Origin of the sequence: Sphingomonas sp. BK345, from assembly GCF_014193845.1 — a bacterium.
In the GTDB taxonomy this organism is placed as follows: domain Bacteria; phylum Pseudomonadota; class Alphaproteobacteria; order Sphingomonadales; family Sphingomonadaceae; genus Sphingomonas.
On record NZ_JACHZX010000004.1, the window covers coordinates 110,392 to 165,462 of the forward strand.

Genomic DNA, 55,071 nt, shown 5'->3' on the forward strand with positions numbered 1-55,071 from the left:
GCCGCCGACTGGTCGAGATACTGGCGCAACACCGTCGAGTTCACCGGCGTGCCGTTCCAGGTGACGCTGCCCGCCGCGTCGATCGCGATCTTGTTCTTGACCGGGTCCACCGGGGGCTTGCGCTGGTTGGGATCATTGACCGGGAGGTCGACCTTCACCGCGTGCGTCGGAACCGGGAGGGTGATGATGAACATGATGAGGAGCACGAGCATGACGTCGATCAACGGCGTCGTGTTCATCTCCATCATCGGCTCGCCATCGTCGCGGCCTGCACTCATTGCCATGTCAGCTACTCCTGTCCCTCGGCCTCAGCCGGCCTCGCCGGTCTTCGGCTGCGAGATGAATCCGACCTTCGCGAAGCCGGCCATCTGCATGTTGTAGATCGTTCCGGCCACGCAGCGCCAGTCCGTGTTGACGTCGGCACGCACGTGCGCTTCCGGCAGCTCGAGGTCGGGATTGCCCGGCCCGCCCTGCCGATCGATCTCGGCCTTCAGCTTCGCGACGGCGCGATCGAGCAGCTCCTGGTGGGTCACCGGGGTAACGCCCCAATAGACCTTGCAGGCGCCGTCCGCTGCGGTGACCGACAGCGAGACGTTCTCTGGCTTGGTCGTGGTCGGATCGAACCGGACGTTGGGGAGCGTGATGCCCTTCACCGTCTGGATGGCAACCGGGACCGCGATCAGGAAGATGATGAGGAGCACCAGCATGACGTCCACGAGGGGCGTCGTGTTGATGTCCGACATCGGTTTTTCAGTAGCGGAGTCACCGCCAACGCTCATCGCCATGGATCAGGCTTTCCTATTCCTTCGTTCCGCCTCGCCCCGCTCCGTCGCGGAGCGGCAGAGCGGCGGCCGGTGATCGGCGGGGTCGCACCGAGGGAACCCCGCCTTACACCCTTGCCTTACGGGCGGGTCTGCACGCCACCGGCCTGGCCGGCGGTCGCGGTCGCCGTGGCCGGCTTCACCGGGGCCTTCGCCGGGGTGGTGCCGAGCGACGGGCGCACCGCGCCGTTCGATGCCAGGAAGCCGAGCACGTCGTTCGAGAAGGCCGACAGGTCCTCCGAGATCGACTTGTTGCGGCGCTGCAGCCAGTTGTACGCCAGCACCGCCGGCACGGCGACGACCAGGCCGAGCGCCGTCATGATGAGCGCCTCACCGACCGGACCGGCGACCTTGTCGATCGAGGGATCGCCCGACGCGCCGATCTTGATGAGCGCGCGATAGATGCCGACGACGGTCCCGAACAGACCGATGAACGGCGACGTCGCGCCCACGGTCGCCAGGAACGCCAGACCGCCGCCGAGCTTCGAGTTGATCGCGGCTTCCGAGCGCGCCAGCGAACCGTGCAGCCAGTCATGCGCCTCGATCGGATCGGTCAGCTTCGAGTGCTGCTCCTGCGCCGCCAGGCCATCATCGACCAGCTGCTTGTAGGCCGAGTTCTTGTCGAGCTTGGCCGAACCCTCGCGCAGCGAGTTGCTGGTCCAGAAGTTGGAGCGCACGCGCTTCGCCTGGTTGATGATCTTCTGCTGCTCGAACAGCTTCGAGAACAGGATGTAGAACGACACCACCGACATGATCACCAGGATGGTGAACACCGACTGCGAGATGATGCCGCCTTCCTTGAGCGCCTGCTGCAGGCCGAACTGGTTCTCGGCTGCCGCGGCCCCACCCGCGGCGAGGATGTTGATGATCATTCTTCGTCTTCCTTAAGCCAAAATGTTGTCGGCAGACGCATCCGCGTCGCCACGTTCACGCGGATCAATTCTCCGGAAGCACCCAGCGCACCGGAAGGGTGTAGCTGGACGCGATCGGATTGCCGGCAGCATCTTGCGCGGGCGAGAAACGCACGCGCGACTTGGCAATGCGGCAGGTCGCCTGGTCGAGCGCCGAGGAGTTGCTCGACGTCGTCACCGAACAGTCGGTCACGCGGCCGTCCGTTCCCACGGTCAGCTTGGCGACGACACGCCCCTGCTCGCCGGCGCGGATGGCCGAGGGCGGGTAGTTGTCGGCACCGAAGAACTGGCCCGGGTTACCTTTCAGACCGGCCGCCTTGCTGATCGGGTTCGGCGGCGCCGGCGGCGCGGGTGGCGCCGGCGGTGCGACGACCGGCGACGGCACATAGACCGGCGGCGGAGTCGGAACCGTCGCGACCGTCACGGGCGGCGGGTTCGGATTCTGCACGATCGGCGGCGGCGACACCACCGGCGGCGGCGTCATCGGCACGTCGGGCGGCGGGGGCGGCGGCTCGTCCGGCGGCGGGGGCGGTGGCTCCTCGACGTCGAACGTGTTCAGCTTCTCAACCTGCTTCTTGACGAAATTTGTCGCGAGGCCGGTAACGAAGGCATAGCCGAGAGCGATGTGAATCAGCGCGACGATCACCAGCGCGCCGATCTTCCCTCCGCTCATCTTCTGGTCAGAATAGGCCATTCAGCAACGAAACTCCCTCATCCTGCGGCCCTTGGGTGGCCGGAGCGGATCCGGCCTGGGTTGTTAACCGTTCCGTAGCATCCCTTGGGGCAGGCCACAGACGGTCGAGTCCTATCGCGCCCGTTTTGGGGACGCAAACGCTTTGTCGGGCGCAACAAACGTACAAACGAACGGCGACAGATTTATTTCTGTATCGTTCAGGCAGGTTCACGTACCCAGCAGCCATGATCCTACGCCAGATTCGATCCCCGAGGCGAGCCCCCTTCGCGCTGCTCGCGATCATGCTCGCTTTTTCCTCGATGGCACCGGCGTCGCTCGCCGCACAGGGAGCGCCGGCGCCCGCGACTGCACCCGCGGTGGACTATGCCTCGCTCGCCGATCTGGTGGTGCAGAGCCCGCTGATCATCGACGCGACGATTCGCTCCGCCGCCAAGATCAAGGGCGACGAGGCGGCCGGTCTCGCGCCAGGGCATACGCGCTTCTACGTCGAGGCCGACGTCGGCACGCTGGTACGCGGGACGAGTGCGATCCCGCAGCGGGTCGGCTGGGTGGTCGACGCTGCCCCGGATTGGCGGGGCCGCGCACCCAACCTGAAGAAGCGCCGCGTGCTCGCCTTCGCACGCCCGGTCGCGGGGCGGCCCGACCAGGTGCAGCTCGTCACGCCGGGAGCCCAGCGCGACTGGAGCCCGGCGACCGATTCGCTCGCCCGACGGATTGCCAAGGAGGCCAGCGCGCCCGACGCGCCGCCGATCATCACCGACATCCGCAGCGCCTTCCACGTGCCCGGCGCGCTGCCCGGCGAGGGCGAGACGCAGATCTTCCTCGTTACCGAGGACAATCGCCCCGCCGCGCTGTCGATCCTGCGGCGGCCCGGCGAGCAACCGCGCTGGTCGGTCGCGCTCACCGAGATCATCGACGATGCCGCGGCGGCGCCGGGCCGCGACACCTTGCTGTGGTATCGGCTTGCCTGCGCGTTGCCGCCGACGCTGCCCGAGCGCGCCACCGCCTCGCTCGAGCCGGACGATTCGGCCCAGGCGCAAGCCGATTATCGCTACGTGATCGAGCAGCTCGGGCCGTGCCGAAATGGGACGAACACGACCTCGATCAGCGGCGATGCCGCACGAGGGTGATGCCGATCGACTCGCCCGCCTCGGCGATGGCGAGTTTGACGATCTTGACCGTGACTCGGCGGACGCGTCGATCCTGTAGAAACAGCGTCTCGGCGATATGGTCCGCCACCGCCTCGATCAGGGTGAAGTGACCAGCCGTGGCGAGTGCGTCGGTCGCGGCGTGGCGCAGATCGAGGTAGTTCTTGGAGGCGCTCAGCGGTGTGTCGGGAGCATAGCGCGCCGGGGCATCGAGCAGCACGTTGAGCGAGATCCGCAGCGGCTGCGGCAGGTGAGTCTCTTCCGAGTAGATGCCGGTGAGCACCTGCACCACCAGGTCATGGACCTCCAGCTCCAGCGTGTCGTCGTCCATCTTCGGGCTCCCGCGCTCGGCCGCGCCGCGGCCGCTCATGCCAGCGGGCGCAGGTGGACGCGGTCGCTCTCCGAGTCCAGCGCGGCGCGGCGATGGCACGATCGTGGCGATTCGGGGGCGATCGCGGTTGCGTTCGGGCACGGTCCCGCTAAAGCGCGCGCGCCCCGCGTCCCCCGCCGGGTGCGAGGGAACATGCTGTGGCCGAGCTGGTGGCGATCGAGACGGTGACAGCGGCGGCGGTCGAGTCGCTGCTCGACCGCGCCTTCGGCCCCGATCGGCACGCCCGCACCGCCTATCGGCTGCGTGCCGGCACCGCACCGCTCCCGGAGCTGAGTTTCGCGGTCATCGAGGACAGGGCGCTGCTCGGCACGATCCAGTGCTGGCCGGTGCGCTTCCTCGGCGACGACGGCAGCGAGATACCGCTGGTGCTGGTCGGTCCCGTCGCCGTCGCTCCCGAGCGGCAGCAGGGCGGCCTCGGGCGGCGGCTGACCGCCGCCGCGCTCGCCGCCGCCGACTCGCGCGGGCTCGACCTCATGCTGATCGGGGACCCGGAATATTACGGCCGCTTCTTCGGCTTTAGCGCGGCGGCCACCGCCGACTGGCGGCTGCCGGGGCCGGTCGAGCGCCATCGGCTGCTCGCCCGCGGTGCCGGGGTGCCGCACGGCGCGGGCGCGATCGCGCCACGCGTCACCGCCGCCGCCTGAACCTTTACCGCCGGCTCCGCGCGCCCTAACTGGCGCGCATGCCGATGGCACCCCCGCCCGATTTCAGCTCCTTGTCCGTCGCCGATATCGCGCGTCTGGCCGAGAGCGACCAGCTGCCCCCGGTCGAGCGCTGGAACCCGACCCATTGCGGCGACAGCGAGATGCGCATCGCGCGCGACGGCACCTGGTACCATCAGGACAGCCCGATCACGCGCGCCGCGATGGTGCGCGCCTTCAGCCGCATCCTGCGCCGCGAGCCCGACGGCGCTCACGTGCTGGTCACCCCCGTCGAGAAGCTCGACATCGCGGTGGAGGACGCGGCGTTCGTCGCGGTCGAGCTCAAGGCTGAGGGCGAGGGCCGCGGCTCGACCCTCGCCTTCCGGCTCAACACCGGCGACGTGGTCACCGCCTCGGCCGATCACCCGCTGCGCTTCGTCGAGCGCGACGACGGCCCTCGCCCCTATCTGCTGGTGCGCGGTGGGCTGGAGGCGCTGGTGGCGCGGCCGCTCTACTATGAGCTCGCCGAGCGCGCGCTCGCGGCGGACGACACGCCGCCGGGTGTGTGGAGCGCGGGCGCCTTCTTCGCGCTCCAGCCCCGATGACGCTGGCCGAGAAGCTCGCCGCTGCCCTGGTGTCGAACGAGGCGACCGCGCTGATCGCGGGCGACGACGGTGACCTCTCGGGCGTCGCCGCGCTGACCGAGGCGGCGGTGCTGGTCGCGGTGACCGACCGCGCGCGCCCCGGCGTGATCCTGACACAGCGGACCGAGACGTTGCGCCGTCACGCCGGCCAGGTCGCCTTCCCGGGCGGCCGGCTGGATCCCGGCGAGGATGCGGTCACCGCCGCGCTGCGCGAGGCCGAGGAGGAGATCGCGCTGCCGCGGGAAGCGGTAGAAGTGATCGGCGCGTCCGACCGCTATCGCACCGGCACCGGCTTCTGCGTCACGCCGGTGGTCGGGGTGGTACCACCCGATCTGCCGCTGGTGGCGAGCGAGGCCGAGGTAGCGGCGGTGTTCGAGGTGCCTCTCGACTTCCTGCTCGATGCCGCGAATCACAACGCGCGCACCGCCACCTTCCAGGGACGCGAGCGCGCCTACGTCGAGCTGTTATGGGGCGAGCGCCGCATCTGGGGCGCCACCGCGGGGATGATCGTCAACCTGTCGCGGCGGCTGCGATGGGCGGCGTGACGCTGCCGGACGCGCCGTGGCGCACCCGCCCGGGTCTCGCGGCGCTGGAGCGCGCGCTCGACGCCGCCGGCGGTCACGCGCGCTACGTCGGCGGGGCGGTGCGGGATACCTTGCTGGGGCTCGACGTCGCCGACATCGACCTCGCCACTCCCTTCGTACCGGGAGAGGTGGTGCGCCGGCTCGAGGGCGCCGGGATCCGCTCGGTGCCGACCGGGATCGCGCACGGCACGATCACCGCGGTCAGCGAGGGCTCGGTCGTCGAGGTGACGACGCTGCGGCGCGACGTCGCCACCGACGGGCGCCACGCGGTCGTCGCCTTCGCCAACGACTGGCGTGAGGACGCGGCGCGGCGCGACTTCACGATCAACGCGCTCTACGCCGACCCGGTCAGCGGCGCGGTCCACGACTATTTCGGTGGGCTCGACGACCTTGCCGCGCGGCGGGTCCGCTTCATCGGTGACCCGCACCGCCGGATCGCCGAGGATCATCTGCGCATCCTGCGCTTCTTCCGTTTCCACGCGCGCTTCGGCGATACGATCGACGCCGACGGACTCGCCGCCTGCGTCGCGCGCGCCAACGACCTGATGGCACTGAGCCGCGAGCGCGTCGCCGCCGAGCTGCTCAAGCTGCTCGTCGCTCCCGGCGCGGTCGCGGCGGTGCGGCTGATGCACGACAGCGGCATCTTCCGGCCGGTCCTGCCCGAGATCGACCGCGACGGCGTGGCGCGGCTCGGCGCCGTGGCCGAGCGCGAGCATGCCGCCGGGGTCGCGCCCGATCCGATCCGCCGCCTCGCCGCGCTGCTCCCGTCCGACGCCGCCGAGGGAGTGGGTGCGCGGCTGAAGCTCTCGAACGCCGACCGCAAGCGGCTGGTGCAGGCGAGCGCGGGTGCCGGTGACGAGGGTGCGCGCGCGCTCGGCTACCGCGTCGGCACCGCGAGCGCGCTCGACCGGCTGCTGCTCGCCGGGGCGGACCCCGCCCCGCTCCGCGACTGGACGCCCCCCACCCTGCCGATCGGCGGCGGCGCGTTGGTAGCACGCGGGCTGACGCGCGGGCCCGAGGTGGCGCGCGTGCTCAGACGGGTCGAGGATCGTTGGGTCGCCGAGGGCTTCCCCGACGCCGCCCGCGCCGAGGCGATCGCCGACGAGGAAGTCGCTCAGGTGTTGCGCGCGACCAGGAAAGCATAGGCCGCCTCGGCGTCGAGCGGACGGGCATAGGCATAGCCCTGGCCGAAGGTGCAGCCGAGCGCGCCGAGCGTCTGCCCCAGCTCCACCGTCTCGATCCCCTCCGCCACCGTGTCCATCCCCAGCGCCTTGGACAGACCGAGGATCGCGCGCACGATGGCGAGCTGGTCCCGGTCGGTCAGCATGCCGGTGACGAAGCTGCGATCGATCTTCAGCAGGTCGATCGGCAGCGTGTGGAGCGACGCGAGGTTGGAGAAGCCGGTACCGAAATCGTCCATCGCAATCACGGTGCCGAGCTCCTTGAGCGCCATCAGCACGCCCGCGATCCGATCGGGATCGGCGATGATCGCGCTCTCGGTCAGCTCGAGCTTCAGCCGCCCACCGCCGAGCCCCGCCCCGCCGAGCGCGCGCTCGACCATGCCGGGGATCGAATCGCGCTGCAGCTGGATCGGCGAGACGTTGACCGCCACTGCCGCGCCGCACTCGCCGCCCCAGCGCCGGTCCCAGCCGGCGAGCGTCTGCATCGCGGTGTCGACGGCCCAGCGGCCGAGCGGGATGATCAGCCCCGATTCCTCGGCCACGGGGATGAAGCGCACCGGCGGCACGTTGGTGCCCTGTTCGTCGGTCCAGCGCGCCAGCGCCTCGAATCCGCTGACCTTGCCCGAGGTGAGATCGAGGATGGGCTGATAGACGAGATGGAGCTGCTCGTTCTCGATCGCGCGACGCAGCGCGGTCTCCATCGCGAACTCCTCGCGCGCGCTGTCGAGCGCGCGGGTCTGATAGGCCTCGGCGCTCTTCGTCGCCTTGGATCGTTTCATCGCCACCTGCGCGTGGCGGATCACGTCCTCGGCGTCGTCGGTGGCCGAGTCGCCGAAGGCAATGCCGATGGCGCAGGAGACGCGCAGCTCGAAGTCGCTCAGCCGGAACGGCGTGGCCAGCGCCTCGCGGATGCGGCGCGCGACATGGTCGGCCTCGTAATCGTCCTGGTCGATCGTGAGCAGCACGCCGAACTCGTCGCCACCGGTGCGCGCCAGCACGTCGCGGCTGCGCAGCGCGCCCTTGATCCGCCGCGCCACCGTGATCAGCAGCTCGTCGCCGGTGAGCGAGCCGAGGCAGGCGTTGAAGCGGCTGAATCGCGCCAGGTCGATCATCAGCACCGCCCAGCGCGCCGCGCCTTCCTCGATCATCGCCTCAAGCGAGTCGGTGAAGCCGCCGCGGTTAGGCAGGCCAGTGAGACTGTCGGTCGCCATCTCGCGACGCAGCGTCTCCTCGGTGCGCACCTCGGCGGTCTGGTCGACGAAGGAGACCACCGCGGTGGGCTCGGGCCGATCAGGGATCAGCGCGAAGCTGAGGCGATAATGGCGCCGTTCCACCGTCTCGCCGGTCGACCAGTTGATCTCGGCCTGGTCATGGCCCGTCCGCAGGAACGAGGCGATCAGCGGGTCGATCGCGCGTTCCTGTTGCAGACCCGCGCGCACGAAGGCGGGGTTGCTGTTCTCATAATCGACTCGCCCGGCGCGCAGGCGCGCGATCACCAGCGGGATCGGCACGAGCTCGAGCGAGCCGTGCGCCGCGGACAGGCCCAAGCCGGGTGCAACCGCGGCGCGGCCGTGCACGGCGGGATTCGAGTCGGCCGATGCCGTCACCAGCAGGGGAGAGCGCGTTGCCATCACGATCTGTCCTAGATCGCAACGGTTAAGGCCGGCTTACGGAAAGCAAGTTGGGCCGTATCGGTTGTATTTAGCTGTCATCCGTCAGCGTGCCGGGATGGGACGCTTCGCCGACCCGCCGAGGGCGGAGGTCAGAAGCGATTGTCGCGCGGAAAGCCGTTGGGCGGCATCCGGCCGGCCGCGCCGCGCGCGGTCCGCCACGCCGACAGGTCGGGCTCGGTGCGCACGCGCCCGCTGCCCCCGCCCATCGCCCAGCTCAGGCCCTCGGCGAACACCAGGGTGCGCGCGTCGGCGAGCCCACCCTCGCGGTAGCGCTGCAGCTGAACCCCCTGCCCGCGCGTCATCTCGGGCAGGTCGACCATCGGGAACAGCGCGAGCTTGCGATTGTCGCCGATCACCGCGACGAAGTCGTCCCCCGGCGCCACGGGACGGACCACGATCAGCCGGGCCCCAGGCTTGGGAGTCATCACCGTCTTGCCCTTGCGGGTCTCGGCGATCACCTCGGCGCTCGGCACGAGGAAGCCGCGCCCGTCGCTCGCCGCCACCAGCAGCCGCTCGGCCGCGCCGGCGCGCAGCAGCGCCACGATCGGCACGCTGCCGTCGAGGTCGATCGAGGCGCGCACCGGCTCGCCGAAGCCGCGGCCGCCGGGCAATTTATCCGCCGCCAGCGTGAAGAAGCGCCCGTTGCCCGCGGCCAGCAGCAGCTTGTCGGTGGTGTGCGCGTGGAAGGCGAAGGCGGGGCCGTCGCCTTCCTTGAACTTCATCGTCTCGGGTGCGGAGAGGTCGACATGTCCCTTCATCGCGCGGATCCAGCCGCGCTCTGACAGGATGACCGAGATCGGTTCGCGCTCGATCATCGCCTCCAGCGGGATCTCGCGCGCGGAGGCCTGTTCCTCGATCGTGGTGCGGCGCGCGCCGAGCTTGGTCTCGCTGCCGTAGCGGTCGCGTACCTTGGCGAAGTCGCGCTTGAGCCGGGTCCGCTGGCGCGCCTCCGAGCCGAGCAGCTGGGTGAGCGTGTCCTGCTCCTTGGTCAGCGCGTCGCGCTCGCGGCGCAGCTCCATCTCCTCCAGCCGGCGCAGCGAGCGCAGCCGCATGTTGAGGATCGCCTCGGCCTGGCGATCGGTGAGCGCGAACTCGGCCATCATCACCGCCTTGGGCTCGTCCTCGGTGCGAATGATCTCGATGACGCGGTCGAGGTTGAGGAAGGCGATGATATAGCCGCCGAGCAGCTCGAGCCGGTCGGCGATCTTGCCGAGCCGGTGCTCCGTACGCCGGCGCAGCACCACGAATTGATGCTCGACCCAGGCTGCCAGCGCCTCGCGCAGCGACATCACGCGCGGCGTGCGGTCCTTATCGAGCACGTTGAGGTTGAGCGGGATGCGCGTCTCCAGGTCGGAGAGGCGGAACAGCCCGTCCATCAGCACCTGCGGATCGACGGTGCGGCTGCGCGGCTCGAGCACCAGCCGGATCTCGGCGTCGCTCTCGTCGCGCACGTCGGCGAGGATCGGCAGCTTGCGGTCGTTGATCAGCGCGGCGATCTGCTCGATCAGCTTGCCCTTCTGCACGCCGTACGGGATCTCGCTGACGACGATCGTCCAGCCGCCGCCCTTCTCGCGCTCGACCGCCCAGCGTGCGCGCACGCGGAACGCACCGCGTCCGGTGGCATAGGCCTCGGCGATGATCGCGGGCGCGTCGACGAGCAGGCCGCCGGTGGGAAAGTCGGGGCCGCTGACATGCTGCAGGATCGCGGCATCGTCGGCATCCGGCTTGTCGACCAGCAGGATGGCGGCCTCGAGCAGCTCGGCGGCGTTGTGCGGCGGCACGCTGGTCGCCATGCCGACCGCGATCCCGGCCGCGCCGTTGGCGAGCAGATTGGGGAAGGCGCCGGGGAAGAGCTCGGGCTCCTGCTCCTCGCCGTTGTAGGTCGGGCGGAACTCGGCGGCGTCCTCGTCGAGCCCGTCCATCAGGTCGATCGCGACCTGGGTCAGCCGCGCCTCGGTGTAGCGATAGGCCGCGGCGTTATCGCCGTCGATGTTGCCGAAATTGCCCTGGCCGTCGACCAGCGGATAGCGCAGCGCGAAATCCTGCGCGAGCCGCACCATCGCGTCATAGACCGACTGGTCGCCGTGCGGATGGTACTTGCCGATCACGTCGCCGACGACGCGCGCGCACTTCTTGTAGCCGGCCGCGGGATCGAGCCGCAGCAGCCGCATCGCCCACAGCAACCGGCGGTGGACCGGCTTGAGCCCGTCGCGCACGTCGGGCAGCGAGCGCGCGGTGATCGTCGAGAGCGCGTAGACGAGGTATCGTTCGGACAGCGCGCTGTCGAAAGGCGCGTCGAGCACGCCGACGGGCGGGTTGTCGGGGGGAAGAGCGGTCGCGTCGGTCGCCATGGCTCAGGCTGCTAGCAGCGCACGCCCCTGTTCCACAACCGTTCCGCGGCCGTGGCGGGTCGGCTCAGCCGCCAGCGGCGGCACGGTCGCGGTCCAGCGCCTCGATCAGCCACTCGCGGAACCGCCGGATCTTGAGCACTTTCGCGCGCGCCTCCGGGTAGACCAGCCAATAGGCCTCCCCCATCGACGAGAGCTGCGCGAAGGGTCGCACCAACCGCCCGGCGACGAGGTCGTTGTGCCAGAAGAAGGGCGTCAGCATCGCCACCCCCTGCCCAGCGATCGCGGCGTGCCCCTCATGCGCCTGCGAGTCGAGTCGCATGCCGGTCCGCCGCGCCTGGACCACGTCGAGCCCGGCCTCGCGCAGCCACTGCGCCCACCACGGATCCTGCGCGCTGATCAGCGGCAGCTGGAGCAGGTCGACGGGATCGAGCCGCCCGCCCTGCTCGGCGAGGAAGCCGGGCGAGCACATCGGCGTGAAGTCGAGCGGCAGCAGCTCGTGCTGCGCCAGTCCCGGCCAGCCGCCCGGCCCGGAGCGGATCGCGACGTCCACCTCGTCGGCGGCGAAGTCGGCGAGCGCGTTGCTGGTCCACAGCCGCACCGCGGTGGACGGGTGCGCGAGGTGGAAGCCGCCGAGCCGCCACGCCAGCCAGGTGTTGGCGAAGGTGTTGGTGACCGAGACGGTCAGCACCGCCTCGTCCTCGGCGCGCAGCCCGGCGAAGGCGGCGTCGATCGAATCGAACGCCGCGGCGAGCTGCGCGCCGGCACGACGCCCCGCCTCGGTGAGCGTGACGCGGCGGCGCTCGCGGCGGAACAGGGGCACCCCGAGTCGCTGCTCGAGCAGCCGGATCTGATAGCTCACGGCTGCCTGGGTCATCCCCAGCTCGCCCGCGGCGGCGGTGAAATTCTCGTGACGCGCCGCGGCCTCGAACACGCGGACGGCGGCGAGCGGCGGGAGCTGGCGCATGTTTGTAGCATAAGCGTCACTTATCAACGCGGGCCAGCTCTTTGTTGGCATGCTGCACCTGCGAAGTGTATACGAGAGGCTCCAGCGATGGAGGACGGTCATGAACATGGATTTCGAGAGCGAAGCCTTTGCCCGCCATCACGAGACGCTGTCCGGCGGTGTCCATACGTTCGTCGAATCACTGATCGCGGGGATCGCTGCCTTGCAGCGCCGACGCTTCGCCGCGCCCTGGCGAGCGGCCCCGAAGCGCGCGCGCTGAGCGATCACCGCCGCGCTTTCCGGGACGAGCGGAGGCGCGGCGGGATCGATCGGCGCGGATCGTGCGCTACACGCGGGTGCGCCGGTGCGCCTCGGGCCGCCGCGCACCCACGCCGCGCACGGGAGCCGCTGTTTGCCACGTTACGGATTGATCGACGGCCTGCGCGGTTTCTTCCTCGTCTTCATGCTGATCAACCATCTCGTCTTCCAGGGCGAGCTGTGGTTGCAGCGGATCAATCACAATCAATTCGCCTATGTCGAGGACGCACAGGGCTTCGTCTTCCTGTCCGGGCTGATGATCGGGCTGGTGTATGGCCGCAAGATGCTCAAGCTCGGCGCGCCCGCGGCGAGCCGGCTGGTCTGGGCGCGTGCCTTCGAGCTGTATCGCTACGCCATGGGGATCGTTATCGCGGTGCTGCTCGCGCGGCTGGTGCTGCCCGACGCGGCGCGGCTGTGGGGCAATTGGCTTGGCCATACCAGCCTCACCGGCGAGCCGTTGCGGCTGTTCGCGATCGCCACCTTCGTGTTCCAACCGACGGTGATGGACATCCTGCCGCAATATGTCCTCTACATGCTGGTGGCACCGCCGATCCTGAAATTGTGCCTCGATGGGCGGGTCGCGCTGGTGGCGACCGTCTCGGGATTGCTGTGGCTGGCCGGGCAGCTCGGCTTCCAGCACGCGCTGACGGATCCGCTCGGCCGGTGGTTCACCGCCTCGGACGGTCAGGGGCTGCGCGCCGGCTTCAACCTGCTTGGCTGGCAGATCGTATTCTTCTCCGGGATGATCGCGGGCGCACTGACCGCCTCGGGCCGGATCGAGTGGCACCGGCTGTTCCGCCCGGACGCCAGCGGCGTCGCCAAGATCGCGCTGGCGGTGTGCCTGTTCTTCCTGCCGATTCGGCTGCTCACCGCCCGCGGCATCCTGTCCGACACGGTGATCAAGCGGATTGAGCTGCTCGAGGTGCGCGCCGACTTCAGCCTGGTCTATCTCATCAATTTCGCCGCGGTAGCGATCGGGCTGGCGTGGCTGATGATCGCCGGCCCGCAGCACGCGCGTGCCTGGGTGCGGCAGGTCGCCGGAGTCGTGCGCGGGCTGTTCTCGATGCCCTTCCTGCGGCTGCTCGGCCGGCACTCGCTCTACGTCTATGTGTGGCACGTCGCGATCGTCTACGGCGTGTACTACGTCGACCAGCGCTACGGCCCCTTCCCGGTCTGGGCGCGGACGCTCTGCGCGGTGGCGGGCGTGGCGCTGCTGACCTTGCCCGCGCTGTGGCGCGAGCGCGGCAAGCGCCCCGCCCCCGCGCCGACCCGCACCCCGAGCGAGGCCTCGTCGTGACGCGCGCGGGGCTTGCCGCCGCGCTGCTGCTCGCGTCATGCTCCGCGCCGATGACCGCCCCGATCGCGCCGCACCGACCGCTCACCTGGGCCGACCTGACCGGGCGCTCGCGCCCGTCGCCCGACCGGACGCTCTCCTATGGCGAAGACGCGATGCAGAAGGTGGACGTGTGGCTGCCCAGCGGCGGCGCGCGGCCGTATCGCACCGTGCTGATGGTCCACGGCGGCTGCTGGCAGACCGGGATCGCCGACCGGCGCCTGATGGACTGGGTCGCCGACGACCTGCGCCGCGCCGGCTATGCGGTGTGGAACATCGACTATCGCGGCGTCGATCGCGCCGGCGGCGGCTATCCCGGCACGTTCGCCGACGCCGCCGCGGCGGCCGACCTGCTGCGTGCCGAAGGACCGGCGCTCGGGCTCGACCTGCGCCGCATCGTCGCGGTCGGTCATTCCGCCGGCGGCCATCTCGCGCTGTGGCTGGCGGGACGAACCCGCCTTCCCGCGAACAGCCCGCTGCGCCGCGCGGACCCGCTGCCGATCGCGCATGTCATCAGTCTCGGCGGCCTGCCCGACCTGGAGGCGACCGCCGCCAGCCCCGACAATGGCTGCGGCACCGAGGTGATCGCGCGGTTGGTCGGCAGTGGCCGCGGCGATCCTTTTGCCGACACGTCGGTGCCGCGGCTGCTGCCGCTCGGCGTAGCGCAGGACCTCGTCAATGGCCGCGAGGATCGTATCATCCCCTATCGCCTCGCCACCGACTATGTCGCCCGCGCCGAGGCAGCGGGAGACGACGTCACGCTCCACACCGTACCCGCGACGGGTCATGTCGAACTGGTCGCGCCTGACACCCCCGCCTGGGCCGAGACCAAGCGACTGCTCGCGCGCGCCTTCGCCCGCTAAGGCGATTTGCAGCCACCCCGCCCTTCCCCTATAGGCCGCATGATTCCCGCCCCGGCCGCGCGACCTGCTCCGCCGGGGCGCTCCTTTTCCGAGGGTGAGCGATGGCACGGCGGCGGCAGATCTACGAGGGCAAGGCGAAGATCCTCTACGAGGGTCCCGAGCCCGGCACGCTGATCCAATATTTCAAGGACGACGCCACCGCCTTCAACGCCCAGAAAAAGGGCACGATCAACGGCAAGGGCGTGCTCAACAACCGCATCAGCGAGCATATCTTCACCTTGCTCGACCATATCGGCGTGCCGACCCACTTCATCCGCCGCCTCAACATGCGCGAGCAGCTGATCCGCCAGGTCGAGATCGTCCCGATCGAGGTCGTGGTGCGCAACGTCGCCGCGGGTTCGCTGTCGAAGCGGCTCGGGATCGAGGAAGGCGTCAAGCTGCCCCGCACGATTCTCGAATATTATTACAAGGACGACGCGCTCGGCGACCCGATGATCTCGGACGAGCATATCGCGGCGTTCGGCTGGGCCAGCCAGGACGAGATGCACGACATCGCCGACTTGGCGATCCGGGTGAACGACTTCCTCAGCGGCCTGTTCGCCGGGGTCGGCATCCGGCTGGTCGACTTCAAGCTCGAGTTCGGCCGCATCTGGGACAATGACTATAGCCGCATCATCCTGGCGGACGAGATCAGCCCCGACGGCTGCCGGCTGTGGGACATGGAGTCGAACGAGAAGCTCGACAAGGATCGCTTCCGTCGCGACCTGGGCGGCGAGGTCGAGGCGTATCAGGAGGTCGCGCGCCGGCTCGGCCTATTTCCCGAGGGCGGCGAGACCGCGGTGCTCGACATGGAGAGCCATCGCAAGCGCCGCGGCAAGTGATCGTGGCCGCGCCGCGGTGGGAGGTTGCCCCGCACGGCGCGGCGCGGCATAGCGCGCAGCCATGAAACTGCGCATCTATGTCACGCTCAAGCCCGGCGTGCTCGACCCTCAGGGCAAAGCGATCGAGCACGCGCTCGCGGGTCTCGGCTTCCAGGGCGTCGCCGGCGCGCGCGTCGGCAAGCTGATCGAGCTCGACGTCGCCGAGGGCACGTCCGACGCCGACGTCGATTCGATGTGCCGCCAGCTGCTCGCCAACACGGTTATCGAGAACTACCGGATCGAGCGCGCGTGAAGACCGCGGTCATCGTCTTCCCGGGATCGAACTGCGATCGCGACATCGCGGTCGCGCTCGAGCGGGTGACCGGGCGCGTGCCGGTGATGGTGTGGCATCGCGACACCGAGCTGCCCGAGGGCGTCGGGCTGGTCGCGGTGCCCGGCGGCTTCTCCTACGGCGATTATCTGCGCTCGGGCGCGATGGCGGCGCGGTCGCCGATCATGCGGGCGGTGGCGAGCGGCGCCCAGCGCGGCCTGCCCGTGCTGGGCGTGTGCAACGGCTTCCAGGTGCTGACCGAGGCGGGGCTGCTGCCGGGCGCGCTGATGCGCAACGCCGGGCTCAACTTCGTCTGCCGCGACGTCGGCCTGACGGTCGACAACGCGCAGAGCGCCTTTACCAGCCGCTATGCCGCGGGCGAGCGGGTCGTCTTCCCAGTGGCGCATCATGACGGCAACTACGTCGCCGACGCGGACACGCTCGACCGGCTCGAGGGCGAGGGCCGGGTCGCCTTCCGCTACGCCGAGCCGGTCAACGGCAGCGCGCGCGACATCGCGGGCGTGCTGAGCGCGCAGGGCAACGTGCTCGGCCTGATGCCGCACCCGGAGCGTCGGGTCGAGCCGGCGCATGGCGGTGATGACGGTCGGCGGTTGTTCGAGGGGCTGCTGGAGGCCGTGGGCGTCTGAGCGGCCTCGCTCGGTGAAGCGTCCCCGGCTCACAGCCGCGCGCGGAACGGCGTGAAGTTCGTGTCGCGATCATACACGTCGACGCCCTCGACCCGCTTGAGCCAGCCGACCACTAGATAGGTCAGCGGCGTCAGGACCGCCTCCCAGCCGGTCTTGAGCGCCCATTGCGTGAACAGCACGACCACCACCAGGTGCGGCGTCCAGCCCGGCGCGCCGAGGAAAGCGAGCGGGTAGAAGATCAGGCTGTCCACCCCCTGCCCCGCGATGGTCGAGCCGATCGTGCGCATCCAGAGGTGGCGCCCCTCGGTCATCACCTTCATCCGCGCGAGCACGTAGGAATTGACGAACTCGCCCGCCCAGAAGGCGCACATGCTCGCGAAGACGATCCGTGGCACCTGGCCGAACACCGCCTCATAGGCGGCCTGGTTGCCCCAGTCGGGCGCGGGCGGCAGCGCCACCACCACCCAGGCCATCGCCGCCATGAAGACGGTGGCCGCGAAGCCGACCCAGATCACGCGTCGCGCGTGCCCATAGCCGTACACCTCGGTGAGCACGTCGCCGATGATATAGCTGACCGGGAAGAACAGGATCCCCGCGCCGAACGGCCAGTCGCCGATCCCGGGCAGCGCCACCCGCGCGACCTTGCCCGCGCCGAGCACGTTCGACAGCAGCAGGATCGCGACGAACGCCGCCATCACCAGGTCATAGTAGCGGAAATGCGCCGCGACGACGCGCGCGGCGTCGGTCGGCGGCGGGGTATGCGGGGGCTCGGCCATGCGCGCGATCATGCCGGCCATTCCTTCCGGCTTCAATCCGCGCTAGGCGCATCGGCGGGCGCCCGTAGCTCAGCTGGATAGAGCAAGGAGCTTCTACCTCCTTGGTCGGGGGTTCAAGTCCCTCCGGGCGCGCCACCTCTCGGTTTCTTGATCAACCTTAGTGAGTTGTCGTCGTTACCCGCAGATTCACTAATCTGGACACTTGCCAGGTTCAGCCCGGATCAAGACTTACCTGAGTTCCTACGCATTTCCTGAAAAACCGCCGAGAACCCGGTCGACGCGGTCACTTTGGGTCAGCTCGGACCATCTATCCTTATTCTGGCACATCGCCTTCTTCTTGCTCGTCGCGCCTGCGTTCTATGCAGCAGAACATTTACCTAAGTTTAGTTGATTCGGTATACCGGCAGCTTGGAGAAGGTGGTCCGCCACGCGGTCCGACCCGGGAAGGTGGGAAGGAAGCCCTATGATTCATTGGTTCAAGGCGCAGGCGCCGATCCGGACGAAATTCACCGCGCTGCTGCTCGCCTTCGGCGCGCTGGCCGCCGTCCCCGTGGCAACCACGGCGTGGGCGACGGCGGACGCGCGCCTGCTCGGTGTCGCGGGCGGCGCCTGGGCCGCGATCGTGTTCGTGACGCTGGTCGCGCGCAAACTGATCTGTGATCCGTACGTCGACACGGTCGTGCGCATGGAGGGACTCGCCAAGGGCGACTTCACGACGCCGATCCGCTACACCGATCACGGCGACTGTGTCGGCCGCATGACCAAGGCGATGGACGTGTTCCGCCGCAATGGCGTCGCGCTGGAGGAATCCTCGGCGGCGCAACGGGTCGTCGTCACTTCGCTCGGCACGGGGCTCGAGCGGCTCGCCGCGAACGATCTGACCTATCGTATCGAGACCGCCTTCTACGCCGACTACGATCGTCTGCGCCTCGACTACAATCGCGCGATGGAGGCGATGTCGGACGTTCTCGGCGCGGTGACCGCGGCCAGCCAGGGCATCGACAATGGCGCGGCGGACATTCGCAGCGCGTCGGACGAGCTCTCGCAGCGGACCGAGCAGCAGGCCGCCAGCCTGGAAGAGACCGCCGCGGCGATGGAGCAGATCACCTCCACCGTGCGCGAGACCGCCGATGGCGCCGATCGCGCGCACCGTGCCGTCACCGGCGCCCGCGAGGAGGCCGAGCATTCCGGCGGCGTCGTCCGTCGCGCGGTCGAGGCGATGGGGGGGATCGAGCGCGCCTCCAACGAAATCAGCGAGATCATCAGCGTCATCGACGGCATCGCCTTCCAGACCAATCTGCTGGCGCTCAACGCCGGCGTCGAGGCGGCGCGCGCGGGCGACGCGGGCAAGGGCTTCGCGGTGGTGGCAAGCGAGGTGCGCGCGCTGGCACAGCGCTCGGCCGACGCCGCCCGCGACGTCAAGGCCAAGATCACCGCCTCGACCGAGCAGGTCGACGCGGGAGTCGGCCTCGTCAGCGAGACCGGCAGCGCGCTGGAGCGGATCATCGCCCGGATCGCCGAGATCAGCACGCTGGTGGCGACGATCGCCAATTCGGCCAAGCACCAGGCCACCGGGCTGCAGCAGATCAACACGGCGGTCAGCGAGATGGATGGGGTGACACAGCAGAATGCCGCCATGGTCGAGGAGGCTACTGCGGCGGCGCGTAGCCTGGCCGACGAAGCCACCCAGCTGGCGGCGCAGGTGGCACGCTTTCGCCTGACCAAGAGCCGACCCGCGACCGCGATCGTTCCCGCGGCCTCACCGGTCCACGAGCTGCAGTCGCGCGCGGCCAGCGCCGGCCGCGAGATCGCGCGCGGCGCGCGCCAGCGCAGCGTGACCGGCACCAACGGTACCGCGCTCGCGGTGGCGCAGGACGATTGGTCGGAATTCTGATCCGACGTCAGTCGAACACTGTACTCAAACGATCGTTAACCTGAAATCGATAGGAATGGACAGCAGACTTCCACGGGGGCCCGATGTCCGTTCCTATCTTCTCCGACAAGCTCGCGCGTTTCGGCTTCACGCGCGCCCACTATCGCCTCTTCCCCGCGATCCGGCGCGCGATCGACGCGCACGCCCCCGCCGCCTTGGATCAGCTGTACGACAGGATCCGCGCCGAGCCGGCCGCCGCCGCGATGTTCGGCTCGCAGGCCATGATGGACCACGCCCGCGCCAAGCAGCTGGAGCATTGGCAGGCGCTGTTCGGCGGCGAGCCCGATACGCATTATGAGGCGCGCGCCACGCAGATCGGCCATGTCCACGCGCGGATCGGCCTCTCGCCGACCTGGTACATCAGCAGCTACGCCCGCGTGCTCGATCACCTGCTGCCACGGTTGCTGCGCTGGTCACCGCTGCGCCCGTTGGCACGGCGCCGCGCCGCCGCGGCGCTGCTGGTGCGCACCGCCTTGCTCGACATGGACGTCGCACTCGCCGCCTATTTCCAGGCCGAGCAGGCCGCGCGCAAGGACGTGACCGACAAGCTCGGCCGCGCGCTCGACTCGCTGGCGCGCGGCGATTTCGCCACCCCGCTGGCCGCGCTCCCCGGCGACTATCAGGCACTCGCGAGCGACTTCGAGGCGATGCGGCGGCGCGTCTGCGCCACGCTGGTGGAGGTGACCGGCGCGGCGGGTCGCATCGCCATCGGTTCGGGTGAGATCAATCTCGCGTCGGACGACCTGTCGCGCCGCACCGAGCAGCAGGCGGCCAGCCTTGAGGAGACCGCCGCGGCGATGGAGCAGATCACTGCCACCGTGCGCGAGACCGCGAGCGGCGCGACCCGCGCCAACACGGTGGTACGCGACACGCGCGCCGAGGCCGAGCAGTCGGGCGACGTGGTGCGCCGCGCGGTCGAGGCGATGGGCGGGATCGAGCGCGCCTCGCACGAGATCAGCGACATCATCAGCGTGATCGACGGAATCGCCTTCCAGACCAACCTGCTCGCCCTCAACGCGGGCGTCGAGGCGGCGCGCGCGGGCGACGCGGGCAAGGGCTTCGCCGTGGTCGCTTCCGAGGTCCGCGCGCTCGCACAGCGCTCGGCGGACGCGGCGCGCGACGTCAAGACCAAGATCACCGCCTCCACCGATCAGGTCGACGCCGGTGTCGGGCTCGTCAGCGAGACCGGTCAGGCGCTCGAGCGAATCATCGCGCGGATCGCCGAGATCAGCGCGTTGGTCGGCGCGATCGCGACCTCGGCCGACCATCAGGCGACCGGGTTGCAACAGGTCAACACGGCCGTCGCCGAGATGGACGGTGTGACCCAGCAGAACGCCGCGATGGTCGAGCAGGCGACCGCCGCCGCGCGCGGGCTGGCGGAGGAGGCCGAAGCACTGACCCGTCGCGTCTCCACCTTCCGGCTGGACGAGGGCGCCCCTGCCGCCGTCGAACGGCAGCCGCAGCCCGCGACGACCCAGCGCCGCGCGGCCTGACCGCGGGTCGGCGTCGCGCCGGCAGGCGCGGTCGCGGTGCCGCTCGGCCACCCCGGCGTGTCGGTCACGGGACGATGATCGCGTTGAGGTGACGTGCGAGCGTCGGGTGGCGCAGCGGCGGTCGATAGCGATGGTCGAAGCCGACTCTCACCATCCACCTGGTTCGACCACCGGCGGTGCGCTTCGCCACGGCGATCCATCACCTCGCCGGCACGGTTGGCCGGCAGCATCGCGCATGCGAGCGCGAGCCGCAGGGTGACGCCGCCAACGCCGACGCGATCGTGGTCGCCGCGAGTGCGCCAATCGTCACGTTTCACAGATGTTGGCGCCGCTGACCGACAAGACGTCGGCACGCGGAAATCACCGCACCGTCCGCCCCGCGTTCGATCCTGACGGAGTGACAATCCGGCGAGCGCGACCAGTGACGATCTGCCTCAGCCCGCTCGTCACCATCATCGAGCGAGCGGCGTCCCGTCTCCGAGCATTCGTGCGTGCGCCCGACCAGGGACGGTCCCGCGCTTCGAAAGAACCATTCAGCGAAGGGTTATCGGCAGCTTGGCTTGCCGGACGGGGACGCACTGACGCGCGAGCCGCGTGCGGCTCCTCACATGCCGCGGCGCACAGCTTCGCGTCGCGCTCGCGTGCGGCGGACACCGCGGCGCACCAACCGAGACGGCGCTCGCGCGTCGGGCTGAGGCGATCGCGCTCAGAAGGACGACCAATCGTCCTCCTTGGACACCGGCCCACCCTTGGCCACCAGGCGGATCGGACCGCGTGCCGGCCGCGCCACCGCGACCGGACGCGACCCGCGCACCGGTGCGGTCGCCGTCCGCGCGACTCGCGTCGCCTCCGGCGCGGTCGCCTGCTCGATCGTGAAGATCGCGACCGCGCCTGCCAACTGCTCGGCCTCGTGCGCGAGCATCTGCGACGCCGCGGTCGATTCCTCTACCATGGCGGCATTCTGCTGGGTCACCGAGTCCATCTCGCCGATCGCGATATTGACGTGGCCGAGGCTCTGCGCCTGGTCGTCGGCCGAGCGCGCGATCGTTCCCATGATCGTGCTGACGCTGACCACACGCTCAATGATCCGATCGAGCGCCTTGCCGGTGGCGTCGACCAGTTCGACACCCGACTGGACGTGCTCGATTGCCGAGAGGATGCGCGACTTCACGTCCGAGGCGGCGTCGGCGGATCGCTGTGCCAGCGCGCGAACCTCGGACGCGACGACCGCGAAACCCCGGCCCGCGTCGCCCGCGCGCGCCGCCTCGACTCCCGCGTTGAGCGCCAGCAGATTGGTCTGGAAGGCGATGCCGTCGATCACGCTGATGATGTCGGCGATCTCGCGGCTGGCCTGATCGATCCCGTTCATCGCCTGCACCGACTGGCGCACCACCGCCCCACCCTGCTCCGCCTCGCTGCGCGCCTCGGCCATCGCGCTGTTCGCGTTGGCGGCGTTGGTCGCACCCGTGCGCACGGTCGCGGTGATCTCGTCCATCGCCGCGGCAGTCTCGCGCAGGCTGGCGGCCTGCTGCTCGCTCCGCCCGGAGAGCGCACGCGCCGCCTGGCTGATCTCGTCGGCGTTGCGCTTGATCGTGTGGACGCTGCCGCGCACGTTCTTGGTAAGGTCGGACAGCTTGCCGACCGCGTCGTTGAAGTCGTGCGCGATCTGCTCGAACGAGCGCGGCACGTCCGTGAGCCGCGCGGTCAGGTCGGCGTCGGCGAGCCGGCGCAGACCGTCCCCGATCGCGGTCATCGCCTGCTCCCGCTCGGTGTCAGCGGTCAGCTTGGCACGCGCCGCGTCGCGGAAGACGATCACGGCACGCGCCATGTCACCCAGCTCATCGCGCCGATCGGCCGGCACGCTGATGTCGAGTTTGCCGTTCGCCAGATCGGCCATCCGTCTGGTCAGCGAACTGATCGGGCGCGCGATGCTGCGGCTGAGCATCACTGCCAGCACCACCGCCACCGCGATCAACACCAGTCCGCCGATCACCAGCGCGACCGTCGCGCGGGCGAGCGCGTTCGCCTGCCGCGCGGCGTTGCGCTGCATCGCCTCGGTTTCGCGATCTCGCACGTCGCGCAGCGGCAGGATCGCGGCGCTGGTGAGTACCGCCTTGCCGGCGTCGCGCACCACCTGTTCGGCCGCCTCGCGCTGCCCGGCCTTGACCATCGCGACCAGCCGGTCGCTCCAGTCACGCCGCCATTTCATCGCCTCGCCGCGCCCGGTCTCGAACAGGCGGTGCTCGGTCGGATCGGTCAGGAGCGTGTCGAGCTCCGCCGCGGCGCGGTCATATTCCGTGCGCGCCTCGTCGTAGGATTTCAGATAGCTCTTGTCGCCGGTGACGAGATAGCCGCGCAGCTGGCTGTTCTCGCGCAACAGCGAGGTCTCGAGCGTCAGCGCCTTGGCGTAGATCGTCTGCGCGCGATTATTGTCCTCGGTCGCGTCGCGGATCATCCAGACGTTGGCGAAGAACACCGCGAGCATCACCGCCGCGGTGCCGATGATGACGAAGAACGACATCGCCAGCTTGCGGGGGATGCTCATTCCCCTGATCATCATAGGATCCCTTCGTCCGCTCGGCCGTGCTGCCTCACTCGGTCGTCCCCTTTTATGATGCGAGGCGGGGGCCATCCCGCGCGTGACGGCGGGATGACCCAAATTGGTTAAAAATCGAGACGCACAGTCGCCGAAATCGTCCGTCCGGTCAGCGGACGCGCCCCGACCAAGGGGGTACCCTCCACGCCCTGGCTGTCCGCGGACGGTGACGACGGCGCGTCGAGACCGCCCAGCGCGACGGTATCGAAGAGGTTGCTGGCATTGACGATCACGCGCAGTCGATCGGCCGGCCGCACCTCCAGGAACGCGCTGGTGGTGATGAAGGCCGGTATGACCAGCCGGTTCTCCTCCTGCGCGAAGCTCCTCGTCGCACCGATGAACGTGGCGCCGAACGCGACTCGCGAGAGGTCGATCTCGGGCGAGGCCTGGAAGAGCAACTTGGGCTGTGCGCGCGGCGCGTGGCCGTCCAAACTGGAGTTAAGATAGTCCTTGTCGATCTTGGCATCGGTATAGGTCGCTCCACCGCGAAGACCGAAGAGGCCCACGCGCAATGAACCCTCCAGTTCGAGCCCCTTCGCCACATAGTCGCGCTGGATCGGACGGTCCCGTATCTGGTCGTAATTGTCGTCGAAGGTGGTCGCCCAAAAGCCGGTGAGATTGAGCACGAAGGTCTCGCTACGATATTTCGCGCCCGCCTCGGCTTGACGGACACTGTTCACCGCGGCCGACCGGTCGCGTAATGAGCCGTGGGCGTCGAGTTCGCCGTGGAACAGAAGGCGCGTGGCGGGTGTGCGCGCGCCAAGGCTGTAGCGCGCGAACACGGCCAAAGGCTCGATCACGCGATAGGTGATACCGCTCGAATAGGAGAGGTAATGGTAGCGATAGTTGACCGGCGCCGGCGCCAGGAAATCGGTCGCTTGCACTCTGATTTCCGGCGTCGACAAGCTGCCGTCACGGTTTATGTCGAGTGGGATCTCAGGCAAGCGTCCGGCGCCATTCGGACCCCACGTTTGCCCGACTGCACTTCCTTGATCGTAACGGACGCTGCCGCCGATTGAGATTTTGCCGGCGTGATAGTTGAGCGAGGCGAACGGGGCACTGATCGCATTGTCCGTCTGCACGGAGCGGCGCAGCGGCGGATCGAAGGCGTTCAGGTACAGGAGCACGCCACGATCGGTGAGAAGCCTCCCGCTGTTCGCTACGACGTCGGTCAGCGCCGAGTTGCCGTGGCCGCGCAGATCAGTGAGCATCGTGACCCACGACGAATCACGATCGATCGTCTGACGTGCGGTGTAGAGGCCCGCCGTCACCGTCAGTTCGCCGGCACCGACGTCCAAGAGCCGGCTGATACGCACTTCGTTCGTCACGTCGTCGTAGCTGTGGATCGGCAGGTGGAGCATGACGACGGCGGCGCTAAGCCCGTTGCCGTTCAGGGGATTAGCGCGACTGGAGACGATCGTCCGGCCGCTGAGCGGACCCGAGGCAAAGACCGCCTTGCCTCCGAGCGATCGATCGAAGGTGTCGGTGATCTCGTCGACCCCATCGTTGATCTCGCTATAGGCGCTGGTGAACGGCACCGTGACGACGCCGTCCACGCCCGAGTAGCGCAGCCGCTCCTGCACCAGCCAGCCGCCGAGATCGAACTGCGCCTCCACACCGACCACGCGCTCGCGCAGGTGCTGCCCGTCGCGCAGGTCGGCGGATATCACGTTATTGCGTCGGTCCAGCAGCAGGAAATCCCGCAGGTAGCGCGACGCGAGCGCGTCGTGCAGCGCGTCGAAGCCTTTGATCCGGGTCAGCTTCGGCCGGTCATCCGTGCCGCCGTAGAAGAAGGGCACGACGTCGTAGAAGGGCGTACGATCGTTCAGATATTTGCCATAGAGGCGCACGTAACCGCTGCCCAGATCGTGGGTGACGTTGAACTTGAGCTGCCCCCCTCTCTGCGCATCATAGCCGGTGCGGCGCGGTCCTTGGCCCTGGCGGAAGAAGCCGCCGGCCTGGAAGCGCCAGCCGTCACCGAGCGGACCGCCATAGGTGACGTCCGCACGCGACGAGCGATAGTCGAGCCCGCTGCCGAGCGCGACCGCGCCGCCCTGCACCTCGCCCGTCTTCGGAATGAAATTGATCACGCCGCCGGGCGAGTTCGACGCGAAGGTGGACGCCGAGCCGCCACGGATCACCTCGACCTGCGACAGGGTCAGATCGGTTCGCACGAGATCGACACCCGCGGCGCCGAAGATGTCACCGAACTCCAGGACGGGAAGGCCGTCCTCCTGTACCTGGATAAACTTGGCGCCGCTCGAGGCGGCGGGCAGGCCGCGTACCGTCAGCGTCCCATTGCCCTCGCCGCCGGACGCGTCGGAGCGCAGGCCAGGCACGTCGCGGAGCAGGTCGCCCACGCCACGCGCGCCGAGCCGCTCGACGTCCTCCTCGTGGAGCACGCTGGTCGAGGTGGCGCTGTCCAGCGGGTCCCGCGCGCGCGCCACGCCGGTGCTCACCGTATCGTTGCTGGGCGCGCTCGGCGGCGCCTCGGCGGTCACCACCGTCGGCACCATCAGCGCCGAAGCCGCTGTTGTGAGAAATAAAAACCGAATGATCCTCACTATCTCTTCTCCCTGAACCGCAGCACCGCGGCGCTTCGCGCATCGGCAGCGACAAAGGATAGATAGACGGAAGTCCAATTCGCATCTTGTATTGACCGGGAGCAACTTACCCGTTTCGCCTAGGTTACGCGACCTTACTATGCGATTTCATCGTGATGCGTCGCAGCACGTGCTTAACGAGCAACTTAACGACCGAGCCACGTGATCGCGGCGCCATAGGGGTGACACTCCGCCAGCACCTGCGCCTCACCGCCCGGGAAGCTGGTGAGCGTCAGCAACACCGCGGCACGGTCTGCGGTCCACTCGAAGCCGATGCGCACCAGCGGTCGCTCGCGCGTCGCCGCCGCACCGGCGGCGGCGATCACCGCGTCGAGCTCGGCGCGCGCGGGCGCGCCCAGATATTGCGTCACCATCGAGTGGACGATCGCGCGACAGCGGCCCGGCGGCGCCGGCTCGACGAGCCGGTCGCCCAGCCATGCCACGGCGTCGCCGCGCTCCACCCGCGGCGGCCACCGTCGTGCCAGCGCCAACGCGCTCTCGAGGCGCCGCGACCGTGCCGACTGATCGACGAAGACGAAGGCCATCAGCCGCTCGCACGTGGCGGCATCCGCCGCATCGAGCGGCGCCAGGTCAACGCCGCGCGCCGCGACCAGCTCGACCGCGGCATCGGGCGGCGGCGGACCCCGCCAGTCGGGCGCGATCCGGACGGGCGAGGCGGGGTCGCCCGCCGCGACTCCGCCGAGGTCGTAGGCGTAGCGATGCAAGTTGAGGTTGAGGCCGGTGCTGGCGCCGATCTCGAGCAGCTCGACCGGCAGGTCGAAGCGCGCGCGCACGACCTTGAGCGCGGCGAGGATCGCCGCCGCGCGCCCGACCTCGTTGGTCTGCGGCGTATGCTGCATCCACTCGGCGATGAAGGCATCATGCGCGGCGAGCGCCTCGCCGATCGCGCCGTCGACGTCGCGGTGCTCGCCGCGGTACAGCGCGCCGAGCCGTGCCGGCGTGTCGCGCCGCGCCAGCGCGTGCAGCGCGGCGTTGAAGCGCATCGCCAGCGCCGCGGCGGCACGGTCGCCCGGCCAGCGCGCGAACACCGCCGCGGTGAGCGGCGCCCGCGCCAGCTGGCGCGCGCCCGATTCGAGTACCGCCGCGACGACGGGCGAACCGATCGTCCGCGCCACCTGGGCCTGACGCCGCAATTCTCCAGCGTCGGGCTCGAAATCAAGAAGTTGCTCAAACACCCGTCAGTCTATCCACTGGAGCGACAGCGCCGCGCGCGGAGCCAAACAGTGCTGGAAAGTGCTTTCCATCCACTTAACCGCACCGATCTCTTGCTCGACCGCTCCCGGCCGTGCCAGCTCAGCCCCGTCCGTGCAATCATTCTCGCCGAAACCGTGTTTAACGTCATTTTAGGACGGCACGTCCATGAGGAAGTCGGCGCAGCGGCACCGCCCGGGACCAACCCGGTCGCCCAACGCGCTATATTGGGGGATGGGACAGGTGTCGGCTGGTCCTCGCCGCGGCGAGCGATGCTTCCGACGCGACCTCCCGCCCGACTGACCAGGATTTCGCCATGGCGTACGTGCTGCCTCCCCGTCTCGACACCGCGGCCGCGCCGCCGCTCCGCGTCGCGCTGAAGAAGCTGGTCGAGCAGGCGCAGCCGCTCACGATAGACGGCAGCGCGGTGGAGCAGATCGGACAGGCCTGCCTGCAGGTCCTGATCGCCGCGCGCGCTGCCGCGGTCGCGCAGGGGCAGAGCTTCGCGCTGACCGCGGTCAGCATCCCCTTCGCCGACGCCGCCGCGCTCGCCGCGGTCGACCTCTCCGCCGCCTAAGCGCGCGCCGCCCGGTTCACAGGAGCAGACGTCTTGGATCTCGACGCAATCCAGCAGATCTTCTTCCAGGAGTGCGAGGAAGGCCTGGCCGGCATGGAAAGCGCGTTCGCCGCGCTGCGTGCCGAAAATTATGACGCCGAGACGATCAACGGCATCTTCCGAGCGGTCCACTCGATCAAGGGCGGCGCGGGCGCGTTCGGGCACGAACGGCTCCAGGCCTATACGCATCAATATGAGACGCTGCTCGACCTGCTCCGCAGCGGCGCGCTGACGCTCACTCCGGCGCTCACCAACCTGATCGTCGCCGCCTTCGACATGCTCGCGGACCATGTCGCCGCGGCGCGCGACTCGGGCGAGGCGCCCGATGACGCGGTGATGCTGGCGCGGCTGATCGCGGCCGCGAGCGGCGACGAGGCCGCCGAGATCGCCGCACCCGCGGCCGCCGTGGCGCCGACAGCGGCCGAGGCCGAGGACGAGATCGCCTTCACCCCCGCCCCCATCAGCCTGGGCGACGACTTCGACGACCTCATGGCGATGCTGGGCGATGTCGCTCCCGCCGAGGAGCCGTATGCTGCCGACGCTCCGGCGGCGGCCGGGCCGCAGGACTGGCTGGTCACCTTCAAGCCCACTCCCAACGCGCTCGACAACGGCGGCGAGCCGCTGCTGCTGCTGCGCGAGCTCGTCCGCATGGGCGGGCGCGTGCTGTCGTGCGACGTGTCGGCGCTGCCGCCGCTCGCCTCGATCGATCCCGAGGTCTCCTATCTCGCCTGGTCGATCGCGGTTCCGGCGAACGTGGACGAGGACGATATCCGCTCGGTGTTCGAGTTCACCGACGGCTGCGCGGTGACGCTGTCGCGCGGCACCGCCGCGCCCGTGGTAGCGGACGAGCCTGAGACGCCCGCTGCCGCCCCCGCCGCAGCCGCCGCCCTCGCGCCGACCGCGACGGCCGCGCCGGCGCCCTCGCCTGCCCCCACGGCGGCGCCGGTGACCGCGGCACCCGCGCCCAAGCCGGCGCCGCCTGCGCCTGTGGTCGCCTCGGTCGTGGCGCCCGCGCCGACCGCGGTAGCACAGACGATCCGGGTCGACCTCGACAAGCTGGACCGGCTCGTCAACCTGGTCGGCGAGCTGGTGATCACTCAGGCGATGCTGGCGCAGCGTTTGTCCGAGAACAACATGGCGGGCATCTCCGAGCTCACCGACCTCGATCACCTGACGCGCGAGCTGCAGGAATCCACCATGGCGATCCGCGCGCAGCCGATGAAGACCGTGTTCAGCCGCGTGCCGCGCATCATCCGCGAGCTCGAGGGCGAGACCGGTAAGCGCGTCCGCCTCGATATCGAGGGTGAGATGACCGAGGTCGACAAGACCGTGGTCGAGCGGATCGGCGAGCCGCTGACGCACCTTATCCGCAATGCGGTCGACCACGGGCTGGAGACGCCGGAGGAGCGGATCGCGGCGGGCAAGCCGGCCGAGGGCGTGGTCACGCTGTCCGCGGCGCACCACTCGGGTCGGATCGTCATCACCGTCAGCGACGACGGCCGCGGCATCGACCGCGCGCGCGTCCGGGCCAAGGCGATCGAGCGCGGCATCATCCTGCCCGACGCGGTGCTGAGCGACGAGGAGGTCGACAACCTGATCTTCGCGCCGGGCTTCTCCACCGCGGCGACCGTCTCGAATATCTCGGGTCGCGGCGTCGGCATGGACGTGGTGCGCAAGAACGTCCAGGCGCTCGGCGGACGCATCGGGATCCAGTCGAAGTTCGGCGCGGGGTCGAGCTTCTCGCTCAGCCTGCCGCTGACGCTCGCGGTGGTGGACGGCATGATCGTCACCGTCGGCGACCAGACCTTCGTGATTCCGCTCAGCCATATCGTCGAGAGCCTGCGCCCGACCGACGGGGCGGTGACGGCGATCGGCGTGGACGGCGCGGTGCTCGACGTGCGCGGCTCCTACGTGCCGATCTACCCGGTGGCCGAGCAGCTCGGCCTCGGCGGCGGCGAGCGCGACCCCGCCAACGCGGTGCTGATCGTGGTCGAGGCCGACCACGGCCAGGCCGCGCTGCTGGTCGACTCGATCCAGGACCAGCGCCAGGTGGTGGTGAAGAGCCTCGAGGCCAATTACCAGGCGATCGACGGCCTAGCCGGCGCGACGATCCTCGGCGACGGCCGGGTCGCGCTGATCATCGACGTCGACGCGCTGACGGCGCACCGCGTCCGCACGCCGCGACCGGTGCTGGCGCACGCGGCATGATCCCCGCGATCGCCCTGCCCAGCGAGTCGTCGCTCAAGCGCGAGTTCCACTTCGTGCCGGCGGACCATCAGGCGATCTCGCGGATGGTCTATGACGAGCTCGGCATCCTGCTGCCCGATGGCAAGGCGCAGCTGGTGTACGGGCGTGTCGCGCCGCGCGTGCGCGCGTGCGGGCTCGACAGCGTCGGCGCCTACATCAAGCTGATCGAGCAGGACGCCGACGAGCGGCTGCGCATGTTCGACGCGATCACCACGAACCACACCGCCTTCTTCCGGGAGGCGCATCACTTCGAGGACTTCGTCGAGCGGCTGTGGCCCAAGCTGTCGCAGCGCGTTCTCGGCGGGGGGCGCGTGCGGCTGTGGTCGGCGGCCTGCTCCAGCGGCGAGGAACCGTACAGCTGGCTGATGGCGAGCTTCGGCACCGACCGCGGGCTGGCGCAGCGCGTGCTGCGCGCCGACTTCAAGCTGCTCGCCACCGATGTGTCACCGAGCGTGCTCGCCACCGCGCGCGCCGGCACCTACCCGGCGGCGACGCTGCGCACCGTGCCACCGGCGCTGCGCAGCACTTGGCTGAGCGGTCCGAGCGAGCGCCAGACGGTCGATCCGATGCTGCGCGACGCGATCGCGTTCCGCCCGCTCAACCTGCTCGGCAACTGGCCGATGCGCGGCCGCTTCGACGCGATCTGCTGCCGCAACGTGATGATCTACTTCGACGAACCAACGAAAGCGCGTCTGCAAGCACGGCTCGCTGACCATCTGGAGACGGGCGGCATGCTCTACATCGGCCATTCCGAGCGGCTCGCCGACGAGGTCGCGCACCGCTTCGAGAGCGTCGGGCGCACCGCTTATCTGAAGGTGGCGGCATGAGCGTCCGTACCCTCGTCGTCGACGACTCGCTCACGATGCAGGCGCTGATCCGGCGCACGCTGTCGGTGGATCCGGCGATCGAGGTCGTAGGCACTGCCGCGAGCGCGGAGGAGGCGCGCGCCAAGATCAAGGAGCTCGATCCCGACGTCGTCACGCTCGACATCGAGATGCCGGGCATGAACGGGCTCGACTTTCTCGAGCGGTTGATGCGGCTGCGCCCGACCCCGGTGGTGATGCTGTCGACCCTCACCTCGGACGGAGCGGAGGCTAGCATCGCCGCGCTCGAGCTCGGCGCCTTCGAGTGTTTCGACAAGCTGGCGCTGCGCCGTGAGAATGAGGCGATCCGCCTGCCCGCACTGGTCCGCGCCGCCTCGGGCACGCGCCGCCGGCTCGCGCCGCTGCCGCCCAAGAGCGAACCGATCGACGGCGACTATCGGCCGCGCGACAATGCGCTGATCGCGGTGGGCGCATCGACCGGCGGGGTCGAGGCGCTGATCGAGCTGCTCACCGGCTTTCCCGCCAACTGCCCGCCGACGGTGATCGTCCAGCACATGCCGGCGAGCTTCACCGCCAGCTTCGCCGCGCGGCTCGACCGGCTGTGCCGCCCGAGCGTGGAGGAGGCGCGCGCGGGCGCGCCGCTTCAGGTCGGCAAGGTGTATCTCGCGCCGGGAGGTGACCGTCATCTCGAAGTGGCGGGCAGCGGCGGCAAGCGCCACTGCCGCCTGCTTCAGGGCCCCAAGGTGAGCGGGCATCAGCCCTCGGTCGACACCTTGTTCCACTCGGTCGCGCGCTGCGCTGGGGCGGACGCGGTAGGTGCGCTGCTCACCGGCATGGGGGCCGACGGGGCCGAGGGCATGCTGGCGATGCGCACGACCGGCTCGGTCACGATCGGGCAGGACGAGGCCACCAGCGTCGTCTACGGCATGCCGGCGGTGGCGCATCGGATCGGCGCGGTGGTACAGCAGCTGCCGCTGCGCCGCATCGCGCCGCGGCTGTTGCAAGAGTGCCGCGCATGAACAGCATCACGCTCCGCGACGGCTTCCGTCGCCTCACCGTGGCGCAGGGCGAGACCAAGGTCAGCGACCGCGAGGACGTGGTGCTGACCACCGTTCTGGGTAGCTGCGTCGCCGCCTGCTTCTACGATCCGGTCGCGAAGGTGGGAGGCCTTAACCATTACCTGTTAGCCGAGGGGAATGTGTCCGATCCCGCCTCGATGCAGCGCTACGGTGTCTACGCCATGGAAGTGCTGATCAACGCCATGCTCTCGATGGGCGCGGTACGGTCGCGCATGAAGGCGCGCATCTTCGGCGGCGCGACGATGCGCTCCGGCTTCCGCGACATCGGCGGCGACAATATCGCCTTCGCTCGGCGTTTCCTGCGTGACGAGAAGATCCCGCTGGTCGGCGAGGACGTCGGCGGCAATGGCGCGCGACGGGTCGAGTTCCGCGCCGCACTGGGTCTCGCGCGCTGTCGCGTCGTCACCGAGGGCGCGCCGCCGCCGCTGCTGCGCGTCGCCCCCGCCCCCGTTTCCGCGATCGCCCATGTCGGCGACGTCGAGTTCTTCTGATTTCCCGAATTGCCCAGGAGCCCTTTCCCGTGACCAAGACGATCATGACCGTGGACGACTCGCCCAGCATGCGGATGCTGCTGCGAGCGGCGCTGACCGATCTCGGCTACAATGTCGTCGAGGCCGAGGACGGGGTGCACGCGCTCGAGACGCTGCAGAATTTCGAGCCCGAGGAGGAGCCCGATCTGCTCATCACCGACATCAACATGCCGCGCATGGACGGTTTCGGGCTGATCGAGCAGGTCCGCGCCGACGGTCGCCGCTCGCTGCCGATCCTGGTGCTCACCACCGAGAGTTCGGAGGAGAAGAAGCAGCGCGCGCGCGACGCCGGCGCCACCGGCTGGATCGTCAAGCCCTTCCACCCCGAGAAGCTCGCCGCCGCGATCCGGCGCGTGCTGCACTGATCTCCAGCGTATCCGAGGAGCCACCCATGTCCCGTCAGCTCATCACCTTCCAGCTCGGCGACCAGCATCTGGGCGTCGACATCATGGCGATCCGCGAGATCCGCGCCTGGTCGCCCGCCACGCCGCTGCCCAACGTGCCCAGCCACGTGCGCGGCGTCGTCAACCTGCGCGGCGTGGTGCTGCCGGTGCTCGACCTGCGTCACCGGCTCGGCTGGGGCGTCACCGACCCGACCGCGCGCCACGTCATCATCGTCGTGCGGATCGGCGAGCAGCTCCAGGGCATCATCGTTGACGCGGTGAACGACATCGTCACGGTGCAGACCGAGGACATGCAGCCGCTGCCCGACATGGGCGACGCCGCGGCGGCGCAGTTCCTCGACGGCCTGGCGACGATCGACCAGCGGCTGATCCTGGTGCTCGCGCTGGAGCGGCTGGTGGAGCGCAGCGTGATGGCGGACGCTGCCTGATCTACGTGATAAAAGTTACGTTTACGCTTTTCGCCTAGGACGAGGTCATGGCTGGAACGAAAGTATTGGTGGTCGACGATTCGTTGACCATGCGCGCGCTGATCTCGGGTGCGCTGGAGCGGATCCCGGGCGTGGAGGTGGTCGGCATGGCCGACGGCGCGGCCGAGGCGCGCGCGCTGGTCGCCTCGACCTGGCCCGACGTGATGACGCTCGACGTCGAGATGCCGGGCATGAGTGGGCTCGAGTATCTCGCCGAGATCATGGACACCAAGCCGATGCCGGTGATCATGTTCTCGACCCGCACCCAGGACGGCGCCGCCGAGTCGATCGAGGCGCTGCGGCTCGGCGCGATCGACTGTTTCCCCAAGCCGCGCGTCGCCGCCCCTGCCGAGCTGGACGCGATCATCGCGAAGCTCGCCAAGCGACTCAAGGCCGCGAAGAAGGCCGACATCAAGCCCAAGGCGCCGCCCAGGACCGCCAAGGCGCCTCCGATCGACTGGAACGGCCGCCTGCTGCTGGTCGGCGGCGACGTGTCGAGCACGAAGTCGATCTTCGATCTCTTCTCGACCTTCCCGGCCAACTGCCCACCGACCGTGGTGGTGCAGCATCTTGGCCCTGGGCTGGTCGAGAGCATGGCGGAGAAGCTCGCCGAGCAGGTCGCGCCCAAGGTCGTGGTCGCGGCGGACGGGATGAAGCCAGAGCAGGGCACGATCTATCTCGCCCCGCACGGCGACGCGCATCTGGTGATCGACAGCTGGCCCAACGGCACGCTGCGGCTGCTGCCGCGCGACCCGGTCGCCGGCGAGCGCCCCTCGATCTCGCTCTTGTTCGCCTCGGCCGCCAAGGCCGCGGCGAGCAACGCGGTGGGCGTGCTGCTGCTCGACTCCAACGAGGACGGTGCGGGCGGGCTCAAGGCGCTGAGCGCGGCGGGCGGCTATGCCTTCTCGCCGTCGGACGAGGGCGGCTACACGCTGGCGCGCGGGATGGTGTCGCAGCCGGTCGCGACGGACGCGCTGGTCACGAGCGTGCTCAAGATGTGCTCGAAATGAGCGCGGGGGCGATCTCGCGACCGCTCGCGCTGGCGCTGGCCGAAGAGCTGGTGTTCGCCTCGAACGAACTCAACGAGCTCGCTTACGATCTCGGCAGCAACGGCGAGACGCTGCGCCGCCACATGGCGAGCATCCAGCGGATCGACTATGTCACGCAGATCCAGCTCGCGGTCGCCACACTGCTCCGCGTCGAGGGCGCGTCGGACGCCGACCTCGGCGCGGTGACCCTGCAGGACATGGTCGACCGCCTCCGCTCGACCCTGGCGACGCTCGAGCAGCAAGCGGCCGCGGCCTGACGCGAGCGGCGGAATCGGGTCCTAACCGATCGCGATCACGCGATCGCCGAGCCGCTCGGCCTCACTTCGGTCGTGCGTGACCATCAGGATCGGCACCGCGCGCGTGTCGCGCACCCGCTCGATCGCGCGCGCCGCTTCCTCCCGCCTCACCGGATCGAGCGACGACAGAGGCTCGTCGAGCAGCAGGAAGGCGGCATCGCTCAGCAGCGCGCGTCCGATCGCCACCCGGCGTGCCTCCCCGCCCGATAGCGTGCGCGGCCAGCGGTCGAGCAGATGGCTCACGTCGAGCATCGCCGCCACCTCGGCCAGCCGCGCTCCGTCGCGGCCGCCGTACAGCAGGTTGGCGCGCACCCGCCGGTGCGGGAACAGCCGCATGTCCTGAAAGACATAGCCGACGCGACGCCGCTCCGGCGGGAGGTCGATCCCGGCCACGGAGTCATGCAGCGTCCGCCCGTTTACCCGAACATGCCCACGGACCGGCCGCAGCAGCCCGGCGATCATGTCCAGCACGCTGGTCTTGCCCACGCCCGACGGACCGACAAGCATGGTGAGCCCCTCGCCCACCGCGAAGCGCGCGCCGACAAGGGTTTCACCCCTTGTCGCGACAACGTCGACGTCAAAGGACACGGACGCCCCGCCCCGCGCGCCGCACCAGCCACTCCGCCGCCACCAACGCGGCGAGCGACAGCGCGACCGAGGCGGCGGCGAGCCGCCATACCGCCGCCTCGCCGCCCGGCGTCTGCAGCGCCGCGTAGATCGCGAGCGGTAAGGTTTGCGTCTCGCCCGGCACGTTGGAGACGAAGGTGATGGTGGCGCCGAACTCGCCGATCGAGCGCGCGAAGCCCAGCACCGCCCCCGCCGCGATCCCCGGCGCGGCGAGCGGCAGGGTCACCGTCACATAGCTGCGCCACCGCCCCGCGCCGAGCGTGCGGGCGGCCTGTTCGAGCCGCCGGTCGACCGCCTCGAGCGACAGCCGGATCGCACGCACCATCAGCGGCAACGCCATCACCCCCGCCGCGATTGCCGCGCCGCTCCAACGGAACAGCACCGAGACCCCGAACCAGCGGTCGAGCGCACCGCCGATCGCGCCGGTGGGCGCGAACGCGAGCAGCAGCAGCCAGCCGGTCACCACCGGCGGCACCACCAGCGGCAGATGGATCAGCCCGTCCAGCAGCACCTTGCCCGGGAAGTGCCAGCGCGCCAGTACCCAGGCGAGCGCGAAGGCGAGCGGCAGCGTCGCTAGCGTCGCAGTCCCACCGACCAGCAAGGTCAGCCGCACGATCGCGGCGAGTTCGCTCACCGCGGCGCGAAGCCGCGGCGCGCCAGGATCGCCTGACCCGCGCGCGACAGCAGGAAGCGGCGGAACGCCTCGGCCTCGCGCGGCGCCGGGCCGTCGGTGAGGCGCGCCACGGGGTAGACGATCGCCGGGTGGCTCGCCGCCGGGAAGACGCCCGCGATGCGCACCGCGGTCGCCGCACGGGCGTCGGTCGCGTAGACGATGCCGTAAGGTGCCGCCCCGCGATCCACCAGCGCCAGCGCGGCGCGGACGTTCTCGGCACGAACGATGCGCCCGCTCACCGCGTCCCAGGCGCCGAGCGTGCGCAGCGCGGCCTCGCCGTACTTGCCCGCTGGCACCGCCGTCGGATCGGCCATCGCCAGCGGCGCCGCACCGAGCCGACGCGCTAGCGCGGCACCACGGGTCGCGCTCACGTCGGGCGTGCCGGGACGTGCCACCACCACGAGCCGGTTGCGCGCGAGCACCGCGCGCGTGCCGGGCACGACCCGGCCGCGGCGCTCGACCTCGTCCATCCAGTCGGTGTCGGCCGAGGCGAACAGGTCGGCGCGGCCGCCAGCGGTGATCTGCCGCGCCAGTGCGGAGGAAGCAGCGAAGGAAAGCACCGGCCGCGGGTGCCCCTGCGCGCTCCAGGCGTCGGCGGCGTCGCTCAGCGCCTCCTGCAGGCTGGCGGCGGCGAGAACGAGCGGCGCAGCACGCTCCTGCGCCCATGCGGGGCCGCCGAGCAGCAGCAGGACGAGCGAGAGTAGGGCACGCATGGAGACGCCATCGCACCGTATCCGTGCGGATACAATAAGCGGACGAGCCACGTCGCGTTGTCGACTCAGCTCGCCGCGATCGACGGAACGACCCCGCGCGCCTGACGCTCTCGCTCGATGCACGCGCACCGCCCCGTCTCGTCACTGATCGAGCACCTCGTCTACGATGAGGCGGCGCGGACGCTCCTCGTCACCTTTCGCGCGGGCCGCCGCTATCTGTACCGCGACGTCCCGCACGCGACCTATGACGCGCTGGTCGCCGCACCGTCGGTGGGCAGCTATTTCAACGCGGCAGTTCGCGACCGGTTCGAGTGCGCGCCCGCGGACGGGCGCCGGCGCTACCCGCTCGACGAGCGCGCCGCCTGAGCCTCAGCCCTCGTCGCCCATGCGCAGTGCCGCGATGAAGGCTTCCTGCGGGATGCTGACGCTGCCGTACTCGCGCATCTTCAGCTTGCCCTTCTTCTGCTTCTCCAGCAGCTTGCGCTTACGCGTCGCGTCGCCGCCATAGCATTTGGCGGTGACGTCCTTGCGCATGGCGCTGATCGTCTCGCGCGCGATCACCTTGCCGCCGATCGCCGCCTGGATCGGGATCTTGAACAGGTGGCGCGGGATGAGTTCCTTGAGCCGCTCGCACATGCCGCGTCCGCGCACCTCGGCGGTGCCGCGGTGGACGATCATGCTGAGCGCGTCGACCGGCTCCTCGTTGACCAAAATCGACATCTTGACGAGGTCGCCCTCGCGGTAGCCGATCTGGTGATAGTCGAAGCTGGCATAGCCCTTCGACAGCGACTTCAGCCGATCGTAGAAGTCGAATACCACCTCGTTGAGCGGCAGCTCGTACGTCGCCTGCGCGCGCCCGCCGACATAGGTGAGGTTCTTCTGGATACCGCGGCGGTCCTGGCACAGTTTCAGGATCGAGCCGAGATATTCGTCGGGGACGTAGATCACCGCCTCGATCCACGGCTCGCTGATGCTCTCGATCTTGTTGGGGTCGGGCATGTCCGCCGGGTTGTGCAGCTCGATGTGCCCGCCGCCGTGGGTCAGCTCGATCTGATAGACCACCGAGGGGGCGGTGGTGATCAGGTCGAGGTCGTACTCGCGCGTCAGCCGCTCCTGGATGATCTCGAGGTGCAGCAGCCCGAGGAACCCGCAGCGGAAGCCGAAGCCGAGCGCGGCGCTGGTCTCCATCTCGAAGCTGAACGAGGCGTCGTTGAGCCGCAGCTTGGAGATGCTCTCGCGCAGTTTCTCGAAGTCGTTGGCATCGACCGGGAACAGCCCGCAGAAGACGACCGGCTGAACTTCCTTGAAGCCCGGCAGCGCCTCCGCCGCGGGCCGCTTGGCGTCGGTCAGCGTGTCGCCGACGCGCGCCATCGCGACGTCCTTGATCTGCGCGGTGATGAAGCCGATCTCGCCCGGACCGAGGTCAGTCAGCTGCTCGATCTTGGGGCGGAAGCAGCCGACGCGGTCGACCAGATGCTGCGTCCCCGCCTGCATGAAGGTGACCTGCTGACCCTTGCGCAGTGTGCCGTCGATCACGCGCACGAGGATGACGACGCCAAGATAGGGGTCGTACCAGCTGTCGACCAGCATCGCCTTAAGCGGTGCGTCGGCGTCGCCCTTGGGCGGCGGGATCTTGCGGACGATGGCCTCGAGGATGTCGGCGATGCCGATCCCCGACTTGGCGCTGGCGAGCACCGCCTCGGAGGCGTCGAGGCCGATCACGTCCTCGATCTCGGCCCGCACCTTCTCGGGCTCGGCGGCGGGCAGGTCGATCTTGTTGATCACGGGCACGATCTCATGGTCGTGCTCGATCGACTGGTAGACGTTGGCGAGCGTCTGCGCCTCGACCCCCTGCGCCGCGTCGACCACCAGCAGCGCGCCCTCGCAGGCGGCGAGGCTGCGGCTGACCTCATACGCGAAGTCGACGTGGCCCGGCGTGTCCATCAGGTTGAGCGTGTAGGTCGCGCCGTCCTGCGCCTTGTACGACAGGCGCACGGTCTGCGCCTTGATCGTGATCCCGCGCTCCTTCTCGATCTCCATATTGTCGAGCACCTGCTCGCTCATTTCGCGGTCGGTCAGGCCGCCGGTGGCCTGGATCAGCCGGTCGGCGAGCGTCGACTTGCCGTGGTCGATATGGGCGATGATCGAGAAATTGCGGATCGTGTCGAGCGGGGTGGCCATGATCCGCGGGTGCCTAGCGCAGCGTGACCGGCCGCGCCAGCCATTCGGCGGACATGGCCCGTCTCACCCCGCGGCATGATGGATCGCGTCGAGCGCGTTGAGGTAGCGGCGGCTCCCCTCGCCGCTCACCAGCGCCCAGCGAACGCCGCGGCGCTCCAGCTCGCGTTTCGACAGGTCGAAGAAGCGCTGCCGCGCCGCGCGATTGCCGAACAGCCGCGTGCCGTCGGGCTGCCACGGCAGGTCGATGTCGAACAGCAGGTACAAGTCCGCCACATTGTCCCAGCGCGCGAACCAGGGATCGCGGCGGCCGAACATCATGTCGGCCCAGACCGCGCTCATCAGCGGATCGGTGTCGAGGATCACCGGGTGCGCGCCCGAGTCGACCGCCTTGCGCGCCTTCATGTCCTGCGTGTGCGCGATCACCACCAGGTCGGCCATGGTGAGGTCCGTGCCGTAGCGCTCGCAGTAGGTCCGGCCGAACTCGGCGACGCAGACCGAGTCGAACTGCTTGGCGAGCCGGGGCGCCATCGTCGACTTGCCCGTGCTCTCGGGCCCGTGAAGGCAGATCGTCCGCAGCGTCACGCCGGAACCGCCAGCGCGCGCGCGGGGTGGCGTGCGCGGCGCCACTCGGCCAGCCCGATCACCGCGAGCGCGAGATATACCAGGTAGAGCGCGGCGAAGAGGTACAGCTGCTTGGCGAGGTAGAGCGGAACCGAGGCGAGATCGACCGCGATCCACAGCCACCAATTCTCGATCTTGCGCCGCGCCATCAGCAGCTGTGCCGCGACGCTGGCGGCGGCGATCGCCGCGTCCCACCAGGGATAGCTCGCATCGGTGAGCCGGTGCATCGCCGCGCCCCACAACAGCGCCGCGGCGACGCTCGCGCCCGCCCAGCCGAGCCGCGCCGGTGCGCCGAGCCGCTCCACCGTCACCTCGCCCGTGCGCCGTCGCTCGCGCCGCCACGTCGCCCAGCCGTACAGGTTGGCGAGGACGAAGAAGCCCTGGAGCAGCGCGTCGGAGTAGAGCCGCTGTTCGAACACCACCGCGCCCAGCAGCGTCACCGAGCCGATCGCGGTCGGGAAGGTCCACACGCTGCGCCGTGCCGCGAGCGCGACACAGGCGATTCCCAGCAGCGTGGCGATCCACTCGATCAGCGACATGGCGCGGTCTTTCCACGCCAGCGCGGCGCCGCCAAGAGGCTTGCACACCTTCACGCGCCGCAATCGTCGCTGGCGTGCGAATAGCCGCTTGCGCGCCGACGAACCGCTGATATAAGCCGCGCCCTGTCGCCGGCTCTGGCCGGACGGCACCCTGGTCGGGGAATAGCTCAGCCTGGTAGAGCACTGTGTTCGGGACGCAGGGGCCGGAGGTTCGAATCCTCTTTCCCCGACCAATTATCTCCTTGTGAGATCAGCTAAAATCCAGCTCTACGGTTGGATCGCGCAATCTCGGCGCGGCTCGCGACGTTTTCCGGTGCCGAGCGTTCTCCCCGCATACGCAGGAGGACAGCGATGGACGACCGCCGCCAGGCAGAGCCGCAGCCGACCGACATGAACCCACCCGGCGCCCGCTCCGACGACGCGTCGGACGACATGGTACCGGTAGAGCGCTCGGCCGACGCACAGGAAGCGGAGGCGCATCCGAGCTGAGCGATGGCGCCACGCCACGCTCAGGGACTGGCGGCGATGGGAACAAAGCGGGGCCGACCCGGTTGTGCTCCCCACGACGAGCGACAGATGCCCTGTCCCGTTATGAGGTTAGCCATGAAGAGCACGACGCTGAGCCTGTTCCGCACCAAGCCCGCTGCCAACACCACCAAGCGCATCAACGACGATCCGCGCGCCGGTCTGACACCAGTCGAGGCGGCGATGCTGGAGCGTGCGGTCAGCGCGCGCGCCTGAGCGTCCCTTCGCCATATCGTCGCGTCCGCGTCATCCCAGGGGGTGGCGCGGCCGTGTCGGATCAGGCGAAGGCGCGCGCGGGACGGCGTCGCATCCGCCAGCAGGTGCGCGCCACCGCCGTGAGCGTGAAGCCGAAACCGATCGCATAGCCGGCGGCAATGATCATCTCGAGTCCCTCCGTCGCACCCGAGTGCGTCGACACAGTTAATCCCACGTCAGGGTAAATATTCTCTCACCGCGTCACGCGGCACCGACGCCCCGCTGGTGCGTATCCTTCCCTCACCCATGGAGGAGCCTCGCGTGAGCGGACCCAAGTTATTCGAACCATCCGAGGTCGGCGGCCTGTCACTGGCCAATCGGATCGTCATCGCGCCGATGTGTCAATATTCGGCCGAGGACGGTTGCATGACCGACTGGCACCTGATCCACCTCGGCCAGCTCGCACTGTCCGGTGCGGCGCTGCTGACGATCGAGGCCACGGCGGTCGAGCCCGAAGGTCGCATCACCTACGCCGACGTCGGTCTGTGGGACGACGCCACCGAGGCGGCGATGGCGCGCGTGCTCGAGTCGGTGCGGCGCCACTCGGACATGCCGATCGCCCTCCAGCTGGCGCATGCCGGTCGCAAGGCGTCCACCGACCTGCCGTGGCACGGCGGCAAGCAGCTCGCGCCCGACCATGCCAACGGCTGGCAGACGGTCGCCCCCTCCCCGTTGGCCTTCGCCGAGGGCGAGAACCCGCCCGCCGCGCTCGACCGAGACGGACTGACGCGGGTGCGCGACGCCTTCGTCGCGGCGGCGCATCGCGCGGCCCGGCTCGGTATCGACGCGGTGCAGCTGCACGGCGCTCATGGCTATCTGCTCCACCAGTTCCTCTCGCCGCTGTCGAACCGTCGCGACGACGAATATGGCGGCAGCCTGGAGAACCGGCTGCGCTTCCCGCTCGAGGTGTTCGACGCGGTGCGCGCCGCTTTTCCGGCCGATCGCGCGGTGACGATGCGGGTCTCGGGCAGCGACTGGGTCGAGGGCGGTTGGGACGCCGAGCAGACGATCGCCTTCGCCCAGGCGCTGGAGACGCGCGGCTGCGCGGCGATCCACGTCTCCGGCGGCGGGCTCGACCCGCGCCAGGAGATCCCGGTCGGGCCGAGCTACCAGGTGCCGCTGGCGCGCGCGGTGAAGCAGGCGGTATCGCTGCCGGTCGTCGCGGTCGGGCTGATCACCGATTATGAGCAGGCCGAGGCGATCGTCGGCACCGGCGACGCCGACCTGATCGCGCTGGCCCGGACGATCCTCTACGACCCGCGCTGGCCGTGGCACGCCGCGGCGCACCTCGGCGGGCGCGTCAAAGCGCCCGACCAGTATCTGCGCTCGCAGCCGCGCCAGTATCGCTCGCTGTTCGATGTCGAGGGTAGCGCGGAGAGCTGAACGGCGTGCGGGGCGGTCGCGTCCGCCCCGCTACGCGCCCCGCGCCCGCGCGTAGATCGAGTCGAGCAGCGCGGCGGTACGCACGAACCGCTCCGCGCCCTCGTCGAAGCGTGCGCCCGCCGCGAGCCGCTCGGCCCAGTCGACCGCGGCGCGCCCGCCCCAGTCGTCGGGCGGAAGCGCGAGCGTCTCGCGTGCGGTGCCGCGGAAATGTTCCGCGGTGAAGTCGTAGAAGGAGCCGCCGACGTTGCGCAGCGCCGCGCCGCCGGCCGCGCCGTAGAAGGCCGCCTCGATCACCGCGTCCTGCCCGGCGTGGAGCCGCCAGGAACAGGCCAGCCGAAGCGTCACACCGTCGCCGAGCCGCACCGTAGCGACCGCATAATCCTCTACGGCGCCCTGACCCAACGGTGCGCCGCCGGCATAGAGCGCGGCGTCGGTCACCTCGGCCTCCGGGAAGCCGGTGAGCCACAATGCCAAATCGGCGAGATGAATGCCGAGGTCCATCACGCAGCCGCCGCCCGCCTGGGCCTTGTCATAGAACCACGGCTTGTCCGGGCCGTAAGCGTTGTGGAAGGTGAGATCGATCGCGAAAAGCCGGCCGAGCGCGTCGCGCGACAGCAACTCGCCGATCTGGCGCACGCCCTCGGTGTAGCGGTACGACAGGTCGAGCCCGAGCAGCCGGTCGGCCGCGCGCGCCGCCGCGACCACCGCCGCCGCCTCGTCCGCGTCGCGCCCGAGCGGCTTCTGGCAGAACACGGCCGCGCCCGCCTCCAGCGCCCGGATCGACTGGTCGGCGTGGAGCGCGCTCGGCGTCGCGATCACCACGCCGTCGAGATCGAGCGCGAGCAGCTCGTCCAGCGTCGCCACCGCGCGCAGTCCCGGCGCGAGCGCCAGCGCCTCGCGCAGATTGTCCGCGCCGGGCTCGCACACCGCGACCGGCTCGATGCAGTCGCTCGCGATCATCGCCGCCATGCGATGGCGGCCGATCCAGCCGGTCCCGAGGAAGCCGACGCGGGGCTTGGCCGCCCTACCCAAGGTCGATCACCGCCTTGACGAAGCCGTGCGGCTTGTCGCGCGTCGCCGCGATCGCGGCATCGAGCTCGCTCAGCGGGAAATGATGCGTCAGCAGCGGCGCGAGGTCGATCCGCCCGCTCGCGACCGCCTCGACCGCTTCCTCCAGGCCGCGCCGGTTGACGCGCGGGTCGCGCTCGTGCGCGTTGATCACGTCGATCCCCTTCCAGTTCCAGTCCTGCATGTTGACCTGGCGCGGCCCGTCCTGATGATAGCCCGCCACGATCAGGCGCCCGCCGAAGCCGGTGATCGCCGAGGCGAGGTCGAGCGGCCATTGCTTGCCGACCGCCTCGATCACGCGCGCGCACAGCGCCTCGCCGGTGAGCTGCCTGACGCGCTCGATGATCGCCCAGTGATCGTCCATCGCGATCGTCTCGGCAGCGCCGTAGCGGGTCGCCAGCGCGAGCGACTCAGGCCGGCGCGAGATCGCGATCACCCGCGCGCCCGCGTCGCTCGCCAGCTTCGTCAGCACCGCGCCGAGGAAGCCGATCCCCACGATCGCCACGGTCTGGCCGTGCTCGATTGCGCTGCGACGGAAGATGTTCATCGCGCATGCCAGCGGCTCGCCCGGGAAGGCGCGCCCGTCGAGCCCGGCGGGGAGCCGCACCAGCTGGTCGACCGCCGCCACGTCATAAGAGGCGAAGCTATGCCCCGACAGCATCGTCACCCGCTCGCCGAGCGCGACATCGCTGACGCCCTCGCCCACCGCATCGACGACGCCCCAGCCCTCATGCCCCATCCCGCCGGCTTCGCTGGGATAGGTCGACCACGGCTGCCCCTCCCATGGCTCGACGTTCGACGCGCACACGCCGCAGCCCTCAAGCCGCACGCGCACCTCGCCCACGCCCGGCTCCGGCAGCGGTGCCTCGCGCAGCTCGAACCGTCGCGGCGCCACCAGCACCGCAGCGGGCATCATGCTTCCATTATCGTGCGACAATCGTTCGACTTTCCATGAATGAACCGCGTGATCTCAACGGCGCGCTCGCCGACAACATCCACCGCCTCGCCGAGCGGCAACGCCGTGTCGAGGCCGCGGCGCCGTGGTCGGATCGGCTGGCGGGACGGATCACCGCCTTCACCGGATCGATGATCTTCGTCGCGCTGCACCTGACCTTCTTCGGAGGCTGGATCGCGTGGAACCTGTGCTTGTCGCCCAAGTTCGACCCGACCTTCGTCGTGTTGGCGATGATCGCGTCGGTGGAGGCGATCTTCCTGTCCACCTTCGTCCTCATCAGCCAGAACCGCATGGCCGCACAGGCGCAGGCGCGCGCCGACCTCGACCTCCACATCAACCTCCTCGCCGAGCACGAACTGTCGCGGCTCACCGGCTTGGTCCGCCAGATCGCCGAGCGGGTCGGGGTCAAGCCGCCGGACGATACCGCCGAGATCGAGCGCGACGTGCGCGCCGAGGACGTGCTCGACACGCTCGACCAGGCTACGCCAGCGCCGCCTGGCGCGTGACATCGGCGGGCGCGTAGCGGTCGATCATCCACGCGCAGAAATCGGCGAAGGCCTGCGGGTCGCGCGCCGCACTGGTGTGGTGCGGCTGAATGCCGAGATGTTCGGGCGTGAAGCAGAAGGTGACCGTCGTGTCGAAGTCGGCGAGCGCCTCCATCTGACGGTCGAACCAGTCGACCGCGTTGGGGCGGAAACTGTCGGCCCAGCTCAGCCCGGTGCGCAGCTTCTTCGTCCCCAGCCGCTTCATCCACTCGACGGCATCATCGAGCCGCGGGTCCTCGAAATGAAACCACTGCATCAGCCCCATCTCGCTCGCCACCTTGGCGTAGCTGTCGAGCGAGGGCTTGGGCGTGCCGTCGGCGCGGATCAGCCCCATGTAGAAGTGGCGATAGTAGCTCGACCCCTCGGCCTCGCGGTGGCGCGTGGTGGCGCCCCATTCCTGCGGCAGGTCGAACAGCGAGTACCAATAGATCCGCGGCACGCGCCCGATCAGCAGCTCGGCGGTCTTCTCGACGCCGAACACCTGCACCTCTTCCGCGCCGAACGAACCAACGCCCACCTCGGTGACCCACACCGGCTTGTCGGTGACCGCCTCGATCTCGGCCACCTTGGCGGGCCAGTCGTGAATCGACCACAGATTCCAATCGAGCGGGAAGCCGTGCACGGCGAGCACGTCGACCGCGTCGAGGCAACCGTGCGCCTCCAGCCGTTTGACCCACAGGGGATCGATCGGCGACATGCCGCCGAGCACGCGGGTCACGTCGGGGTTGACCGACGCGATCGCCGCGCCGGCGCGCGACACGGTGTCGGCGAAGAGGCTCCAGTCGGGATCGACCTCCGGGTCCCAGTGCGACTTGTTGTTGGGCTCGTTCCAGATCATCGCGGCTTCGATCACGCGCTCATTCCCCTCACGCTCGTGGCTGCCTTATGCACGTGGCTGGGCCGGATAGACGGCGGCGGGCCCATGCTGCGCATAGGGCACGTCGGCGACGCGGCAGAGATAGACGTCGTCCTGCGGGTGCGCCACCACGGTGAAGCCCGAGGCGCGCAGCATCGCCTCCGAGCAGGCATGGTTGGGCGCCCACCAGTTGGTCCAGTCGCCCGCGAACTTCCGCTCGATGAAGTGCATCTTCGGATAGGCCGGATCGTCAAAATAGGGTGGCGGCGTGAAAGTGCCGGGCAGGAAGAAAGGATGGTCTTCCGGCACGTCGCTGAGGCCGGTAGACCCCTGCTGCATCGTCTGAAACAGCATCAGATCGCGCGCGACATGCTCGCGGATCAGGTCCAGCGCGAGCAGCGGGTGGCGCAGGTGGTAAAGCACGCCCATGAAGATCACCAGGTCGAAGCGCTCGCCCAGCGTTGCCACGTCATAGACCGACAACTGACGGAACTCGACGCTGTCGCCGAATCCCAGCGACTCGGTGGCGAGCCGCGCCTGGGCGAGATAACGCTCGTCCCAGTCGATCCCGACGACGCGCGTCGCACCGCGCCGCTTCATCTCGACCGAGTAGAAGCCGGCGTTGCAGCCGATGTCGAGCACCGACTTGCCCGTGAGATCATCGGGCACGCAGCTGGCGAACGCGGCGAACTTCTCGCGCGGATAGTCGCCGAGGAAATGATCGGGCGCGGTGGTCAGCCCGCCGCCGAGATCGATGTTGTGAAACCACGGCGCGAGCGCGTCGACCCGCTCGCGCAGCCCCTCCCCGGCAGATGGCATTCGTTCCCCTTCACCCGTTCGTTACGCCAACGAACGATTATAGAAGGTGTTCCATCTACTTAGCCGCGAGGCGCGATCCCGCTCGCCACGGTGCCGGCCGATCGCCCGCGGCGAGCCGCACGAAGCAATGACCGCCGCGCGCGCGATAGCCGCGGCACAGCTGGATCGCGTCGCCGCGCGCGACGCCGCCGACCGACAGCCGGTACAGCGAGCTGCTCCGGTCCGCGGCGATGCCGGTAGGGCGCAGCCGGCCGAGCACCGGCCAACGCCGCAGCGCGCCGCGCCAGCCGTCGCGCGCCACCGCGGCATTCTCGTAGGCGCCGAGCTGGAGATAATAGCCGCCAGGCGTGAGCGTCCGCGGGCGCGGCGCGACAGCTGGCCGTGCGGACGGAACGAGCGCGGCGGGCGGTACCGGACGCGACACCAGCGGGGGCGCCGCCGGCGGGATGATCTGCGACACGAAGGCGGGCGGCGGAGGGGCGGCGACCGCGATCGGCGTCGCCACCGGGGCAGGCGCGACGAGCGCGAGCGCCACGGGGAGCCCAGGGTCGCTCGCCGGCGTGATGCTGAGCAAGGCGGCGACCTGATCCGACGCCGCGCGCGGCTGGGCCAGCGCCGCCCAGGTGGCGAGCCGGCGGTCGACCGCGTCGGCGGGCAGGTCAAAAGCGGCGAGCGCGCGGGCCTGCGGCCACTGGCCCGCCAGCGCGAGCGTGAAGGCTAGGTTCTGCCGTGTCTTGGCATCCGCCTCGGGCAGCCGCGCGGCGGGCATCAGCACCTGGAGCGCCCCCGGCAGGTCCCCCGCGAGCGCGAGCGCCAGCCCGCGATCTGGCGCCGCGATCCCGCCGGCATGCGCGGCGAGCGTGGCGCGCGCGCGGTCCCACTGGCCGAGCGCGACCTGGGTGAGCGCGAGGTCGAGTGCGGCGGCGTGATCGTCGTGACGGAGCGTCAGCGCGTCCTCGAACGCGCGCGCCGCCGAGGCGAAGCGGCCCGCGCGCAGATAGACGACGCCGAGCAGCCGACGATGCTCGCCGTCCGCGGGGGCGTCGGCCACCGCGATCTCGCCCTCGCGCACCGCGCGGTCCCAGCGGCGCTTGACGAGCGCCTTGCGCGCGCGCTCGGCGTGATGCGCCGCGTCAGCGACGCGCGCGCGGCCGTCGCTCGTCGCCGCCGCGGGCACCACCACCTCCGCCAAGCCGGCGCAGAGCAGCGCCAGGCTGAGTACGCCGATCACCGTGACGCGCCTCATGCCGCGTCCGCCGCGAGCCGGTCGAGCGCCGTGGTGAGCAGCGCCTGCGCCGAGACGCCGCGCGCCGCCGCTGCCTGGCGCAACCACTGGTGGCGCTCGCCGTCGAGCCGGAGCGTGAAGGCCACTCGTTTGCCCGGCGACGGCGCCGTCGCACGCGCGTGCGGTGGGGTCCCGAGCTCCGCCGCCAGCCGCTCGCGCGCGGCGAGCACCGGCGGCAGTGCGGCAGGCGCCCCCTCCCCCATGTCGTTCCAGCCGAGGTCGTCGCCCGCGCGCGCCAGCGCGGTGAATGTGTCGGCGCGACGCATCGCCGGGCGCGCCTGGCCCTTGCGCGCGAGCAGCCCGACGCTGAGCGCGGCCATCGGCTTGGTCCCGATCATCAGGCCACCACGCGGCGGCCGAAGCCCGCCCCTTGCGGCCGCGCCGGCGTCGTGCCCGGCTTGGGTGCGGCGAAGACGGTGCGTCGGAAATTCTTCTCGAGCCGGTCGGAGACATAGCTCCACAATTCGGCGATCTCGGCGGCGGAGCGCCCCTTCGGATCGACCTCCATCACGGTACGCCCGTCGATCATCGAGGCGGCAAAGTCGGTGCGCTGGTGCACCGTGATCGGCGCCACCGTGCCGTGCTGCGACAGCGCGATCGTGGCGTCGGAGGTGATCCGCGCCTTAGGGGTGGCGGCATTGACGACGAAGAGCAGCGGCTTGCCCGAGCGCTCGCAGAGATCGACGGTGGCGCCGACCGCGCGCAGGTCGTGCGGGCTCGGCCGAGTCGGGATCACGATCAGCTCGGCGATCTGGACGACGCTCTGGATCGCCATGGTGATCGCGGGCGGCGTGTCGATCACCGCCAGCTTGAATCCCTGTGCGCGCAGCGCGTCGAGGTCGGCGGCAAGGCGCGAGACGCTGGTCTGCGCGAAGGCGGGAAACTCGTTCTCCCGCTCGTTCCACCAGTCCGCCAGCGAGCCCTGCGGATCGATGTCGATCAGCACGACCGGTCCGGCGCCGACGAGCTGCGCCTGCACCGCCAGATGCCCCGAGAGCGTGGTCTTGCCCGATCCGCCCTTCTGCGATGCCATCGCGAGTACGCGCATGTCGCCGCCGTGTCCCCCGTTGTTCCGTCGCAGGGCATGCCAGCGCGGGGTGGACGAAGCGTTAATGATGACCCCGAACTATTGGCGCGGCATGATCCTTCCCGCTCGCGGGGAGGATCCACTTACCCCTTCGGCTCGTCGCCGTAGTAGAGCTCACCGATGCGGATCTCCTCGCGACCCTGCGAGACGCGGTGCGCGTTCGTGTCGCGCAGCGAGTAGACGCAGCCGCAATATTCCTGCTGGTAGAAATGCTCGCGCTTGGAAATCTCGATCATTCGCGCCGCACCGCCGCCCTTGCGCCAGTTGAACGTCCAATAGCTGATGCCCGGGTAATGCGCCGCCGCGCGCTCGCCGCAATCGTTGATCTGCGCCATGTTCTTCCAGCGCGAGATGCCGAGCGAGGAGGTGATCACCGGGAAGCCGTGCTCGTGCGCGTACAGCGCGGTGCGTTCGAAGCGCATGTCGAAGCACATCGTGCAGCGGATGCCGCGCTCGGGCTCCTGCTCCATCCCGCGCGCGCGCTTGAACCAATTGGCGGTGTCATAATCGGCGTCGACGAAGGGCACGTCATGCGCCTCGGCGAAGCGGATATTCTCCTCCTTGCGGAGCAAATATTCCTCCTTGGGGTGGATGTTGGGATTGTAGAAGAAGATCGTATAGTCGATCCCGCTCGCGGTCATCGCCTCCATCACCTCGCCCGAGCAGGGCGCGCAGCACGAGTGGAGCAACACCTTCTGGGCACCGTCGGGAGGCGTGAGGATGGGTCGTTGGAGGTCGCTGGTCATGCCGCGCGCTCTAGCCGATCGCCGCGCGAAAGTCATCGCATCGCGGCCACCTGCGACCCTATATCGCGCGCGTGAGCGCACCCGCGACCCGCAAGATCATCCATATCGACATGGACGCCTTCTACGCGTCGGTCGAGCAGCGCGACGCGCCCGAGCTGCGCGGGCGCCCGGTCGCGGTCGGCGGCGCACGTGCGCGCGGCGTCGTGGCGGCGGCGAGCTACGAGGCGCGCGCCTTCGGGGTGCGCTCGGCGATGCCCTCGGTTACCGCGCTGCGGCGCTGCCCCGAGCTGGTGTTCGTACCGCCACGCTTCGACGTCTATCGCGCAGTGAGCCAGCAGATCCACGCGATCTTCGCCGATTACACCGAGCTGATCGAGCCGCTCTCGCTCGACGAAGCCTATCTCGACGTCACCGAGGACGTGCGCGGGCTCGGCTCGGCCAGCGCGATCGCGGAGCAGATCCGCGCGCGGATCGCCGCCGAGACCCGGCTCACCGCCTCCGCCGGGGTGAGCTACAACAAGTTCATCGCCAAGCTCGCCTCCGACCACAACAAGCCGAACGGCCTCTGTGTCATCCCCCCGGGGCGGGGCGCGGCCTTCGTCGCCTCGCTGCCGGTCAAGCGCTTTCACGGCGTCGGCCCGGTGACCGCGGCCAAGATGGCGCGGCTGGGGATCGAGACCGGCGCGGACCTGCGCGACCGCGACATTGCCTTTCTGCGCGCGCATTTCGGCAGCCATGCCGATTACCTCCACGGCGCCGCGCGCGGGATCGACGAGCGACCGGTGCGCGCCCATCGCGAGGCCAAGTCGGTCGGTGCCGAGCGCACCTTCGAGACGAACCTGGCGGAGAGGACCGCGATCGAGGAGGCGCTCGAGCGCGTCGCCGACGCCGCCTGGGCCCGGATCGAGCGCGCCGCGGCGCGCGGCCGTACCGTGACGCTCAAGCTTCGCCGCGCCGACTTCGCCACGATCACGCGCGCGCGCTCGCTGACGACGCCGATCGAAGATCGCGCGCAGATGGTGGCGATCGGCCGCGCGCTGCTGGCGCCGCTGCTGCCGGTCGAGGGCGGGATCAGGCTGCTGGGGCTGACGCTCTCGGGGTTGCAGCGCAACGAAGCGCCCGCGCAGGCGGCGCTGCCGCTGCTGTGACCGATCATGCGGTGGCGCCACTCGGACGAGGGCTTGGAGCTTCGCCGTGCGGCTGAGGAAGCAAAAGTCGAAGTTCCCGCGCGTCGCCCCCCGCGGCGCTGGGCTCCTGCGTTCGCAGGAGCACGTTTCGCGCCTCCGCGTGCCCCACCGCCTCGCGTCATCGCGTCATCGCGTGAGGGTGGCCCGCGCAGCACGCCACGATTGGGCCACCCGCCAAGCATCGGCTATCGCGCCCGGCAGACGAGGAGAATCATCGATGAAGCCACCGATCGGCCCGACCACCCGCCTGTGCATGTCGCTCGCCGCCCGCCCGGGCACCTTCGGCTCGCGCTTCCATAACCATCTCTACGAGGCGCTCGGCCTCGACTACGTCTACAAGGCGTTCACCACAACGGACCTAGCAGGCGCGGTGCGCGGCATTCGCGCGCTCGGCATCCGCGGCTGTGCGGTGTCGATGCCTTTCAAGGAGGACGTGATCCCGCTGCTCGACGGATTGCGCGACTCCGCCGCGGCGATCGACAGCGTCAACACCATCCTCAACGAGGACGGCACGCTGCTCGGCTATAACACCGATTACAGCGCGGTACGCACCCTGGTGGAGCCGCTCGCGCGCGCGCCGTTCCTGCTGCGCGGCAGCGGCGGCATGGCCAAGGCGACCGCCACCGCGCTGGTCGACGCCGGCTTCGTCGAGGGCGTGATCGTCGCGCGCAACGTGGCGAAAGGGCGCACCCTGGCGACGGCGCTGGGCTGCGACTGGCAGGCCGAGGCCGAGGAGCTAATGGCACCGGTGCTGGTCAACGTCACCCCGCTTGGCATGACCGGCGCCGACGCCGAGACGCTCGCCTTCACGCACGCGCAGGTCGAGGCCGCCGAGGTGGTGATCGACGTCGTGGCCAAGCCGGTCGAGACGCCGCTGCTGCGGCTGGCGCGCGCGCTCGGCACGCCCGTGGTGACCGGCGCCGAGATCGCCAAGCTTCAGGCGCTCGAGCAATTCATACTCTACACCGGGGTGCGCCCGACCGAGGCGCAGGTCGCGGCGGCGGAGGCCTATGCGCTGGGAAGGTGACGCTGTCCGTACCGAAGGCATAGCCGCGCGGCCGAAGAGGCGCGCAGAAGCCCTTACGCGGAACGGAGCAGCGGCGAGGACCCGGTGGGGCCGACGATCATATCAGCCTCCAACCGCGCTGACCGGCTTACCAACCGCGTAGGTACGCGACCGCCCGCCCTGACATCGAACATCCGGCGACGCGCGCTCCTCCACCGAACGTCCGCGATGCTGCCGGACCGTTCCCGCCCATGCGCGTTCGCCCGACGCACCGCTCAGGTCAGGTCAGGTTGGCGCGCGTGATCACGGTTCGCGAGACCACCTCCGCTCCATAGGTCTTCAGCGCTGCGGCATGGACGAGTTCACGCAGCACCTGCAGCTGCGGCACATAGCCCTCGGCCGGGCCGGCGATCGGCGCGGCGAAGCTGGTGCGATTGACCGCGTCGGCGAGCACCGGCAGGCCCGAGCGTATCTCGCGCTCGCGCCGCACCGGCACCTCGATCTGCGCGTCGAAGCTGAGATAGCCGAGCAGATGACCGTCCGACCCGACGAGGGGGGCGGTCAGCGTGCCGATCGGCACGAACTCGCGCCGCGGCGCGGCGGCGAAGATATTGTCACCCCCGACGAGGTGACTGACCTCGAGGGCGCTCAGGCTGCCGACGGCGACGCCGCAGAGCAGGACGAGCAGACGACGCGCGAAGGGTGGCACCGCGATGATCCTTGAAGCTCAGAAACGAAGGCTGCCGTCGCGCGGCAGCACGGAAGGTTCGGACAGTACGATGATCGCTATCCGGCGGTTCTCGGCGCGGCTCGGCTGGTCCGGATAGACCGGCTGCGTGCCAGCGCGCGCGACGATCTGCGCGAAGCGATCGGGCGAGAGCCCGTCCGCCACCAGGGTGTCCCGCGCGGCCTCGGCGCGGGCGCCCGAGAGCCGCCAGTTCGCCGCGCTCTGCGCACCACCCTCGGCGCTGGTATGCCCCTCGATCGCCAGCTGCGCCTCGACATGCTGGAGCCGGCGCGCGACCTGCGCGAGGAGCGCGCGGCCGTAAGCGTTCAACTCGGCCGTAGGGCCGGCGAAGATGCTCTGCTGCGCGGTGTCCATCAGCGTGATCCGAACGCCGTCATGCTCCCGCTCGACCTGCACCGAGCGCGGGCCCTGCGTCGCATTGGGCGCGAGTTCGAGCGCGACACGCAGCTCGTCGGCGAGCGCGCGGCGGCTGGCCGCCGGGATGTTCGCGGTCCCGCCGCGCGACGCGCCGGCGGTACCGGCCTCGGCGCTGAGGATGCCGAAGGCTTGCATCTGGTCGCCCTGCGCGCGTCGTAGCCGACCGCCGGTGCCCGGCTCCAGCTCAGGCTGGTCGGTCTGCGCCGCCGGTGCCATCGTCGTCACCGAGGTGGAGAAATATTGAGCGAGACCTTTGAGCCTTCCCTTGTCGGGCGTCGCGATCAACCACATCAGCATGCCCGGCAAGCAGATGGCGATCGACGCCGATCTGTCCGCCGGCATGATCACCGAGGATCAGGCGCGCGCCAAACGTGCCGAGCTCGAGGCCGAGAGCGGCTTCTACGGTGCGATGGACGGCGCCTCCAAGTTCGTGAAGGGCGACGCGATCGCAAGCGTCGTGATCACCGGGATCAACATCCTGGTCGGGCTGACGATCGGCGTGGTGCTGCACGGGCTACCCTTCGGCGAGGCGTTCCGCACCTATACCATCCTCACCGCGGGCGAGGGTCTGGTCAGCCAGATCCCCGCTTTGATCGTCTCCACCGCGGCGGGTCTGCTCGTCTCCAAGGGCGGCGCGCGCGGCAAGACCGGGATGGCGCTGAGCGAGCAGCTCGGGCGCTATCCCCAGGCCTTCGCGATCGTCGGCGCGCTGCTCGCCGCGCTCGCGCTCGCGCCGGGCCTGCCGTTCCTGCCGTTCGCGCTGCTAGCGGCGGGCTGCGGATGGCTCAGCTGGTCGCTCGGCCAGACCGCCGCCCGTCGACGCGCCGACGAACTCGCGGTCTCGATCATCGAGGCGGAGAAGAGCGCGGCCGAGGCCGCCGAGCCGATCGCCGAGACGCTCGCGATCGACGCGGTGCGAATCGAGCTCGGCTATGCGCTGCTGCCGCTGATCAATGATTCTAATAGCGAGCCGCGGCTGGATGATCAGGTCCGCGCGCTGCGCCGCCAGCTCGCCGCGGATTACGGCTTCGTGCTGCCCGCGGTTCGCATCCTCGACAATATGACGCTGCCGCCGCACCAGTATCTCGTCTTCGTGCGCGGCACCGAGGCGGCGCGTGGCGAGATCCGCATCGACAAGCTGCTGGTGATCAACCCGGGCGGTGCACCGCTGGGTCTCGCGGGCGAGACGGCGCGCGAGCCGGTGTTCGGGCTGCCCGCGCTGTGGATCGATCGCAGCCTGCGCGACGAGGCGGCGCTGCGCGGCCTCACCACGGTGACCTGCGGCACGGTGGTGACGACCCATCTCACCGAGGTGGTCAAGGCCAACCTGCCCGACCTGCTCACCTATACCGAGACGCAGAAGCTGCTCACCGAGGTACACCGCGACGTCGAGAAGCTGGTGGCGGAGATCATCCCGTCCAAGATCACAGTGTCGGCGGTGCAGCGCGTGCTGCAGACGCTGCTGGCAGAGGAGATCTCGATCCGCGACATACCGACGATCCTCGAGGGGATCGCGGAGGCGGTGAGCTTCACCCAGTCGATCCGCTTCATCGCCGAGCACGTGCGCGCGCGCCTGGCTCGCCAGATTTCGGCTCAGCACACGCGCGACGGCGTGATCCCCGTCCTGCTGCTCGGAGCGCGCTGGGACGAGGCCTTCTCCGAAGCGATCGTCGGCCAAGGCGACGAGCGGCAGCTCGCGATGGCGCCCGACCTGGTACAGCGCTTCATCGACACCGTCGCGCGCGCGCTCGATCGCTGGGCCGAGCGCGGCGAGATACCCTGCCTGCTCACCAACCCGGCGCTGCGCCCCTTCGTTCGCTCGGTCATCGAGCGCGCGCGTCCTGCCACGGTGGTGCTGTCGCAGAGCGAGATTCACCCGCGCGTGCGGGTGCGCGCCCTGGGCACGCTCGACGATGATTCCGCGACGGCCGCCGCTGCCTGAGCGAGCGGCATCCTATGAAGATACGACGTGAACCTTGGATAGTGGAGCGAGCGTGCCGGTGATCGACGTCCATTCCGCCGCGACCAGCGGCCAGCGCGCGCCTTCCTTCAAGGCATCCAGGGAGGATGACGGCTCGACCACGAGTCGCTTCGATCATCTGCTAGCGAGTGAGATCTCCGGCGAGGGCGAAGCACCGGCTGCCCGCGACAAGGCGACCGCGGAGATGGCGTCCGCCCGTGCCCAGGCCACCCCGGGCGCGAGCGGTGTTCAGTCCGGCAGCGACGCTCCCCGGCTCGGTTCACCCTTCGCAACGCTTCTTGTCACCGAGCGAGCGGTGGCGACCGTTCCAGCGACCGTGAGTGCGGCCGATGACGCGATTGCTACGCTCAGCGCGAACGGTGACACGGCCGTCGCGACCTCTACCGAGCATGCGC

The 55,071-nt window shown here is 69.8% G+C and carries 60 protein-coding genes and 2 tRNA genes (2 of these 62 cut by a window edge); 34 read left to right on the forward strand and 28 right to left on the reverse strand.

Going from position 1 to position 55,071, the window contains the following annotated elements; translation table 11 throughout:
• From FHY03_RS13905 to FHY03_RS13920, 4 genes are all read right to left on the reverse strand, one after another.
• On the reverse strand, positions 1-284 hold the 5' portion of the coding sequence (locus FHY03_RS13905) for a biopolymer transporter ExbD (protein ID WP_183919840.1). It extends 145 nt beyond the left edge of the window; 284 of the gene's 429 nt are visible here — the first part of the coding sequence; its start codon is at positions 282-284; its stop codon lies off the left edge, out of view.
• Between the two features lie 24 nt (positions 285-308).
• Positions 309-785: a biopolymer transporter ExbD gene (locus tag FHY03_RS13910; RefSeq protein ID WP_183919838.1), complete on the reverse strand. Its 477-nt coding sequence runs from the start codon at positions 783-785 to the stop codon at positions 309-311.
• Positions 786-901: 116 nt separating this feature from the next.
• Positions 902-1,693 (reverse strand): MotA/TolQ/ExbB proton channel family protein, encoded by a 792-nt coding sequence (locus tag FHY03_RS13915; protein WP_183919836.1) that lies wholly within the window; start codon positions 1,691-1,693, stop codon positions 902-904.
• Between the two features lie 64 nt (positions 1,694-1,757).
• On the reverse strand, positions 1,758-2,426 hold the full coding sequence (locus FHY03_RS13920; protein ID WP_183919834.1) for an energy transducer TonB: 669 nt from the start codon (positions 2,424-2,426) through the stop codon (positions 1,758-1,760).
• A gap of 224 nt (positions 2,427-2,650) precedes the next feature.
• Here FHY03_RS13920 and FHY03_RS13925 point away from each other — a divergent pair, with 224 nt between their 5' ends.
• Positions 2,651-3,556, forward strand: coding sequence for a hypothetical protein (locus tag FHY03_RS13925; RefSeq protein WP_183931436.1), 906 nt, complete (start codon positions 2,651-2,653; stop codon positions 3,554-3,556).
• On the opposite strand, the gene FHY03_RS13930 is transcribed toward FHY03_RS13925, so the two are convergent.
• Positions 3,531-3,905, reverse strand: coding sequence for a dihydroneopterin aldolase (locus FHY03_RS13930; protein ID WP_183919830.1), 375 nt, complete (start codon positions 3,903-3,905; stop codon positions 3,531-3,533). The genes FHY03_RS13925 and FHY03_RS13930 overlap by 26 nt on opposite strands.
• Before the next feature lie 197 nt (positions 3,906-4,102).
• Between FHY03_RS13930 and FHY03_RS13935 the strand changes: the two genes are divergently transcribed.
• From FHY03_RS13935 to FHY03_RS13950, 4 genes are read left to right on the forward strand one after another with little or no spacing between them, the layout of a single operon-like run.
• A complete protein-coding gene (locus FHY03_RS13935; protein ID WP_183931437.1) occupies positions 4,103-4,609 on the forward strand; it encodes a GNAT family N-acetyltransferase in 507 nt (168 codons plus the stop codon).
• A 38-nt stretch (positions 4,610-4,647) separates the two neighbouring features.
• On the forward strand, positions 4,648-5,211 hold the full coding sequence (locus FHY03_RS13940; protein WP_183931438.1) for a DUF1285 domain-containing protein: 564 nt from the start codon (positions 4,648-4,650) through the stop codon (positions 5,209-5,211).
• The gene (locus FHY03_RS13945; protein ID WP_183919824.1) at positions 5,208-5,795 is read left to right on the forward strand and encodes a CoA pyrophosphatase; all 588 of its coding nucleotides are present in this window, start codon (positions 5,208-5,210) and stop codon (positions 5,793-5,795) included. The genes FHY03_RS13940 and FHY03_RS13945 overlap by 4 nt, the downstream gene beginning before the upstream one ends.
• Entirely contained in the window at positions 5,783-6,979 is a 1,197-nt protein-coding gene (locus FHY03_RS13950) for a CCA tRNA nucleotidyltransferase (RefSeq protein ID WP_183931439.1), read from the forward strand. The genes FHY03_RS13945 and FHY03_RS13950 overlap by 13 nt, the downstream gene beginning before the upstream one ends.
• On the opposite strand, the gene FHY03_RS13955 is transcribed toward FHY03_RS13950, so the two are convergent.
• The 3 genes from FHY03_RS13955 to gcvA all read right to left on the reverse strand — a co-directional run bounded on the left by FHY03_RS13955 (position 6,949) and on the right by gcvA (position 12,003).
• Positions 6,949-8,646 (reverse strand): bifunctional diguanylate cyclase/phosphodiesterase, encoded by a 1,698-nt coding sequence (locus tag FHY03_RS13955; RefSeq protein ID WP_183931440.1) that lies wholly within the window; start codon positions 8,644-8,646, stop codon positions 6,949-6,951. The two genes, FHY03_RS13950 and FHY03_RS13955, sit on opposite strands and share 31 nt — an antisense overlap.
• 131 nt (positions 8,647-8,777) lie before the next feature.
• On the reverse strand, positions 8,778-11,039 hold the full coding sequence (gene parC, locus FHY03_RS13960; protein WP_183931441.1) for a DNA topoisomerase IV subunit A: 2,262 nt from the start codon (positions 11,037-11,039) through the stop codon (positions 8,778-8,780).
• 64 nt (positions 11,040-11,103) lie between these two features.
• Complete coding sequence (gcvA, locus tag FHY03_RS13965) at positions 11,104-12,003, reverse strand: transcriptional regulator GcvA (RefSeq protein WP_183931442.1); 900 nt, start codon at positions 12,001-12,003, stop codon at positions 11,104-11,106.
• A 100-nt stretch (positions 12,004-12,103) separates the two neighbouring features.
• On the opposite strand from gcvA, the gene FHY03_RS13970 reads away from it, so the two are divergent.
• From FHY03_RS13970 to purQ, 6 genes are all read left to right on the forward strand, one after another.
• Entirely contained in the window at positions 12,104-12,262 is a 159-nt protein-coding gene (locus tag FHY03_RS13970; RefSeq protein ID WP_183919815.1) for a hypothetical protein, read from the forward strand.
• A 132-nt stretch (positions 12,263-12,394) separates the two neighbouring features.
• Entirely contained in the window at positions 12,395-13,597 is a 1,203-nt protein-coding gene (locus tag FHY03_RS13975) for an OpgC family protein (RefSeq protein ID WP_183931443.1), read from the forward strand.
• On the forward strand, positions 13,594-14,496 hold the full coding sequence (locus tag FHY03_RS13980; RefSeq protein WP_311721720.1) for an alpha/beta hydrolase: 903 nt from the start codon (positions 13,594-13,596) through the stop codon (positions 14,494-14,496). The genes FHY03_RS13975 and FHY03_RS13980 overlap by 4 nt, the downstream gene beginning before the upstream one ends.
• A gap of 101 nt (positions 14,497-14,597) precedes the next feature.
• Positions 14,598-15,377 (forward strand): phosphoribosylaminoimidazolesuccinocarboxamide synthase, encoded by a 780-nt coding sequence (gene purC / locus FHY03_RS13985; protein ID WP_132907417.1) that lies wholly within the window; start codon positions 14,598-14,600, stop codon positions 15,375-15,377.
• 61 nt (positions 15,378-15,438) lie between these two features.
• Positions 15,439-15,669, forward strand: a complete 231-nt coding sequence (gene purS, locus FHY03_RS13990; RefSeq protein ID WP_183919811.1) for a phosphoribosylformylglycinamidine synthase subunit PurS — start codon at positions 15,439-15,441, stop codon at positions 15,667-15,669.
• A complete protein-coding gene (purQ, locus tag FHY03_RS13995) occupies positions 15,666-16,334 on the forward strand; it encodes a phosphoribosylformylglycinamidine synthase subunit PurQ (protein ID WP_183931444.1) in 669 nt (222 codons plus the stop codon). The genes purS and purQ overlap by 4 nt, the downstream gene beginning before the upstream one ends.
• 29 nt (positions 16,335-16,363) lie before the next feature.
• Here the strand turns inward: purQ and FHY03_RS14000 are convergent, their stop codons facing one another.
• The gene (locus FHY03_RS14000; RefSeq protein ID WP_183931589.1) at positions 16,364-17,110 is read right to left on the reverse strand and encodes a queuosine precursor transporter; all 747 of its coding nucleotides are present in this window, start codon (positions 17,108-17,110) and stop codon (positions 16,364-16,366) included.
• Positions 17,111-17,168: 58 nt separating this feature from the next.
• On the opposite strand from FHY03_RS14000, the gene FHY03_RS14005 reads away from it, so the two are divergent.
• The 4 genes from FHY03_RS14005 (at position 17,169) to FHY03_RS14020 (ending at position 20,871) form a co-directional block, all read left to right on the forward strand.
• Positions 17,169-17,245: transfer RNA gene (locus FHY03_RS14005), tRNA-Arg, on the forward strand.
• Between the two features lie 328 nt (positions 17,246-17,573).
• Positions 17,574-19,004 (forward strand): methyl-accepting chemotaxis protein, encoded by a 1,431-nt coding sequence (locus tag FHY03_RS14010; RefSeq protein WP_183919807.1) that lies wholly within the window; start codon positions 17,574-17,576, stop codon positions 19,002-19,004.
• An 83-nt stretch (positions 19,005-19,087) separates the two neighbouring features.
• Positions 19,088-20,536 (forward strand): globin-coupled sensor protein, encoded by a 1,449-nt coding sequence (locus tag FHY03_RS14015; RefSeq protein ID WP_183931445.1) that lies wholly within the window; start codon positions 19,088-19,090, stop codon positions 20,534-20,536.
• A gap of 176 nt (positions 20,537-20,712) precedes the next feature.
• Positions 20,713-20,871: a hypothetical protein gene (locus FHY03_RS14020; RefSeq protein ID WP_183919803.1), complete on the forward strand. Its 159-nt coding sequence runs from the start codon at positions 20,713-20,715 to the stop codon at positions 20,869-20,871.
• Between the two features lie 371 nt (positions 20,872-21,242).
• Here the strand turns inward: FHY03_RS14020 and FHY03_RS14025 are convergent, their stop codons facing one another.
• The 3 genes from FHY03_RS14025 to FHY03_RS14035 all read right to left on the reverse strand — a co-directional run bounded on the left by FHY03_RS14025 (position 21,243) and on the right by FHY03_RS14035 (position 26,889).
• Positions 21,243-23,081, reverse strand: a complete 1,839-nt coding sequence (locus FHY03_RS14025) for a methyl-accepting chemotaxis protein (RefSeq protein WP_183931446.1) — start codon at positions 23,079-23,081, stop codon at positions 21,243-21,245.
• Positions 23,082-23,200: 119 nt separating this feature from the next.
• Positions 23,201-25,774, reverse strand: coding sequence for a TonB-dependent receptor (locus FHY03_RS14030; protein WP_183931447.1), 2,574 nt, complete (start codon positions 25,772-25,774; stop codon positions 23,201-23,203).
• Positions 25,775-25,881: 107 nt separating this feature from the next.
• Positions 25,882-26,889 (reverse strand): DUF2332 domain-containing protein, encoded by a 1,008-nt coding sequence (locus FHY03_RS14035; protein ID WP_221190212.1) that lies wholly within the window; start codon positions 26,887-26,889, stop codon positions 25,882-25,884.
• 374 nt (positions 26,890-27,263) lie between these two features.
• Between FHY03_RS14035 and FHY03_RS14040 the strand changes: the two genes are divergently transcribed.
• From FHY03_RS14040 to FHY03_RS14080, 9 genes are read left to right on the forward strand one after another with little or no spacing between them, the layout of a single operon-like run.
• A complete protein-coding gene (locus FHY03_RS14040) occupies positions 27,264-27,524 on the forward strand; it encodes an STAS domain-containing protein (protein WP_183919795.1) in 261 nt (86 codons plus the stop codon).
• A gap of 33 nt (positions 27,525-27,557) precedes the next feature.
• On the forward strand, positions 27,558-29,771 hold the full coding sequence (locus tag FHY03_RS14045) for a chemotaxis protein CheA (RefSeq protein ID WP_183931449.1): 2,214 nt from the start codon (positions 27,558-27,560) through the stop codon (positions 29,769-29,771).
• Positions 29,768-30,637: a protein-glutamate O-methyltransferase CheR gene (locus FHY03_RS14050; RefSeq protein WP_183931450.1), complete on the forward strand. Its 870-nt coding sequence runs from the start codon at positions 29,768-29,770 to the stop codon at positions 30,635-30,637. The genes FHY03_RS14045 and FHY03_RS14050 overlap by 4 nt, the downstream gene beginning before the upstream one ends.
• Positions 30,634-31,653 carry a chemotaxis response regulator protein-glutamate methylesterase gene (locus FHY03_RS14055; RefSeq protein WP_183919789.1) on the forward strand — a complete coding sequence of 340 codons (1,020 nt, stop codon included), beginning with the start codon at positions 30,634-30,636 and terminating at the stop codon, positions 31,651-31,653. The genes FHY03_RS14050 and FHY03_RS14055 overlap by 4 nt, the downstream gene beginning before the upstream one ends.
• Positions 31,650-32,204: a chemotaxis protein CheD gene (locus tag FHY03_RS14060; protein WP_183919787.1), complete on the forward strand. Its 555-nt coding sequence runs from the start codon at positions 31,650-31,652 to the stop codon at positions 32,202-32,204. The genes FHY03_RS14055 and FHY03_RS14060 overlap by 4 nt, the downstream gene beginning before the upstream one ends.
• 29 nt (positions 32,205-32,233) lie before the next feature.
• Positions 32,234-32,608: a response regulator gene (locus FHY03_RS14065; protein ID WP_183919785.1), complete on the forward strand. Its 375-nt coding sequence runs from the start codon at positions 32,234-32,236 to the stop codon at positions 32,606-32,608.
• Between the two features lie 26 nt (positions 32,609-32,634).
• The gene (locus tag FHY03_RS14070) at positions 32,635-33,075 is read left to right on the forward strand and encodes a chemotaxis protein CheW (protein WP_132907593.1); all 441 of its coding nucleotides are present in this window, start codon (positions 32,635-32,637) and stop codon (positions 33,073-33,075) included.
• 47 nt (positions 33,076-33,122) lie between these two features.
• Entirely contained in the window at positions 33,123-34,124 is a 1,002-nt protein-coding gene (locus FHY03_RS14075) for a chemotaxis protein CheB (RefSeq protein ID WP_183931451.1), read from the forward strand.
• Entirely contained in the window at positions 34,121-34,420 is a 300-nt protein-coding gene (locus FHY03_RS14080; protein WP_183919781.1) for a hypothetical protein, read from the forward strand. Before FHY03_RS14075 ends, FHY03_RS14080 begins: the two co-directional genes overlap by 4 nt.
• A gap of 21 nt (positions 34,421-34,441) precedes the next feature.
• Here the strand turns inward: FHY03_RS14080 and FHY03_RS14085 are convergent, their stop codons facing one another.
• From FHY03_RS14085 to modA, 3 genes are read right to left on the reverse strand one after another with little or no spacing between them, the layout of a single operon-like run.
• On the reverse strand, positions 34,442-35,047 hold the full coding sequence (locus FHY03_RS14085; RefSeq protein WP_183919778.1) for an ATP-binding cassette domain-containing protein: 606 nt from the start codon (positions 35,045-35,047) through the stop codon (positions 34,442-34,444).
• The gene (gene modB / locus FHY03_RS14090) at positions 35,037-35,720 is read right to left on the reverse strand and encodes a molybdate ABC transporter permease subunit (protein WP_183919776.1); all 684 of its coding nucleotides are present in this window, start codon (positions 35,718-35,720) and stop codon (positions 35,037-35,039) included. Before modB ends, FHY03_RS14085 begins: the two co-directional genes overlap by 11 nt.
• The gene (gene modA, locus FHY03_RS14095) at positions 35,717-36,472 is read right to left on the reverse strand and encodes a molybdate ABC transporter substrate-binding protein (RefSeq protein WP_183931452.1); all 756 of its coding nucleotides are present in this window, start codon (positions 36,470-36,472) and stop codon (positions 35,717-35,719) included. Before modA ends, modB begins: the two co-directional genes overlap by 4 nt.
• A 117-nt stretch (positions 36,473-36,589) precedes the next feature.
• Between modA and FHY03_RS14100 the strand changes: the two genes are divergently transcribed.
• Positions 36,590-36,838: a KTSC domain-containing protein gene (locus FHY03_RS14100; protein WP_183919774.1), complete on the forward strand. Its 249-nt coding sequence runs from the start codon at positions 36,590-36,592 to the stop codon at positions 36,836-36,838.
• Between the two features lie 3 nt (positions 36,839-36,841).
• Here FHY03_RS14100 and lepA read toward each other — a convergent pair whose 3' ends face one another.
• The 3 genes from lepA to pnuC all read right to left on the reverse strand — a co-directional run bounded on the left by lepA (position 36,842) and on the right by pnuC (position 39,861).
• The gene (gene lepA / locus FHY03_RS14105; RefSeq protein ID WP_183931453.1) at positions 36,842-38,653 is read right to left on the reverse strand and encodes a translation elongation factor 4; all 1,812 of its coding nucleotides are present in this window, start codon (positions 38,651-38,653) and stop codon (positions 36,842-36,844) included.
• 63 nt (positions 38,654-38,716) lie between these two features.
• The gene (locus tag FHY03_RS14110) at positions 38,717-39,235 is read right to left on the reverse strand and encodes an AAA family ATPase (RefSeq protein ID WP_183931454.1); all 519 of its coding nucleotides are present in this window, start codon (positions 39,233-39,235) and stop codon (positions 38,717-38,719) included.
• The gene (pnuC, locus tag FHY03_RS14115; protein ID WP_183931455.1) at positions 39,232-39,861 is read right to left on the reverse strand and encodes a nicotinamide riboside transporter PnuC; all 630 of its coding nucleotides are present in this window, start codon (positions 39,859-39,861) and stop codon (positions 39,232-39,234) included. Before pnuC ends, FHY03_RS14110 begins: the two co-directional genes overlap by 4 nt.
• A gap of 108 nt (positions 39,862-39,969) precedes the next feature.
• Between pnuC and FHY03_RS14120 the strand changes: the two genes are divergently transcribed.
• The 4 genes from FHY03_RS14120 to FHY03_RS14135 all read left to right on the forward strand — a co-directional run bounded on the left by FHY03_RS14120 (position 39,970) and on the right by FHY03_RS14135 (position 41,976).
• Positions 39,970-40,046: transfer RNA gene (locus tag FHY03_RS14120), tRNA-Pro, on the forward strand.
• Positions 40,047-40,164: 118 nt separating this feature from the next.
• Positions 40,165-40,302: a hypothetical protein gene (locus tag FHY03_RS14125; protein WP_183919769.1), complete on the forward strand. Its 138-nt coding sequence runs from the start codon at positions 40,165-40,167 to the stop codon at positions 40,300-40,302.
• Positions 40,303-40,416: 114 nt separating this feature from the next.
• Positions 40,417-40,554 carry a hypothetical protein gene (locus FHY03_RS14130; protein ID WP_183919767.1) on the forward strand — a complete coding sequence of 46 codons (138 nt, stop codon included), beginning with the start codon at positions 40,417-40,419 and terminating at the stop codon, positions 40,552-40,554.
• Positions 40,555-40,854: 300 nt separating this feature from the next.
• Positions 40,855-41,976: an NADH:flavin oxidoreductase/NADH oxidase gene (locus FHY03_RS14135; protein WP_183931456.1), complete on the forward strand. Its 1,122-nt coding sequence runs from the start codon at positions 40,855-40,857 to the stop codon at positions 41,974-41,976.
• Positions 41,977-42,006: 30 nt separating this feature from the next.
• Here FHY03_RS14135 and FHY03_RS14140 read toward each other — a convergent pair whose 3' ends face one another.
• Positions 42,007-43,008, reverse strand: coding sequence for a Gfo/Idh/MocA family protein (locus FHY03_RS14140; protein WP_260159034.1), 1,002 nt, complete (start codon positions 43,006-43,008; stop codon positions 42,007-42,009).
• Positions 43,001-43,960 carry a zinc-binding dehydrogenase gene (locus tag FHY03_RS14145; protein WP_221190215.1) on the reverse strand — a complete coding sequence of 320 codons (960 nt, stop codon included), beginning with the start codon at positions 43,958-43,960 and terminating at the stop codon, positions 43,001-43,003. The genes FHY03_RS14140 and FHY03_RS14145 overlap by 8 nt, the downstream gene beginning before the upstream one ends.
• A 35-nt stretch (positions 43,961-43,995) precedes the next feature.
• Here FHY03_RS14145 and FHY03_RS14150 point away from each other — a divergent pair, with 35 nt between their 5' ends.
• Entirely contained in the window at positions 43,996-44,505 is a 510-nt protein-coding gene (locus tag FHY03_RS14150) for a DUF1003 domain-containing protein (RefSeq protein WP_183919763.1), read from the forward strand.
• Here FHY03_RS14150 and FHY03_RS14155 read toward each other — a convergent pair.
• From FHY03_RS14155 to FHY03_RS14180, 6 genes are all read right to left on the reverse strand, one after another.
• Positions 44,480-45,397, reverse strand: a complete 918-nt coding sequence (locus FHY03_RS14155; protein ID WP_183931457.1) for a glycosyl hydrolase — start codon at positions 45,395-45,397, stop codon at positions 44,480-44,482. The two genes, FHY03_RS14150 and FHY03_RS14155, sit on opposite strands and share 26 nt — an antisense overlap.
• A gap of 30 nt (positions 45,398-45,427) precedes the next feature.
• Positions 45,428-46,219, reverse strand: a complete 792-nt coding sequence (locus FHY03_RS14160) for a TIGR04290 family methyltransferase (protein WP_183931458.1) — start codon at positions 46,217-46,219, stop codon at positions 45,428-45,430.
• A gap of 55 nt (positions 46,220-46,274) precedes the next feature.
• Positions 46,275-47,465, reverse strand: coding sequence for a tetratricopeptide repeat protein (locus FHY03_RS14165; protein WP_183931459.1), 1,191 nt, complete (start codon positions 47,463-47,465; stop codon positions 46,275-46,277).
• Positions 47,462-47,842, reverse strand: a complete 381-nt coding sequence (locus tag FHY03_RS14170) for a hypothetical protein (protein WP_183919756.1) — start codon at positions 47,840-47,842, stop codon at positions 47,462-47,464. Before FHY03_RS14170 ends, FHY03_RS14165 begins: the two co-directional genes overlap by 4 nt.
• The gene (locus FHY03_RS14175; protein WP_183919754.1) at positions 47,842-48,552 is read right to left on the reverse strand and encodes an AAA family ATPase; all 711 of its coding nucleotides are present in this window, start codon (positions 48,550-48,552) and stop codon (positions 47,842-47,844) included. Before FHY03_RS14175 ends, FHY03_RS14170 begins: the two co-directional genes overlap by 1 nt.
• A gap of 122 nt (positions 48,553-48,674) precedes the next feature.
• On the reverse strand, positions 48,675-49,337 hold the full coding sequence (locus FHY03_RS14180; protein WP_183931460.1) for an epoxyqueuosine reductase QueH: 663 nt from the start codon (positions 49,335-49,337) through the stop codon (positions 48,675-48,677).
• 62 nt (positions 49,338-49,399) lie between these two features.
• Between FHY03_RS14180 and dinB the strand changes: the two genes are divergently transcribed.
• Positions 49,400-50,485 carry a DNA polymerase IV gene (gene dinB / locus FHY03_RS14185; RefSeq protein ID WP_409314206.1) on the forward strand — a complete coding sequence of 362 codons (1,086 nt, stop codon included), beginning with the start codon at positions 49,400-49,402 and terminating at the stop codon, positions 50,483-50,485.
• Positions 50,486-50,741: 256 nt separating this feature from the next.
• On the forward strand, positions 50,742-51,551 hold the full coding sequence (locus tag FHY03_RS14190) for a shikimate 5-dehydrogenase (RefSeq protein WP_183931461.1): 810 nt from the start codon (positions 50,742-50,744) through the stop codon (positions 51,549-51,551).
• 259 nt (positions 51,552-51,810) lie between these two features.
• Here the strand turns inward: FHY03_RS14190 and FHY03_RS14195 are convergent, their stop codons facing one another.
• Positions 51,811-52,239, reverse strand: a complete 429-nt coding sequence (locus FHY03_RS14195) for a hypothetical protein (RefSeq protein ID WP_183919748.1) — start codon at positions 52,237-52,239, stop codon at positions 51,811-51,813.
• An 18-nt stretch (positions 52,240-52,257) separates the two neighbouring features.
• Entirely contained in the window at positions 52,258-52,992 is a 735-nt protein-coding gene (locus FHY03_RS14200; protein WP_183931462.1) for an OmpA family protein, read from the reverse strand.
• Between FHY03_RS14200 and FHY03_RS14205 the strand changes: the two genes are divergently transcribed.
• Positions 52,991-54,637 (forward strand): FHIPEP family type III secretion protein, encoded by a 1,647-nt coding sequence (locus FHY03_RS14205; protein ID WP_183931463.1) that lies wholly within the window; start codon positions 52,991-52,993, stop codon positions 54,635-54,637. The genes FHY03_RS14200 and FHY03_RS14205 overlap by 2 nt on opposite strands.
• Before the next feature lie 52 nt (positions 54,638-54,689).
• Positions 54,690-55,071 carry the 5' portion of a flagellar hook-length control protein FliK gene (locus tag FHY03_RS21350; protein ID WP_183931464.1) on the forward strand. 1,145 nt of this gene lie beyond the right edge of the window, so 382 of the gene's 1,527 nt are visible here — the first part of the coding sequence; its start codon is at positions 54,690-54,692; its stop codon lies off the right edge, out of view.

Coding starts and splice junctions, on each gene's coding strand:
- FHY03_RS13910 (WP_183919838.1), bottom strand. CDS start 785: ATGGCGATGAGCGTTGGCGGTGACTCCGCTACTGAAAAACCGATGTCG.
- FHY03_RS13915 (WP_183919836.1), bottom strand. CDS start 1,693: ATGATCATCAACATCCTCGCCGCGGGTGGGGCCGCGGCAGCCGAGAAC.
- FHY03_RS13920 (WP_183919834.1), bottom strand. CDS start 2,426: ATGGCCTATTCTGACCAGAAGATGAGCGGAGGGAAGATCGGCGCGCTG.
- FHY03_RS13925 (WP_183931436.1), top strand. CDS start 2,651: ATGATCCTACGCCAGATTCGATCCCCGAGGCGAGCCCCCTTCGCGCTG.
- FHY03_RS13930 (WP_183919830.1), bottom strand. CDS start 3,905: ATGGACGACGACACGCTGGAGCTGGAGGTCCATGACCTGGTGGTGCAG.
- FHY03_RS13940 (WP_183931438.1), top strand. CDS start 4,648: ATGCCGATGGCACCCCCGCCCGATTTCAGCTCCTTGTCCGTCGCCGAT.
- FHY03_RS13945 (WP_183919824.1), top strand. CDS start 5,208: ATGACGCTGGCCGAGAAGCTCGCCGCTGCCCTGGTGTCGAACGAGGCG.
- FHY03_RS13950 (WP_183931439.1), top strand. CDS start 5,783: ATGGGCGGCGTGACGCTGCCGGACGCGCCGTGGCGCACCCGCCCGGGT.
- FHY03_RS13955 (WP_183931440.1), bottom strand. CDS start 8,646: ATGGCAACGCGCTCTCCCCTGCTGGTGACGGCATCGGCCGACTCGAAT.
- parC (WP_183931441.1), bottom strand. CDS start 11,039: ATGGCGACCGACGCGACCGCTCTTCCCCCCGACAACCCGCCCGTCGGC.
- gcvA (WP_183931442.1), bottom strand. CDS start 12,003: ATGCGCCAGCTCCCGCCGCTCGCCGCCGTCCGCGTGTTCGAGGCCGCG.
- FHY03_RS13970 (WP_183919815.1), top strand. CDS start 12,104: ATGAACATGGATTTCGAGAGCGAAGCCTTTGCCCGCCATCACGAGACG.
- purC (WP_132907417.1), top strand. CDS start 14,598: ATGGCACGGCGGCGGCAGATCTACGAGGGCAAGGCGAAGATCCTCTAC.
- purS (WP_183919811.1), top strand. CDS start 15,439: ATGAAACTGCGCATCTATGTCACGCTCAAGCCCGGCGTGCTCGACCCT.
- FHY03_RS14000 (WP_183931589.1), bottom strand. CDS start 17,110: ATGGCCGAGCCCCCGCATACCCCGCCGCCGACCGACGCCGCGCGCGTC.
- FHY03_RS14010 (WP_183919807.1), top strand. CDS start 17,574: ATGATTCATTGGTTCAAGGCGCAGGCGCCGATCCGGACGAAATTCACC.
- FHY03_RS14015 (WP_183931445.1), top strand. CDS start 19,088: ATGTCCGTTCCTATCTTCTCCGACAAGCTCGCGCGTTTCGGCTTCACG.
- FHY03_RS14025 (WP_183931446.1), bottom strand. CDS start 23,081: ATGAGCATCCCCCGCAAGCTGGCGATGTCGTTCTTCGTCATCATCGGC.
- FHY03_RS14040 (WP_183919795.1), top strand. CDS start 27,264: ATGGCGTACGTGCTGCCTCCCCGTCTCGACACCGCGGCCGCGCCGCCG.
- FHY03_RS14050 (WP_183931450.1), top strand. CDS start 29,768: ATGATCCCCGCGATCGCCCTGCCCAGCGAGTCGTCGCTCAAGCGCGAG.
- FHY03_RS14055 (WP_183919789.1), top strand. CDS start 30,634: ATGAGCGTCCGTACCCTCGTCGTCGACGACTCGCTCACGATGCAGGCG.
- FHY03_RS14060 (WP_183919787.1), top strand. CDS start 31,650: ATGAACAGCATCACGCTCCGCGACGGCTTCCGTCGCCTCACCGTGGCG.
- FHY03_RS14070 (WP_132907593.1), top strand. CDS start 32,635: ATGTCCCGTCAGCTCATCACCTTCCAGCTCGGCGACCAGCATCTGGGC.
- FHY03_RS14075 (WP_183931451.1), top strand. CDS start 33,123: ATGGCTGGAACGAAAGTATTGGTGGTCGACGATTCGTTGACCATGCGC.
- FHY03_RS14080 (WP_183919781.1), top strand. CDS start 34,121: ATGAGCGCGGGGGCGATCTCGCGACCGCTCGCGCTGGCGCTGGCCGAA.
- modA (WP_183931452.1), bottom strand. CDS start 36,472: ATGCGTGCCCTACTCTCGCTCGTCCTGCTGCTGCTCGGCGGCCCCGCA.
- FHY03_RS14100 (WP_183919774.1), top strand. CDS start 36,590: ATGCACGCGCACCGCCCCGTCTCGTCACTGATCGAGCACCTCGTCTAC.
- lepA (WP_183931453.1), bottom strand. CDS start 38,653: ATGGCCACCCCGCTCGACACGATCCGCAATTTCTCGATCATCGCCCAT.
- FHY03_RS14125 (WP_183919769.1), top strand. CDS start 40,165: ATGGACGACCGCCGCCAGGCAGAGCCGCAGCCGACCGACATGAACCCA.
- FHY03_RS14130 (WP_183919767.1), top strand. CDS start 40,417: ATGAAGAGCACGACGCTGAGCCTGTTCCGCACCAAGCCCGCTGCCAAC.
- FHY03_RS14145 (WP_221190215.1), bottom strand. CDS start 43,960: ATGATGCCCGCTGCGGTGCTGGTGGCGCCGCGACGGTTCGAGCTGCGC.
- FHY03_RS14150 (WP_183919763.1), top strand. CDS start 43,996: ATGAATGAACCGCGTGATCTCAACGGCGCGCTCGCCGACAACATCCAC.
- FHY03_RS14160 (WP_183931458.1), bottom strand. CDS start 46,219: ATGCCATCTGCCGGGGAGGGGCTGCGCGAGCGGGTCGACGCGCTCGCG.
- FHY03_RS14165 (WP_183931459.1), bottom strand. CDS start 47,465: ATGAGGCGCGTCACGGTGATCGGCGTACTCAGCCTGGCGCTGCTCTGC.
- FHY03_RS14170 (WP_183919756.1), bottom strand. CDS start 47,842: ATGATCGGGACCAAGCCGATGGCCGCGCTCAGCGTCGGGCTGCTCGCG.
- FHY03_RS14175 (WP_183919754.1), bottom strand. CDS start 48,552: ATGCGCGTACTCGCGATGGCATCGCAGAAGGGCGGATCGGGCAAGACC.
- FHY03_RS14180 (WP_183931460.1), bottom strand. CDS start 49,337: ATGACCAGCGACCTCCAACGACCCATCCTCACGCCTCCCGACGGTGCC.
- FHY03_RS14190 (WP_183931461.1), top strand. CDS start 50,742: ATGAAGCCACCGATCGGCCCGACCACCCGCCTGTGCATGTCGCTCGCC.
- FHY03_RS14205 (WP_183931463.1), top strand. CDS start 52,991: ATGCCCGGCAAGCAGATGGCGATCGACGCCGATCTGTCCGCCGGCATG.
- FHY03_RS14200 (WP_183931462.1), bottom strand. CDS start 52,992: ATGCTGATGTGGTTGATCGCGACGCCCGACAAGGGAAGGCTCAAAGGT.